Source organism: Streptomyces sp. NPDC111520 (assembly GCF_055635295.1).
Genome location: NZ_JBVKBW010000018.1, coordinates 57,672 through 111,568 on the forward strand (window position 1 = coordinate 57,672; position 53,897 = coordinate 111,568).

Here is a 53,897-nt window from a genome sequence, read left to right on the forward strand (position 1 = left end):
GTGACCTCTCGTGTCAGGCGCGGCGGTAGACGGGCGGGCGCTTCTCCCCGAAGGCCCTGGCGCCCTCCTTGGCGTCGGCGGTGGCGAAGACGGGCCAGCCGCGCTCCAGTTCGGACCTCAGTCCCTCGGCCTCGGTCATCTCCGCGGTCTCGTAGACGGAGGCCTTGACGGCCTCGACGGCCAGCGGGCCGTTGGCGTTGACCAGTGCGGCGATCTCCAGGGCCTTGTCCAGGGCGGTGCCGTCGGGGACCACGTGGCCGACCAGCCCGATCCGCTCGGCCTCGGCCGCGGTGTAGGGGCGGCCGGTGAGCAGCATCTCCAGGGCGTGCGTGCGCGGGATCTGGCGGGCGAGGCGGACGGTGGAGCCACCGATGGGGAAGAGGCCGCGGCGTACCTCGAACAGGCCGAAGACCGCGCTCTCCGCGGCGACGCGGATGTCGGTGCCCTGGAGGATCTCGGTGCCGCCCGCGACGCAGGCCCCCTCGACGGCGGCGATCACCGGCTTGCGGGGGCGGTGGTGGCGCAGCATGGCCTTCCAGTGCAGGTCGGGGTCGGCGGTGAGCCGTTCCCGGTACGGCCGGCCGGCCGTCCCGCCGTCGGCGGCGAGGGCCTTGAGGTCCATGCCCGAGCAGAAGGCCCCGCCGGCGCCGGTCAGCACCACGGAGCGGATCGCGTCGTCCCGGTCGGCCTCCACCCAGCCGTCGTGGAGGCCCACGAGCATGGGCAGGGAGAGCGCGTTGCGCGCCTCCGGCCGGTCCAGGGTCAGTACGAGTGTCGCGCCGACGCGCTCCACCGTGAGGTGTTCGGTGCCGCCCATCGCCGTCCTCCCGCGTCGCGTACCGGACCTAGAACAGGTTGCAGTAGGCGCAGGTCGAGTTCAATACTTTTCTGACTGTCAGTCAGATTCTTGCCGCGGGACCCCTTCACAGCCCCGTCGCGGGGTGCTCTGATGACCGGCTGGGAGCCGGTCGTGCAGCCGGTCCCCCGGCCCCCGGTCAGGAGGAGCGCCGTGGAGTACAACCTTGCCGACCTCTTCGAATCGGTCGCCGACACCGTGCCCGGCCGCGAGGCGCTGGTCCACCTCGACCACCCCGGCACGGGGGCCGAGCGGCGGCTGACGTACGCGCAGCTCGACGCCGCGGCCAACCGCCTCGCGCACCACCTGGCGGCCCAGGGCATCGCCCCCGGCGAGCACGTGGGCCTGCACCTCCTCAACGGTGTCGAGTACCTGCAGACCGCGCTGGCCTGCATGAAGATCCGCGCCGTCCCGGTCAACGTCAACTACCGCTACGTCGCGGACGAGCTGGCCTACCTCTACCGCGACGCCGACCTCACCGCGCTCGTCTTCGACGCCGGGTTCACCGGCCGCGTCGCGGCCGCCCTCCCCCGCACCGAACGGCTGCGCCACCTGATACGGGTGGGCGCCGCGCCCCCGGACGCGCCCGAACCCGCCGTCGCACCCGTCGGCTTCGCCGAGGCCGAGGCCTCCGGCTCCCCCGAACGCGACTTCCCGGCCCGCTCCGCGGGCGACCGCTTCGTCATCTACACCGGCGGCACGACGGGGATGCCCAAGGGCGTCATGTGGCGCCACGAGGACCTGTTCTTCTCCGGCATGGGCGGCGGCGCCCCCACCGGGGTCCCCGTCTCACGCCCCGAAGAGCTCGCCGAACGGGTCGCGGCCGGCGGGGAGGGACTGGTCTTCTTCCCCACCGCGCCGCTGATGCACGGCACCTCCACGCTGACCGCCTTCATCGGCTTCCACTACGGCCAGAAGGTCGTCGTCCACAGCAAGTACGTCCCCGAGGAGGTGCTGCGCACCATCGAGCGCGAGAGGGTCACCAGCGTCTCCCTGGTGGGCGACGCCATGCTGCGGCCGCTCGCGGACGCCTTGGGCGGGCCGCTGGCGGACACCGACGTCTCCTCGCTGTTCAGCCTCTCCAGCTCCGGCGCGATCCTCTCCGAGACCGTGCGCGCGCAGTTCCAGGCACTGGCCCCGAACTGCATGATCCTCAACAACTTCGGCTCGTCCGAGTCCGGTTTCAACGGCACCGCCACGGAGGACTCCGGCCCGCGCAGGGGCTTCCGGCTGCGCGTCAGCACGCACATCGCGGTCGTCGACCCCGGCTCCCTCAAGCCGGCCGCCCCGGGTGAACCGGGCCGCATCGCGCTGCGCGGCCACGTGCCGCTGGGCTACTACAACGACCCCGGCAAGACCGCCCGGACCTTCTTCGAACGCGACGGGGAACGGTGGGTGCTGCTGGGCGACATGGCCACCGTCGACGACGAGGGCATCGTCACCGTGCTCGGACGCGGCTCGCAGTGCATCAACACCGGTGGCGAGAAGGTCTACCCGGAGGAGGTCGAGGAAGCGCTGAAGGCCCACCCCGACGTGTACGACGCCCTGGTCGCCGGCGTGCCCGACGCGAAGTGGGGGCACCACGTCTCGGCCGTCGTCCAGCTCCGCGAGGGCGCCCCCGCGCTCTCCCTGGAGGACCTGCAGACCCACTGCCGGGCCCGCCTCGCGGGCTACAAGGTGCCGCGCAGCCTCGTCCTCACCCCCCTGATCCAGCGCTCGCCCAGCGGCAAGGCCGACTACCGCTGGGCCCGCACGGTGGCCGCGCGGGGCGCGGCCGGGGGCTGAACACCGGGCGGCACACCGGCCCGTGGCACCATGGACGGCCATGCGGCGGAGCATGGCGGACATCGCGACGGCGGCCCTGGAACGGGGCCCGTACGCCCCCAGTGGCACGCCCGGGGGCGTACGGAGCGTGGACCTGGCCGCCGGCCCCGTCGTGGCCGACCTCTGGACCGACGACGACCTCGGGTTCGTCCTCCTCCTGCACCGCAGGAGGGACGGGTTCCCCGCGACCGAGCTGTACTGGTCCACGCCGGGTCCGGACGGGCGGTGGACGCGGGCCGAGCACCTGTCCGGAGGCGCGTACGCCTGGGACCGCGCACGCGGCCCCTGGTGGGAACCGGTCCCGGACGGCGCGGCGTTCACCGTGCTCTCCTCGTCCGAGTCCCTGCTGTTCACAGGACGCGGCGGCTTCGAGGGCGAGGAGGAGGGGGCGGAACTCGTGGGCTTCAGCGAGCTGCTGGTGGGCACGCGCGTCGACCGCGTCCGGGTCGAGAGGTACGGCCTCGGACGGGCGTCGTCGTACACGGCACATTCGGTGCTGGAGAAGCCCCTGCTCTCGCCCCTCGTGCTGGTGGCCGTCCGGCCCGGCGAACGGGTGCGCCTGTCCGCGGTGGACAGGGACGGCACGGCCGGCGAGGGCCTCGAACTGCTCCCGCCGGAGGGCTGAGCGCGGTGCGGACACCTGATCGACGGGCGGCCCTGCGCGCGGGCGGTCCCGGTCCTTAAGGTGTGCCCATGACGCGTCTCGAACCCCAGCGCACCGCACTTGTCGTGATCGACCTGATGGAACGCATCGTGGAACTGCCGTTGGCGCCGCGGTCCGGTGAGGAGGTCGTGCTCGCCTCGCTCGGACTCGCGACGGCGTTCCGGGAGGCGAGGGCGCCGGTCGTGCTGGTGCGGGTGGAGCGCCCCGGCGTCGACGAGCAGCCGCCGGGCAGCGACTTGGTCGACGGGCTGGAGCGGGAGGGCGACCTCGTGGTCGTCAAGCGGACCGTGGGCGCCTTCCACGGCACCGGCCTGGACGGGCAGTTGCGGGAGCGCGGGGTCGACACCCTCGTCGTCGCCGGCATCGCGACGAACATGGGCGTCGAGTCCACGGCCCGCGCCGCGGCCGACCACGGGTACGCGCTGCACTTCGCCGAGGACGCGATGACGGCGCTCAGCGCCGCGGAGCACGAGGCCGCGGTCACGCAATCCCTCCCGCGCTTCGGGACGGTGGCCCCGGCCGCGGAGCTGGCGAAGGCACTGTGGAGCTGATCGGCGCGGGCCGCGACGCCGACGTCTACGCCCTCGACGCCGCACGGGTCCTGCGCCGCTACCGGCACGGCGGTTCCGCCCAGGAGGAGGCCCGGGTGATGGCGCACCTGGCCGGGGTGGGGTTCGCCGTGCCGCGGGTGCACGACGCGGACGGCACCGACCTCGTCATGGACCGCCTCACCGGGCCCACCATGGCGCAGGACCTGGCCCGCCGGCCCTGGCGGGCCCATGCCCACGGCCGCCTGCTCGCCGGGCTGCAGGCGTCCCTGCACGACGTCCCGGCACCCGGCTGGCTCCGCCGCCGCTTCGCCACCGGGGAGCCCGCTGCGGACCGCGTCCTCCACCTCGACCTGCACCCGGAGAACGTGATCCTCACCGCGGACGGCCCGGTGCTGATCGACTGGAGCAACGCCGCCGGCGGCGACCCCGCCGCCGACACCGCGCTGACCCTCGCCATCCTGCGCGGCGTCAGCCTGGGTCCGGCCCGCGACGCCGGGCTGCGCCTGTTCGTCGCCGGCTTCCTGCGCGCCACCGTCACCGACCCCGCCCCGCGCATGGCCGAGGCGATCGCCGCCCGCCTCGATGACCCGAACCTGCTGCCGGCCGAGGCACACCGCCTGCGGCGCCTGGCCCGCCGCGCCATGGACAGGCCGCCGGGGACCCGGCCCTGAGCGACCCCGGTCGCCCCGCGCCACGCCGCGGAGGTAGCGGTCCCCGGTCCCGAAGAACATCGCCGTCGTCGCGGCCGCGCCGATGTACCCGAACGTCCCGAGCAGCGCCTTCTTGCGGCCCGTCCGGTCGGCGACCGCCCCGGCGAGCGGCATCACCAGCACCGACAGCAGCACGGAGGCGGAGACCACGTACGTGAAGTACGCACCGGCGCGGACCGGTATCCCGAGCGGGTGGACGTGACCGTCGGGACCCGCGGCCGCGTCACGCGCACACGATCACGACGCACCCCGAAGCCAGGCCTCCCCGCAGGGCACGCGGCAACACGGCTCCCGCGCCCGGCGGCGCGGCGCTTCGCCCGCCCCGTCGCGGCCGCAATTCGTTCGCGACCGGCCGGGCGGCCGCCTAGCCTGGCGCGGTGGCGTACCAGGTGATCGTGCTCAACGGCGGCTCCAGCTCGGGCAAGTCGGGCATCGCGCGCTGTCTGCAGGCGGTGCTGCTGCCCGAGCCCTGGCTGACGTTCGGCACGGACACCCTGGTCGACGGCCTGCCCGCAGGACTGCGCGGCTCCGGAACCGGGTCCGGCGCGGGCATCGGCTTCGGGGCGGACGGGAGCGTGTCGGTGGGCGACGCCTTCAAGGCGCTGGACGAGGCCTGGACGGCCGGCATCGCCGCCATGGCGCGCGCCGGCGCCAAGGTGGTGGTCGACGAGGTGTTCCTCGGTGGCGCCGCCTCGCAGGACCGCTGGCGGCGAGCCCTGGACGGCCTGGCGGTGCTGTGGGTGGGCGTCCGCTGCCCGCCCGATGTGGCGGCGGGCCGCGAGACCGCCCGGGGCGACCGGGTGGCGGGCATGGCGGCGGCGCAGGCGGAGGCGGTGCACCGGGGCGTGGTCTACGACCTCGAAGTGGACACGTCACACACCGAGTCGATGGAGTGCGCGCGGATCGTCGCCGCTCGTGTGTCACCCATGTGACGGCTGCGACGGTGGCCGCGACGGAACGGCCGGTCCTGTGCTTTCATGGCGGCATGCGCACGAACATCTGGAACCTGGGCCCCCTGTGGCCGGGACGCCGTGCGCACCACTTCGACCAGAGCTGTCGCCGGGGCTGACCTCACCCGTCCCGGCCACCCCATGACCTGCCCCGCCCAGCCGGGGCACGTCGTGTTCCCGCTCTGGAGCCCTTCCCATGGCCCTGCACCACCGGGCGAGCGGTCCCACCCCGCTCGTCCTCCCCCAACTGCGCGCGCTCGTCGTCGGCTACGCCGCCGCCGTCGCGGCCGGTGTCCACCTCCCCGTCCACCTGTCTGACCGCCGCTGGTACACCCGGCTGCACCAGGACCCCTACGTGGACGTCTGGCTGATCACCTGGCCCGGCGACACCTCCACCGAACTCCACGACCACGCGGGCTCGCTCGGCGCCCTGAGCGTCGTCGCCGGCACCCTCACCGAGCACCGCTGGCTCCACGACGACCGGGGCCACGGCCGCATCGCGACCCGCGAACTCGCCGCGGGCGGCGGCGCGGCCTTCCCGCTCGGTCACGTCCACGACGTCGTCAACGCCTCCGCCGCGCCCGCGGTGAGCGTGCACGCGTACTCGCCGCCGCTCACGGCGATGTCGTACTACGCGGTCGACGCCGCGCGCTCCCTGCGGCGCACGCGTACCGTGCTGACGGACGAGCCGGAGCCCTCGGCGGTGCCCCGCGCCGTCCCCCTGTCACGCGGCCTGACCGTGACCGGGTCCGCGTCCACCGCCGCGTCCACGTCCGCCATCGCCCCGGAGGCCGTCCGATGAACCCGCCCACCCCCGCCAGGTCCGGCATCGACCGGATGCTCGACCGCGCCCGGGCCCGGCTGCTGCGGGTCGGGCCCGAGGCCGCGGCGGCCGAGCTCGCCGCGGGTGAGGCGCTGCTGGTCGACATCCGCCCGGCGGCGCAGCGGGCCGCGGAAGGGGGGTTCCCGGACGCGCTGGTGATCGAGCGCAACGTCCTCGAATGGCGCCTGGACCCGCTCAGCGACGCCAGGATCCCCGAGGCCACCGGCCCCGGGGTGCGCTGGATCGTGGCGTGCTCCGAGGGCTACACCTCCAGCCTCGCCGCGGCCTCCCTGCTGGACGTCGGCCTGACCCGCGCCACCGACCTGGAGGGCGGTTTCCAGGCGTGGCTGCGGGCCGGGCTGCCGGTCAGCGACGGGGCGCCGGAAGGAAGGCGCTGACCTCGGCGAGGAAGTCCGCCGGGCGTTCCCGGTGGACGAGGTGCCCCGCCTCGACGGTCACCAGCCGCGCCGCCGGCACCCGGGCCGCGACGGCCGCGATCCCGTCCTGCGGGACGTGGCTGCCCTCCCCGCCGGCGAGGACGAGGGTGGGGCAACCGATCGTCGCCAGCAGGTCCCACCAGCCCGGGTCGGGGGCGTTGCGCCAGCGGTTGACGGCCGCGATGACCCGCCAGTCGCAGGACTCGTCCCCCGCCGGGCCGGACGGCACGGCCCGCGGCGGCACCTCCGGGTCCGGCGGCACGGGCTCCTCCAGGACGAGCGCGGTCAGCCGCGGCGACCGCTGCGCGGCCACCAGGTAGGCGACGACCGCGCCCATCGAGTGCCCGGCCAGCGCCACCGGCCCGGGGCCGAGCGCGTCCAGGAACGCGGCGACGTCGTCGCGCATCGCCTCGAAGGCGTACTCGCCCGGCCAGTCGCTCGCCCCGTGGCCGCGCAGGTCGGGGGCGTACACCCGGTGGGTCGCGGCGAGGGCGGGCGCGACCGGCTGCCAGTCGGCGCCGTCCGAGCCGCGTCCGTGGAGCAGGACGAGCGGCGGCGCGTCCGGCTCGCCCCAGGTGCGGTAGGCCATCCGGATGCCGTTCACGTGCACGGTGCTGAGATCGCTCACCCGGGCGACGCTACCCGCCTGCGCGTACGTCACCCGCCCGGCCGTCGCCCGTTCCGCCGAGGGCCGATTCGTTTCGCCGTCGGCTGAGGCGGTCCGCGCCGGCGTCAGTGCGGGACGACGGCCACCGGGCAGGCCGCGTGGTGCAGCACCGCGTGCGCCACGGGGCCGAGGTGCGGGCCGACGCCGCCGGGCCGGTTGCGGCACCGCCCGACGACCAGCAGCGAGGCCCCGGCCGCCGCGTCCACCAGCGGCTGTGCGGCGTTGCCCGCGGCAACCTCCTCGGTGATCTCCACGCCGGGCGCCTCCTCACGCCACGGAAGCAGGGCGGCCTGCACCGCGTGCCGCTCCGCGGCGCAGATCTCCGCGCCGCACGTGGGGTCCATGGCCGCGGGGACGTACCCGTACGTCGGCGGGTACGACCACGCGTGGACGACCCGCAACTGCGCCCCGCGCCGCCGCGCGTCCTCCACCGCGAAGGCGATCACCTCGTCGGCGCCCTTCCGCAGGCTGAAACCGAGCACCACCGGCCGCCGGTCGTCACCGGGCTCCTCCTCCTGACCGGTGCGGACGACCACGACGGGACCCTCGGCGCGGGCCAGCGTCGTCTGCCCCACCGAGCCGAGGAGGAAGCCGCTGAGCCCGCTCAGCCCCTGCGAGCCGAGCGCCAGCAGTTCGCTGCGTCCCGCCTCCGCGACCAGCAGTTCGGCCGGCGGGGCGTCGGCCACGTCGGTCGTCACGGGCAGTTCCGGGCTGCGCTCGGCTAGCTCCCGTGCGGCGTCGCGCACGAGCGCGTCGCCGTAGGGGTGTCCCCCGGCGTGCACCAGGCGCAGCGGCACGGACCGCCGCAGCGCCTCGCCCGCCGCCCAGTGCATGGCGGCGCGGCTCTCCGGCGAGCCGTCCAGGCCCACGGTGACGGGTCGGGTCATCGGATGTGCCTCCCTCGCCTCGCCTCCACAGTAGGCGCCACCGCCCCGCCCGGCGCCCCGGCGGGGCCGGGCGGCCGCGCCGTCACACGGGCCGTGCGCGGCCCTCCCAGTACGGGTCGCGGAGCCGGCGCTTGTAGAGCTTGCCGTTGGGGTCGCGGGGCATCTCGGCGACGAAGTCCACCGACCGCGGGCGCTTGTACCCCGCCAGGCGCTCCTCGCAGTGGGCCAGGAGGGCGGCGGCCAGTTCCGGCCCGGGTGCGTGGCCGGGCGCGGGCTCCACGACGGCCTTGACCTGCTCGCCCCAGTCGTCGTGCGGGATGCCGAAGGCGGCCGCGTCGGCGACCGCGGGGTGGCTGAGGAGGGCGGCCTCGATCTCGGCGGGGTAGACGTTGACCCCGCCGGAGATGATCATGTCGATCTTGCGGTCGCGGAGGTAGAGGTAGCCGTCCTCGTCCAGGTAGCCCAGGTCCCCGACGGTGAAGAAGTCGCCGATGCGGCTCGCCCGGGTCTTGGCCTCGTCCTTGTGGTAGCGGAAGGCGGGGGTGTTCATCTTGATGTAGACGGTGCCGAGTTCGCCGGGCGGCAGGGGCTCGCCGTCGTCGTCGTGGACGGCGATCTCGCTGATCGGCCACGCCTTGCCGACCGTGCCGGGCCTCTTCAGCCACTCGGCGGCGGAGGCGAAGGTGCCGCCGCCCTCGCTGGCCGCGTAGTACTCCTCGACGCACGGCCCCCACCACTCCAGCATGGCCCGCTTGACGTGCTCGGGGCAGGGCGCGGCGCCGTGGATGGCGTGCCGCATCGAGGAGACGTCGTGACGGCGCCTGACCTCCTCCGGGAGGGCCAGCAGCCGGTGGAACTGCGTGGGAACCATGTGGGTGTGCGTACAGCGGTGGACGTCGATCAGCCGCAGCATCTCCTCGGGCGCCCACTTGTCCATCAGGACGACCGGGTGGCCGATGTGCAGGGCGGCGCCGGCGAACTGCAGCACCGCCGTGTGGTAGAGCGGCGAGCAGACGAGGTGGACGTTGCCGTCGAAGGGGCGGATGCCGAAGATGCCGAGGAAGCCGCCGAGGTACGTCTCCTCCGGCGGCCTGCCGGACAGGGCGCGCCGGATGCCGCGGGGGCGGCCGGTGGTGCCCGAGGTGTAGTTCATGACCCAGCCGGTGGTGCGCTCCTGCGGCGGGGTGCCGGGCAGGCCGGCCGTGAGCTCCGCGTACGGGCGGAAGCCCTCGATGCCCCCGGCGCCGACGGCGTAGCGGTGCGTCCCGGGCAGGCCCGCCTCGTCGGCGGCGGCCCGGGCCTGCGCGGCGAAGCGTTCGTGGGCGACGAGCACCTTGGCGCCGGAGTCGGCGACGATCCAGGCGATCTCGGGTCCCACCAGGTGGTGGTTGACCGGGACGAGGTAGAACCCGGCCTGGAAGGCGGCGAGGTAGGCCGTGAAGAACTCGGCGCCGTTCGGCAGCACGACGGCGAAGGCGTCGCCCGTCCGCAGTCCGGCCGCGCGCAGGCCGTGGACGAGGCGGTTGCTCTCCTCGTGCAGGCGCCGCGCGCTCCACCGGTCGCCGTCGGGAGCGGTGAGCACGACGCGTTCCGGGTCGGCGCCGGCCTGGGCCCAGAATCCGTTGGGGGCGCCCGATGCGGTCGAGGTCATGGGGACGCCTCCTCAACCGCGTCCGGCGATGCGGTTCATGCGGTCCAGGGCCCGCTCGAAGCCCCGGGTCAGGTCGTCGAAGACGGCCTGGACGCTGCGCACCTCGCGCATCTGGCCGACGATCTGGCCGACCGGCGTGCCGAGCAGCGGCTCCACCTCGTACTTCTGGATCCGGGTGATCGCGTCGGCGACCAGCAGGCCCTGCAGGGGCATCGGCAGCGCCGCGGGGCCGGCCGGGTCGTCCCAGGCGTCGGTCCACTCGGTGCGCAGCTGGCGGGCCGGTTTGCCGGTCAGGGCGCGCGAGCGGACGGTGTCGCCGGAGCCGGCCGCGAGGAGCTTGCGGACCAGGGCGGAGGAGGGCAGTTCGGCCTCCGTGGTGGTCAGCCACACCGAGCCGAGCCACACTCCCTGGGCGCCCAGCGCCAGTCCCGCGGCGGCCTGTTCGCCGGTGCCGATGCCGCCGGCGGCGAGCACGGGCAGCGGGTCGACGGCACGGACGACCTCGGGCACGAGCACCATGCCGCCGATCTCGCCGGTGTGCCCGCCGGCCTCGTAGCCCTGTGCGACGACGATGTCGATGCCCGCCTCCTGGTGGTGGCGGGCGTGCCGGGCGCTGCCGGCGAGGGCGGCGACGGGGACGCCCCGCTCGTGGGCGCGCCGTACGACGTCCGGGGGCGGGGAGCCGAGCGCGTTGGCGAGCAGGCCGATCGGGAAGTCGAAGGCGACGTCGAGCTGCGAGCGGGCCACCTGCTCCATCCAGCCCGTGATGCGCCAGCCCGTGGCATCGCCCGGCTCCAGCTCGGGCACCCCGTACTTGGCCAGCACCTCCCGGACGTAGTCCCGGTGCCCCTCGGGGATCATCGCCTCGACGTCCGCCTCGCTGACGCCCTCCACCTTCTTGGCCGGCATGACGACGTCCAGCCCGTAGGGGCGGCCGTCGGCGTGCGCCTCCAGCCACTCCAGGCTCCTGGCCAGCTCGTCGGGCGCGGTGTAGCGCACCGCACCGAGGACCCCCATGCCGCCGGCCCGGCTGATCGCGGCCGCGACGGCGGGGAACGGCGTGAAGCCGAAGATGGCGTGCTCGATGCCCAGCCTCTTGCTCAGCTCCGTCTCCATGGGGGCAGGATGCCCGAGCGGACCGGCCGGGGGAAGAGATTTTCTGATGCTGCGTCAGATTTTGACGAAGTCTCCGGCCCGCCGCCCGCCGTCGCGCAGGTCCCGGACGACCACCCGGCCGGGCCCCGCGGCCTCCGGGCAGTCCGGCGCGCAGGTATCGAGCGGGCCCCGCTGCCCGGTCAGGGCCCGCGCCCGGCCCGAAGTAGCCGGCGTCCAGGGTGAATTCCCACCGCGTCCCGCTGCCGGCGGCGGGCGCCGCCCACTCACGGGGCGGCGTGGCGGGCCGCAATCCCGTCAGTTCCTGCCGGAAGCGGCGGCCACCGCACCACATCTCCACCACCGTGCGCATGGTCAGCGCCGCGGCTGCGGCGGGCAGGTACCAGGCGGGGCCGAGCAGGGAGCCGAAGTACCCCGGCGCGGGCGCGTCCTGCCAGGAGTGCGGCTCGTCGAGGGTCACCGCGAGGGCGAGGTCCCCGGTGATCTCGACGAGCGGTCAGGGAACGACGGCGGCCCCGGACGGAGACGTCCGGGGCCGCCGTCGTGCCGTGTGCAACGTCGGCCGCAGGGCCTCCTCGTCGGAGACCGGTGACGACGACGGCGTGAACGCCCACAAGGGGCGAACGCGACCGGGGCGCCGCCCGATTCGGAAGGCCCCGGCGGGACGATGCCGACCACAGCCCCGCCCGACCGCTCGGGAAGCGGCCCGGACGCCTGGGCGACCCCTGTCGCCCGGCGCGGGCCGTTCCAGCCGTGCGGCAGAGCGGCGGTGCCCGGCGACGGCGGTCGGCACGGCGGTCGGCAGCCGCGGGTCGCCCTGCCCGTACCGGAAGTACGTCCCCGGCCGGGCGCAAACCCCCGCGTCGGACTCCAGGAGGGTGATCCACGACGCGTCGTACGGGTTCGCGGTCATGGCCGCAGGTCAACCGGTCGCCATGACCGCCGGCCGCCGCCCCGGTTCAGCCCTCGGAGGGGCCGAAGTAGCGGCCCTCCGCCAGGTCCTGGAGCAGACCGGGGTGCTCCGGGCGCCATCCCAGGAGTTCCTGGGTGCGCGCGCTCGACGTCGGGTTGTCGAGCGTCACGAAGCCGGACAGGAAGCCGAAGTGCTCCCCCGCGGCCTCGCGCGGCACGCTCTTGACCGGGACGTCCAGGCCGCGGCCGATCGCCTCGGCGATCTCCCGGAAGGGGATGCCCTCGTCGGCGGCCCCGTGCAGGCGCGAACCCGCCGGCGCCGCCTCCAGGGCCAGCCGGAACAGGCGCGCCGCGTCGCGGGTGTGGATCGCGGGCCAGCGGGTGGCGCCGTCCTCCACGTACGCCGCGACGCCGTTGTCGCGGGCGAAGCCGATCAGCCGCGGGACGAAGCCGTGCAGGTCGGTGGGGCCGTGCACGGAGGGGGCGAGCCGGACGACCGACGAGCGGACCCCGCGCGCGGCGAGCGCGACCGCGGCGTTCTCCGCCTCGGCACGCGGCACCGGGGGCGTGGACGGGGCGATGGCGTGGTCCTCCGTCCCGAGGATGCCCGGTGCGACGTGCGCGAGCATCAGGGTGCCGGACGTGATCACGAAGGGGCGTCCGGAGCCCGCGAGCGCCTCGCCCATCGCCTCGACGGCCCGCAGGTCGGCGGCGACCGCGCCCACGTAGTCGGAGAAGGCGTGGTCGAAGGCGAGGTGGATGACCCCGTCGGCCTCCGCCGCGCCGCGGCGCAGGGCCTCCGGGTCCTCCAGGCTGCCGCGGTGCACGCCGGCGCCCGCGGCCGTCAGGGCGGCGGCGGAACGGTCCGAGCGGGCGAGGCCGACGACCTCGTGCCCGGTCCCGAGGAGTTCGGCGACGACGGCGGTCCCGATGTGACCCGTGGCGCCGGTGACGAAAACACGCATGCTGCGATCCTTCGATGAGGTGGTGTGGTGCCGTCCCCTCGCGCGGTGCCGGCGGCGCGCTCCGGGACGGTCCCCATCGTGCGGGCCGGGAAGGCCCGCGGTCCAAGGCCCGTTCTGCACGGCGCAATACGTTCCGGGCATCACCCCAGGTGAACGGCGTGCGACGGGCTAGGCTGAGGCTATGAGCGACTCCTCTTCCGCTCCGCCGGACCTCGACCTGCGGCTGGTGCGCTACTTCACGGCCGTCGCCGAGCACCGGCACTTCGGCCGGGCCGCCGAGGCCCTCCACGTCACCCAGCCGTCCCTGAGCCGGCAGGTCCGCCGCCTCGAACAGCAGCTCGGCGCGCGTCTGCTGGACCGCACCCCGAGAGGCACCGTCCTCACCGGCGCAGGGGAGGTCTTCCTGCCCCGCGCCAAGGCGCTGCTGCGTTCCGCCGCGACCGCCGCGGCCGAGGCCCGTGCCGCCGCCCGCCCGGACGGGATCACCGTCGGCTACACCGCGGGCCTCATTGTGACCCCCGCGGTACGGGAGCTGCGCGCGCGGCACCCGGAGGCCGAGGTGCGCACCCAGCACGTGCCCTGGAACGAGGCGCGCGTGGCGTTGCTGGACCACCGGGTGGACGCCGTGGTGACCCGGATGCCGCTGCCCACCGACGGACTGCACGTGACGGCGCTCTACGACGAGCCCCGGGTGCTGGTGGTGCCGCTGGACCACCGCCTGGCGGGCAGGGAGTCGGTCACCCTCGACGACATCGCCGGCGAACCCCTGCCCCGCGTGCGGGAGTCCGATCCGTCGTGGAGCGCGTTCTGGCGCATCGACCCCCGGCCCGACGGCAGCCCCGCGCCGGACGGTCCCCTCATCGACGCCGTCGAGGACAAGTTCGAGGTGGTCGCCGCCGGGCAGGCCGTGTCCATCTCGGCGGGCGTCCGCGGCGGCCTGCGTCCCGACCTCACTGCGATCCCCCTCGAGGGCGTCGAGCCGAGCCACGTCGTGCTGGCGACCCGCGCCGGCGAGGGCAACCGGCTCGTGGCGGCGTTCGGCAGGGCGGCCCGGGCCAGGCTGACCGGCCGCCCCTGAGCCCGGTCAGTCGCGCAGGCCCAGGCGCTCACGGCAGTGGGCCCGGTCCTCGCGGCTGGCGGCCGTGTCCGGGTGGTCCGCGCCGAGGGCGCGCCCGCGTGCCTCGTACACCGCCTCGTGGAGGACCAGCGCCTCGCGCCAGTCGCCCAGCCAGCCGAGGGCCACGGCGATCTCGCGGCGGCTGACGAGCGTGTCCGGGTGGTCCACGCCCAGCACGCGGGTGCGGACCGCCGCGACGTCGCGGGCCTCGGCGAGGGCGTCCCGCCACCGGCCCAGGCGCCCGAGGCCGACCCCGAGGCCGTGCCGGGCCCGGAGGGTGTCGGGGTGGGCGGGGCCCGAGACGCGGGTGCGGAGGGCGACGAGGTCGGTGTAGAGCTCGTACGCCTCGGCGCCGAGGCCCATCCGCCCCAGGCAGATGCCCAGTTCGTGGCGGGTGGCGAGGGTGTCCGGGTGGTCGGCGCCCAGCAGGGTCGCCCGGATCGCGGCGACGTGGGCGTAGGTGGACCGGGCCTCCGGCCAGCGGCCGAGCAGCCCGAGCAGGTGGCCGACCTCGCAGCGGGTGGTGAGCGTGTCGGGATGGGCGGGGCCCAGGACGCGGGTGCGGGAGTCCGCGACCTGGGCTGCCGAGGCGTACGCCTCCTGCGTACGGCCGAGCCGCCCGAGCGTGACCGCGAGGTTGTGCCGGCAGTGGAGGGTGTCGGGGTGATCGGCGCCCTGCCGCCGTTCCCTCGCGGCGAGCACCGCGGCGTAGCCCTGGCGGGCCTCCTCGTGACGGCCGAGGCGCCCGAGGACGTAGGCGGCCTCCTGGCGGGCGGCGAGCGTGCCGGGGTGGTCCTCGCCCAGTGCCCGCGCCCGGACCGCCGCCACCTCCTCGTACGCGCGCAGCGCCTCGGCGTGGCGGCCGCCGCGGCTGAGGCACAGGGCGAGTTCGTAGCGGCTGGTGAGCGTGTCGGGATGGGTGGCGCCGAGCAGCCGCTCGCGCTCCTCGGCGACGGCGCGGTGCGACCGCTCGGCCTCGGACCAGCGGCCCAGCCGGGCGAGTCCGACGGCTGCCGTGTGCCGGCCCGCCAGCGCCCCGCTGCCGTGCACGCTGGGCGCCCCCGACTGCAGCTCCAGCCGGCGCGCCCAGGACGGCAGCCCGGGCTCGGGGCGGATCCCTGCCGGGCCGCCCGAGCCGCCGTGGGCCCCGTGACCGCCGTGCGCCCCGTGACCGCCGTGCGCCCCGTCCCGGAGCGTCTTGAGCCGGCCGGCCACGTCGGCGGCGCTCTGCGGGCGGTCCTCCGGGCTCTTGGCGAGCAGGTCGAGGACGAGTCGCTCCAGTTCCCCCGGCAGGTCGGGCCGGTGCTCGCGCGGCGGCCGGGGCGGGGTGTCGCGGTGGCCGACCAGGACGGCCCAGGTGTCGTCGAGGTCGAAGGGCGGGGCTCCGGTGGCGATCTCGTAGAGCACGCACCCCAGCGAGTACAGGTCGCTGCGGTGGTCGATCCCCTCCTCGCCGCCGATCTGCTCCGGTGACATGTAGTGCGGGGTGCCCATCGCGACCCCGCTGCCCGTCAGCCGCGAGGTGAAGCCGATGTCGTGGCCGAGCCGGGCGATGCCGAAGTCGCAGATCTTGACGTCCCCGTCCGCGAGCCGCATGACGTTCGCCGGCTTCAGGTCGCGGTGCACGATGCCCCGCGCGTGGGTGTACGCGAGGGCCGCCGCGATCTGCGCGGCGATGTCGGTGACGTCCGGCAGGGGCAGCGGGCGGCCCTCGTTGTCGCCGAGCAACTGCCGCAGGTTGCGGCCGTCCAGCAGCTCCATGACGAGGAAGAGCACGCCCTCGCTCTCGCCGAAGTCGTGGACGACCGTGATGCCGCGGTGCTGGAGCGCCGCCGCGACCCGGGCCTCCCTGCGGAACCGTTCACGCAGCACCCGGTGCACGGACGGGTCGAGGGAAGGGCTCGTCGGCTTCAGGCACTTGACCGCGACCTCCCGGCCCAGCGACTCGTCCAGCGCCTTCCAGACCTCGCCCATGCCGCCGCGCCCGATGCGCTCCCGCATCCGGTAGCGCTCGCGCAGCAGTGTTCCCCCGTCGTACCGACCCGCCGTCATGGTGTACGCCGCCCCGCCCCCGGTCGTCCGCCTCTCCCCGCACCCAGTATGACCGCGGGGGGCACGGTTGGGGACCCGCCGTTACCCCCGGGAACGTGCCTGCTCGCGCAGCCGGTGGGCGGACGGGTGGGTGCCGGGGCCGAGCCGTCCGACCGCCTTGAGGATGTGCCCGGGCGGCAGCTGCCAGCGCACGTAGGAGGGGATCGTGCGCAGCAGCAGGCCCGTGCCGCGCAGCCGTCGCCCGGTGACGGGGACGGCGGGGGCGGGGCGCCCGTACAGCTCGTGGGCGAAGGGCGGCAGCGCCGCGTAGGCCAGTGCGGTGGCCCGGCCCCAGACGGCGAACCGCAGGGGCAGCAGCACCCGGGGCACGGGCGGCCCCTGCAGGAAGGCGTAGACCTCGTGGGCCTCGGGGCCGGCGGCCAGTTCGGGCCGCACCTTCTCGAAGTACCCGGCGAGCGACCCGGTGTCGTCGGGGACCTCCGCCGGGTCCAGGCCCACCAGTCGTGCGGCTTCCCGCTGTTCGGCGACGTAGGCGTCGGCCTGCGCGTCGGAGAGCGGGAAGCCGGAGCGCCGCGCGACCTCCAGGTACGAGTCGATCTCCGCGCAGTGCACCCACAGCAGCAGGTCGGGGTCGTCGACGGGCAGGCGCTCGCCGCTGTCCGGGTCCGTGACGGACAGCCGGCGGTGGATGCCGCGCACCTTGGCCCCGGCCCGCTCGGCCTCCAGGGTGGTGCCGTAGGTGATCGTGCCGACGAAGTCGGCGGTGCGCAGCAGGCGGCCCCACGCGTCCCGACGGAAGTCCGAGTTCTGCGTGACGCCGCGCACCGCGCGCGGGTGCAGCGCCTGCAGGTACAGCGCCCGTACGCCGGCGATCCACATCATGGGGTCGCCGTGCATCTGCCAGGTGACCGAGGCGGGTCCGAAGAGCCCGGGGTCGGCGTCGCGCATCGCAGCCTCCTGTCGCCGTGCCACCACGGCCGCCCCGCCCGTGACCGGGACGGCGCCCTGCGGCCTGGTGCCCGCAGCGCCGAGCATAGGGCCGCGCGGCACGCCGGGTCTGCCCCGCGCGGTCCGCCGGCGGTGGAGCCTCAGCGGGCGGGCGCGGCACCGGCCGGCTTGTGGGAGCGCCTGCGCTCGATGAGGGCCAGGCTGACCGCGCCGAGCACCATCAGGGCCACTCCCGTCACGATCTGGTTGAGGGGCGCGAGACCGGCGCCCGGGTCGCCGAAGTAGCCGAAGACGAAGGGCGAGACGATCAGGCAGGCGCCGCACACGATGGTGATGACGTCGCTGCCGGGCCCCCGGGTCCTGGCCACCCGCGCGATCGCGTTGAGCAGGACGATCGTCGAGAAGACGAGGTCGACGATCCGCACGTCGTTGCCGATGGGCGTGTCGGGGTACGCCAGCGCCCAGCCGGCGGCGAACACCCATCCGCCGATCAGCAGCAGGGGCGCCGTGAACAGCGAGTCGCGGATGTCGGCCGGTGGGGTCTGGGCGTGGCCCGCCGTCTGGATCCTGGTGCTGGGACGCTGAGTCAGGGACATCGTGCCCTCCCGCGGTGGGAGCCGCGTCGCCCGGCGCCCGGCGCGTTCCGCACGGCACCTGTCGGCGGGGGACACACCGCGTCCGCTCCGGGCGACAGGCCGGAGTGTGGACCTCTCCCATTTTAGGTACGTGGGGCCGGGCGTCCTGTTCGGCGGTCGCCCGCCCCCGAGGAGCGCGGGCGGGTGCCGGGCCGGTTCAGGCCCACAGCGCCTGGGCCACGGCGGCCCCGGTGAAGGCGGCGCCGATGCCGGCGACCACACTGGCGACGACGTTCGCCACGGCGAAGAACCGCGCCCCCGTCCCGGCCAGCCGCAGGGTCTCGTAGGAGAAGGTCGAGTAGGTGGTGAGCGCCCCGCAGAACCCCGTGCCGACCAGGAGCTGCACCGAGTGGGAGGCCGCGTCGTAGGTGACGGCGCCGGCCAGCAGGCCGAGGACGAGGCAGCCGACCACGTTGACCGTGAACGTGCCCCACGGGAAGACCGTGTCGTGCCGGGCCTGGACGGCACGGTCCGTGAGGTAGCGCAGCGGCGCCCCGACCGCGGCCCCGGCGATGACGAGCAGCCAGTTCACCCGTGGTTCCCCCGTCCCACGTAGCGGATGACCTCGACCTCGTCGAGGGTGACCAGCCCTTCGGTGACCAGTTCGTCGAGCTGCGGCCGGAACGCCCGGATGCGCTCCTCGTGGTCGACGATGACGACGGCCACCGGAAGGTTGTCGGTCAGCGACAGCAGCCGGCTGGTGTGGATCAGTGAGGAGGCGCCGAAGCCCTCGACCCCGTGGAAGACGCTGGCCCCGGCCAGGCCCGCGTCGTGGGCGCGGCGGGTGATCTCGGAGCACAACGGCTTGTGGTGCCAGGTGTCGTTGTCGCCGATCAGGATCGTCAGCCGCAGAGCGGTGCCGTGCAGCCGTGTCATGTCTGCCTCCATCCGAGAAGGCGTCGGGCCGTGTGCGCCGCACCCCACACCGCGGCCAGCGCGATCAGCGGCGTGGCGGCGAGGTACGCCAGTCCGGCCCCGGCGTGACCGCCCTGGACCAGGCCGTGGATGTCGACGGCGTACGTGGAGAAGGTGGTGAAGCCCCCGAGGACGCCCGTGCCGAAGAACGGGCGGACGAGCCGGTGCGCGGCCCACACCTCGGTGATGGCCACCATGAACGCGCCGATCACGGCGCAGCCGAGCGCGTTGACGCCGAGGGTGGTCCACGGGAAGCCGCCGGCAGCGGTGGGCCAGACCAGGGCCGCGCCGTAGCGCGCGCAGGCCCCGAGCACGCCTCCGGCCGCGACCACGGCGACGACGGGCGCCTGCTCCCGCATCCGCGCGGGTCGCGGCGGCAGGGGCGGCGGGGACTCGGCGTCGGGGGAGGCTGGGTCGCTCATCGCGGGGTGGGGGCCGGTGAGGTCATGCGTCTCCTACTCGTGAGGCGTCCTGATCGGGCGCGTTCCGTCACAAGTAGGGACCGTTGGCGGCGTCCTCACCGCGGTTCGGGTACGGCGGGCCCCACCGCCGCGCGGCGGTCACGAGGGACCACCGCTGGCTCCAGCATACTCCGGGGTTCCCTGCGCCGTGATCCGCTCCGGGTGGCACCCTGGGGGCGTCGAACCGGACGAGGGGGGTGCGGCGATGATGGCCGGCCGGGACGTGGTGGAGATCCTGGACCTGCTGCGGGGGGCCGGCACGGAGGTCTGGGTCGGCGGGGGCTGGGGGATCGACGCCCTGCTCGGGAGACGGACCCGCGACCACCGGGACCTGGACCTGATGCACCGCCACGAGCAGGAGGACGCCGTCGTCGCGGCGCTGGCCGCGGCCGGCTTCGCCGAGTCGCTCGACTGGCGGCCGGTGCGCTTCGTCGTCACCGATCCCCGGGGCCGCGAGATCGACCTGCACCCCCTGGTGTTCGCCGCGGACGGGAGCGCGGAGCAGGCCTCGCCGGGGCCGGGGCGCCCGTTCGTCTACCCGGCCGCCTGCTTCGTCACCGGCGAGGTCGAACGGACCCCCGTCCCCTGCCTGTCGGCCGAGCAGCAGGTGTACTTCCACCAGGGGTACGAGCCGGCCGACCGGGACCGCCACGACATGCGCCGGCTGCGCGAGGCGTTCGGGATCGCCACGCACTTCTGATCAGGCGGTGAGCGGCGTCAGGAAGATCCACACGTGGCCGAAGGGATCGCGGATCATCGACTGCCGCGCCCCGTAGGGCATGTCGGCCGGGGCCGTGAGCAGTTCGGCGCCGGCGGCCACCGCGCGGCCGGTCAGGGCGTCCACGTCCGGCACGTAGACGTGCAGGACGACGGAGGGTGCGGCCCCGGCGGGCGGCGGGGCCTCGGTGTCGCCGAGCATGAGGGTGGAGCCGTGGATCGTGATCTCGGCGTGCACGATCCGCCCGTCGTCGCCTTCGAGCCGGAAGGACTCCTGCGCTCCGAACGCGGCGGCGTAGAACGTGATCGCCTCGGCGGCCCCGTCGACCAACGCGTGCGGGATGACGGCGTACTTGTACTGCTCGGGGATCTCCATGCGCCGCACGCTAGGCCCGCCCGGGGCGGGCGGGCATCGAGCGCAGGTCCCGTCGTGCCCCTGCCGGTGGTCGTAGGACCGCGTGGCGGTGCGACCGTGTCCTGCTCCGGGAACGCGCCCGGCCCCGCGACGGGTCGCCTGCTCACCTGCGCACGCGCGGCATGCCCAGCCCGATCCAGGAGATGATCTCGCGCTGGATCTCGTTGTTGCCGCCGCCGAAGGTGAAGATGACGGCGCTGCGGTAGCCGCGTTCCAGCTCGCCGTGGAGGACGGCGCCCGCGGAGCCCTCCTTCATGGGGCCGAGGGCGCCGGTGATCTCCATCAGCCAGGCGTACGCGTCGCGACGCGCCTCGGAGCCGTAGACCTTGACGGCCGAGGCGTCGTGGGGGGTCAGGGTGCCGCGCTGGAGGGCGTCGACCATCTGCCAGTTGAGCAGCTTCATGGCGTCCAGGCGGACGTGCACGCGGGCGAGGCGGCCACGGACCCAGGAGAGGTCGATGACCCGGCGGCCGTCGGCCAGTTTGGTGTCGGCCGCCCAGCGGCGCACGTCGTGGAAGGCGCGGATCGCCATGGTGCCGTGGGCGGCGAGGGTGACGCGTTCGTGGTTGAGCTGGGTGGTGATCAGCCGCCAGCCCTGGTTCTCCTCGCCGACGCGGCGGTCGACCGGGACGCGGACGTCCTCGTAGTGGCTCGCGGTGGTGTCGTGCGAGGCCAGGGTGTTGATGATCGTCCAGGAGTAGCCGGGGTCGCCGGTCGGCACCAGGAGGATGGAGATGCCCTTGTGGGGCGGGGCGCCGGGGTCGGTGCGGACGGCGAGCCAGACCCAGTCGGCGGTGTCGCCGTTGGTGGTCCAGATCTTCTGGCCGTTGACGACATAGGCGTCGCCCTCCCGCACGGCGCGGGTGCGCAGCGCCGCCAGGTCCGTTCCGGCGTCGGGCTCCGAGTAGCCGATGGCGAAGTCGATCTCCCCGGAGAGGATGCGCGGCAGGAAGTACGCCTTCTGCTCCTCGGTGCCGAACTGCATGATCGTGGGGCCGACGGTGTTGAGCGCCATGAGCGGCAGCGGGACGCCCGCCTGCGCGGCCTCGTCGAAGAAGACGAACTGCTCCATCGGGGTCATGCCGCGGCCGCCGTACTCCTTCGGCCAGCCGACGCCGAGCCAGCCGTCGCAGCCGAGCCGCCGTACGGTGTCGCGGTAGAAGCGCTTGGCGGCGGCCCGGTCGAAGTGGCGTGCGTAGGCGTTGTCGGGCACCAGTCCGGCGAAGTACGACCTGAGTTCGGCGCGCAGCCGCTGCTGCTCCGGTGTGTGGTCCAGGTGCACGGCCCCTCCCGAGGTCCGGTCGCGTCCCTGAGCGACGACGGCGCAAGAGTAGAACGCGTTACAGAAATTCGGAAGGGCCGTGACCGGCTTCAGCGTTGGGGCACGAAGCGCACCGGCAGCCCCGGGACGGCCTGCGCGGCCGCGGCCAGGCCGCGCTCGGGGACGACGCCGACCACCGGGTAGCCGCCGGTGGTGGGCGCATCGGCGAGGAAGACCACCGGCCTGCCGTCCGGCGGCACTTGGACGGCGCCCACCACCATGCCCTCGCTCGGCAGTTCCCCGGGGACGGCCCGCTCCAGCGCGGGGCCCGTGGTGCGCAGCGCGATGCGGTTGCTGCGGTCCGACACCTGGAAGCGGCCGGCCGCGAGGGTACGGACGGCGGCGGCCGTGAACCAGTCGTCCCGCGGCCCGAGCCGCAGCGGCAGCACGAGTTCCCGCGGCGGACCGGCGTGCGGGGCCGGTTCCGCGTGGACGGGGAGCCCGGGCGCCGGGCCCAGCGGCAGCACGTCACCGTCCCTGAGCGGTGCGGGCCCCAGCCCCGACAGCAGGTCGGTGGAGCGGCTGCCGAGCACCGCGGGCACGGCCACGCCGCCGCCGACCGCGAGGTAGCTGCGCACCCCCCGTGTGGCGGGCCCCACGTCGAGCACGGCCCCGGCCGGCAGCCGCACGGCGGTGCCCCAGGGCGCGGGGCGGCCGTCGAGCAGGACCGGTGCCGGGGCGCCGGTGACGGCGACGACGGCCGGACGGGCGGCCCGCACGGCCACCCCGGTGAGCGTGGTCTCCAGCGTCGCGGCGTCGTCGCCGTTGCCCACCAGGCGGTTGGCCAGCCGGTGCGCCGGGCGGTCCAGGGCCCCGGAACGGGCGACGCCGAGGGCGGCGTGACCGTACCGCCCGAGGTCCTGGACGGTGGTCAGCGCACCGGCCCGGACGATCCGCAGCTCGCCCCCGCTCATGCGCCCGCCCCCTCGGACGCGGGGACGAAGCGCACGCGGGTGCCGGGGGCGAGCAGCGCGGCCGGCTCCCTTTCCAGGTCCCACAGGCGGACGGACGTGGTGCCGATCAGCTGCCAGCCGCCCGGTGAACTCCTCGGGTAGATGCCGGTGTAGGGGCCCGCGACGGCCACCGAGCCGGCCGGCACCGAGGTGCGCGGCTCGGCCCGGCGCGGCACGCCGTACCGCTCGCCCAGTCCGGTCATGTAGGCGAAGCCCGGGGCGAACCCGCAGAAGGCAACCCGGTGTTCGGTGCCGCTGTGCACCCGGGCCACGTCCTCCGCCGCGACGCCCCAGCGTTCGGCCACCACCGCCAGGTCGGGGCCGTCGTAACGGACGGGGACCTCCACGAGCGGCCCGGTGGCCGCCGGACGGGCGGTGACGGACCAGCCGCGCAACTCGGCGCGCAGCGCCGCCGCGTCCGGCACCCCGTACAGCAGCACGGTCCGCTCGCCGGGGACGATCTCGCGCACCGGGACGAGGGTGCCCTCGCCGCGGCGGCGCAGCAGCTCGGCGTGCCAGGACCGCGCCTCCTCGGGGGTGGCCAGGTCGATCAGGAGCGCGTCCTCCCCGACGTCAAGGACCCTCATGCGAACGCCGCCAGCCGCACGCCCGCGTCCTCGAGCGCGGCCCGTACCCGCAGGGCCGTGGCCACCGCGTCCGGGGAGTCGCCGTGCAGGCACAGCGACCGCGCCCGCACGGTCACCCGCTCACCGGTCAGGGCCGTGGCGACGCCGTCGCGGGCGAGGGCGACCGCCTGCCGGGTGACCTCGTGGGGGTCGGCGATGAGCGCGCCCGTGGTGCCGCGGGGGACGAGCGTGCCGGCGGCGGTGTAGGCGCGGTCGGCGAAGGCCTCCCCCACCACGTCGAGCCCGGCCTCCCGGGCTGCGCGTTCCATGGCGGAGCCGGGCAGGCACAGCACCGGCAGGGCCGGGTCCGCCCGCCGGGTGCCCGCGGCGACGGCGGCGGCCTGCTCGTCGTCGACGACGACCTTGTTGTAGAGGGCCCCGTGCGGTTTCACGTACGCCACCTGGGCCCCGGCGGCGCGGGCGAAGACCTCCAGCGCGCCGATCTGGTACGTGATCTCGTCGGCGAGTTCGTCCGCGGGCACCTCCATCGCCCGCCGGCCGAACCCCGCGAGGTCGCGGTAGGAGACCTGGGCGCCGATGCGCACCCCGCGCGCGGCAGCGGTGTCGCAGACCCGGCGCATGATGCCGGGGTCGCCCGCGTGGAAGCCGCAGGCGACGTTGGCGCTGGTGACAACGGACAGCAGGGCGTCGTCGTCGGTGAGGACCCAGCGTCCGTAGCCCTCCCCGAGGTCCGCGTTGAGGTCGATCACGAGGTCGGTCATCGGTACGGCGAACTCCTCGGGAAGGGCCGCGTCCGGTCGGGCGACGCGAGCTGCGGTGTCCGGCGGGCCGGGGCGAACGCTTCCCGGCGTCCGATCACCGTAGATTCTTGTTGAACAATCCGACAAGAGCCCCGTTGTCTTCTCCTCCGCTCTCGGATTGACTGGGCCCGCGCCGCGGGTCCGCGGCGCGCCCACGGCGCGAGAGGGGCGGGGACGATGGCGGCCGAGGTGGATCCGGCGGTCCTCGCGGGCGACCGCGCGCTGCTGGCCCGCTCCAGCACCGCCGACCGGGTCGCCGCGGTGCTGCGCACCCGGATCTCCGAGGGCCGTCTGCCGCCGGGCGGCAAGCTCGCCGAGGACGTCGTCGCCGGGGCGCTCGGCGTGTCCCGCAACACCCTCCGTGAGGCGTTCCGGCTGCTGACGCACGAGAAGCTGCTGGTGCACGAACTCAACCGCGGGGTCTTCGTCCGGGTGCTGACGGCCGCGGACGTCGCCGACATCTACCGGGTGCGCCGGGTGGTCGAGTGCTCCGTGATCCGCGGCCTCGGGGCCGGGCCGTACGACCTGTCCGCGGCCGCGGACGCCGTGACGGAGGGCGAACGGGCCGCCGGCGGCGCGCGGTGGGTGGAGCTCGGCACCGCCGACATCCACTTCCACCAGGCGCTGGTCGACCTGGCGCGCAGCACCCGGCTGACCGGGCTGATGACCGGCGTGCTCGCCGAACTCCGGCTCGCCTTCCACACGATGGACGACCCCCGGGAGTTCCACGAGCCCTATCTGGACGGCAACCGGGAGATCCTGGCCGCCCTGGAGGCGGCCGACCCGGCGGGGGCGGAGCTGCTGCTGACCTCCTACCTCGACCGCGCCGAGGCGCAGCTGCTCGGGCGCCGCGCGCCGCTCGTCCCGGACGGGGGCCGGCCTTAGGCCTTGTGCGGGCGGGCCCTGCGGCGTCCCCGGGGGAAGGCTGGTGACGACACGGACCAGGGCCTGTGCACGGTGCACAGGAGACTCGTCGGTCATCGGGACTGCCCACGGCCCGGCAGATTTGTAGTCTGATGTGACAGCGCAGCACCGCCAGACCCTGCCTTTGGACGGAGCCGTTCCATGAAGATGCTGATCAATGTCCCGGAAACCGTGGTGGCCGACGCGCTGCGGGGGTTCGCGGCCGCGCATCCGGAGCTGACCGTGGACGTGGAGAACCGGGTGGTCGTGCGCCGGGACGCGCCGGTCGCGGGCAAGGTCGCACTGCTCTCCGGGGGCGGTTCGGGGCACGAGCCGCTGCACGGCGGGTTCGTGGGACGCGGGATGCTCGACGCGGCGTGCCCCGGCGAGGTGTTCACCTCGCCCGTCCCCGACCAGATGGTGCGGGCGGCCGCGGCGGTGGACAGCGGGGCCGGGGTGCTGTTCATCGTCAAGAACTACACCGGTGACGTGCTGAACTTCGACATGGCCGCCGAGCTGGCCGAGGACGAGGGGATCATGGTCGGCAGGGTCCTGGTCAACGACGACGTGGCCGTGACCGACAGCCTCTACACCGCGGGGCGGCGCGGCACCGGCGCCACGCTCTTCGTGGAGAAGATCGCGGGCGCGCTGGCCGAGGAGGGGGCGCCGCTGGAGCGCGTCCAGGCCGTCGCGCGGCGCGTGAACGAGCTCTCGCGGAGCTTCGGGGTGGCGCTGACCGCGGTCAGCACACCGGCCAAGGGCGCGCCCACCTTCGACCTCCCGGCGGGGGAACTGGAGCTGGGCATCGGCATCCACGGCGAGCCGGGCCGGGAGCGGCGGGCGATGATGACCTCGGCGGAGGTCGCGGAGTTCGCCGTCGACGCCGTCCTGGACGACCTCCGCCCGGACGGTCCGGTGCTGCTCCTGGTGAACGGCATGGGCGGGACGCCGCTGCTGGAGCTGTACGGGTTCAACGCCGAGGTGCACCGGGTGCTCGGGGAGCGCGGCGTGACGGTGGCCCGCACACTGGTCGGCAACTACGTGACGTCGCTGGACATGGCGGGCGCGTCGGTGTCCGTGTGCCAGGTGGACGAGGAAATGCTGCGGTTGTGGGACGCGCCGGTGAGCACGCCGGCCCTGCGCTGGGGCGCCTGAGCGAGATCAAGGAGCGGGAGAGATGAGCGAGGCATCGTCCACCGGAGCGGGCCAGGTGATCGACACGGCCTTCCTCCGCCGCTGGTTCACCGCCGCGGCCTCGGTGATCGAGCGGGAGGCGGACCGGCTGACGGAGCTGGACTCCCCCATCGGGGACGCCGACCACGGCGCGAACATGCGGCGCGGCTTCATCGCGGCGCGCACCGCGGTGGAGAAGGAGCCGCCGGACTCCCCGGGCGGCGTGCTGGTGCTGGTGGGCCGGCAGCTGATCAGTACGGTGGGCGGCGCCTCGGGCCCCTTGTACGGGACGCTGCTGCGCAAGACGGGCAAGGCCCTGGGCGACGCGCACCAGGTGGCGCCCGAGCAGTTCGCGCAGGCGCTGCGGGAGGGGGTCGACGGCGTGGCCCAGCTGGGCGGCGCGGCCCAGGGCGACAAGACGATGCTGGACGCGCTGGCGCCGGCCGTGGAGGCGCTGTCGTTCGCCCTCGACAAGGGTGCCGGGCTCGCGGAGGCGCTGGCGGCCGCCGCCATCGCCGCCGACGAGGGCGCGCTGGCGACGGTGCCGATGCAGGCCCGCAAGGGACGGGCGAGCTACCTCGGGGAGCGGAGCATCGGGCACCAGGATCCGGGAGCGGCCTCATCGGCGCTCCTGCTGGGGGCCCTGGCCGGCGCCGCCCGGGAGGGCGCCGCATGACGGTCGCCTTGGTGCTGGTGTCGCACAGCGCCCAGGTGGCGGAGACGGTGGCCCGTATGGCGAAGGGTCTGAGCGGTGGCGGCGCCAAGGTTCCGGTGGCCGCCGCCGGCGGTGCGCCGGACGGCGGGCTCGGCACCGACGCCTCCAAGATCGTCGCCGCCGCGCGCTCGGTGGACGAGGGCGACGGTGTCGCCGTCCTCGCCGACCTGGGCAGCGCCGTCCTCACGGTGAAGACGCTGCTGGCCGACGAGGACGAGCTCCCGCCCGGCACCCGGCTGGTGGACGCGCCGTTCGTCGAGGGCGCGGTGGCCGCGGTGGTCACCGCGTCCGCGGGCGGCGACCTGGACGCGGTGGCCGCGGCGGCCCAGGACGCGTACACGTACCGCAAGGCCTGAGCGGCGCCGCGGCCGCCGGCGGGGTCAGCCCCGGCGGGCGCCGGTGCCGTACCGGCGCTCGAAGCGCTCGACGCGGCCGGCGGTGTCCAGCACGCGGGCATTGCCGGTGTAGAACGGGTGGCTCGCGGAGGAGATCTCCACGTCGACCACCGGGTAGGTGTTCCCGTCCTCCCAGACGACGGTCTTCTCGCTGGTCATCGTGGAGCGGGTGAGGAAGGCGTGGTCCGCGGCGCGGTCGCGGAAGACGACCGGGCGGTAGGCGGGGTGGATCGTGTGCTGCACGGTGGGCTCCAGTCTGCGGGAGGGACGGGGGGCGTCGGCCTTCGCCGGTGTCAGCGCTCCTCGCGGAACGGCACGTGACGGCCGACGGCCGGGTCGTACTTGCTCAGGACCATGCGGTCCGGGTCGTTGCGCCGGTTCTTGCGGGTCACGTAGGCCGTGCCGGTGCCGGCGGTCGACCGGAGCGTGATCACCGGGCGCTGTTCACTGCGTGCCATGCGGGGACCTCCAGCGTCCACAATGGTTTTCATTTTCTTCCGACGTGGGCTTCAACGCGGGGGCCGTCGCGTCCATTCCCGCCGTCGTCCGCCCGGTGCGGGGAAGATGGAGGAGGGGTGTCCCGCACCGGCGACAGGAGGGCTGGCACCCATGGCCCGCGGCCCGAACAAGCACCCGGCGGTGCCCCCGCTCGCGCTGTCCCGCGGGGCGCTGTGCTTCCTGGCGTCGGCCTACCTGCTGATCGCCGTGTGCATGGTCCTCGACCTGACCTCGGGCCCGCGCACGACCCTCGCCCCCGTCCTGGCGGCGCTGCCGGTGCTCGCCGGTGCGCACTCCCGCCGCGCCCGCGGCCCGCTGGTGGCGGGCGCGCTCGCGATCGGCCTGGTCTTCGTGCTCGCGGCGGCGAACCACGGTGTGCCGGCCCTGGTCCACGTGGCCTCCGCGATCACCGTGCTCGCGGTGACCTTCACCAGCACCGGCGCCGTCGTCCTGATCACCGGGCGGGAGCGGGAGCTGGCCCGGGTGCGCGGCGTCGCCGAGGCGGCGCAGAGCGCCCTGCTGCGTCCGCCGCCGCCCCGGATCGGCCCGCTGCGCGTCGCGGTGCGCTACGTGGCGGCGGAGGCGGAGGCCCGCATCGGGGGCGACCTGTACGAGGTGGTGCGGACCGACCACGGGGTGCGGGTGCTGCTCGGCGACGTACGCGGCAAGGGGCTGGCCGCCGTGGAGACCGCCGCCGACGTGCTCGGCGTCTTCCGGGACGCGGCCCGCTCCGAACCGGCACTGGCCTCGGTGGCCGCCCGGCTGGACGGCGCGCTCACCCGCAGCGGCGGCAGCGAGGACTTCGTCACCGCCGTACTGCTGGCCGTCCCGGAGGACGGGGACTCCGCCGTGCTGGTCAACTGCGGCCACCCGCCGCCCCTGCTGCGGCGGCACGGCACCGTGACCGAGCTGGCGGCCGAGACCCCGGCGGCGCCGCTCGGGCTGCTCGCCCTGACCGGCGACCGCTACCGCGCACAGACGGTCCCCTTCCACCGCGGCGACCTGCTGCTGTTCTGCACCGACGGCGTGGTCGAGGCCCGGGACCGGCGGGGCCGTTTCTACCCGCTGGCCGAGCGGGTGCGGGAGATGCCCGAGCAGGACCCGGACGACCTGCTGGACCGGGTGCTGGCCGACCTGCGCTCCTGGAGCGGCGGCGGCCTCGGCGACGACGCGGCACTGCTGGCGCTGCGCCGTACGCGGTGACGGACGGACGCCCCGCCGCTCCCGGGCCCGGGGCTGCCGCCGCACCTATGTGACGCACTTCCGGACCCGGGCCCGGCCTCCGACGCCGGCGGCACTCAGGAGCGCCCCAACCACAGCACCAGGTGCCGGCGCAACTCCGCCGGAAGCCACGGACGCCCCGCCGTTCCCCGGCCCGGGGCTGCCGCCGCACCTATGTGACGCCCTTACAGATGCGGGCCCGGCCAAGGACGCCGGCGGGGGCCGCTCAGGACCGTCCCATCCCCTCGACCTCGGCGACCGCCTCGACGAGCCACCGCGACCAGAAGGTCTCCAGCTCGATGCCGGCCCGCAGCACCAGATGCCGCAGCCGGTCCTCGTCACCGCCGCGCCCCGGCGGGAAGTCGCGCCCCTCGATCTCGGCGTACTCCGCCAACTGCCGCTCGTGCAACGCCAGGTGCCGGCGCAGCTCCGCCGCGAGCCCGTCGGTCCCGACGACCGCGGCGGCACGCAGCCGCAGCAGCAGCGGGTCGCGGATGGGCTTGGGGTCCTCGGTGGCGGCGACCCAGGCGGTCAGTTCGGCGCGGCCGTCGGGCAGCACCTCGTACTCCTTGCGCTGCCCGCGGGCGGGCTGTACGGCGGGCAGCTCCCGGATCAGACCCGCCCCCTCCAGGCGGCCCAGCTCGCGGTAGATCTGCTGGTGCGTCGCGGACCAGAAGTAGCGGATGGAGCGGTCGAAACGGCGCGCCAGTTCCAGTCCCGACGACGGCTTCTCCAGCAGGGCGGTGAGGATGGCGTGCGGCAGCGACATGCCCGCATCCTACGGACGGTCCGAGGTCACCGGGCCGAGGTCACAGGCCCGCGGCCAGTTCGGTGCCCTGGCGGATGGCCCGCTTGGCGTCCAGCTCGGCCGCGACGTCGGCGCCGCCGATGAGGTGCACGGAGTGGCCGACCGCGCGCAGCGCCTCGTACAGCTCACGGCGCGGCTCCTGACCGGTGCACAGGACGACGGTGTCGACGGGCACGGTGCGCCGCTCGCCGTCCACGGTGATGTGCAGGCCCTCGTCGTCGATGCGCTCGTAGACGGCGCCCGCCACCATGGCGACGCCGCGGTGCTTGAGCTCGGTGCGGTGGATCCAGCCGGTGGTCCTGCCCAGCCCCGCGCCGACCTTGGTGGCCTTGCGCTGCAGCAGGTGCACGGTGCGCGGCGGCCGCGGCCGTTCGGGCGTCCGCAGCCCGCCGGGCCCGCGGTACTCGGTGTCGACGCCCCAGTGGCGGAAGAACGTCTCGGGGTCCCGGCTCGCGCCCTCGCCACCGTTGGTGAGGAACTCGGCGACGTCGAAGCCGATGCCGCCCGCGCCGACGACGGCGACCCGCTCGCCGACGGGGGCGCCGTCGCGCAGTACGTCGAGGTAGCTGAGCACGCTGGGGTGGTCGGCGCCGGGGATCTCCGGGGTGCGCGGGGTGACGCCGGTGGCCAGGACGATCTCGTCGAAGCCCCGGTCCGCCGCCAGGAACCCGGCCGTGACGTGGGTGTCCAGGCGCAGCTCCACGTCCTCCTCGGCGAGCCGGGTGCGGAAGTAGCGCAGCGTCTCGTCGAACTCCTCCTTGCCCGGCACCTTGCGCGCGACGTTGAGCTGGCCGCCGATCCGGTCGGCGGCGTCGAAGAGGGTGACGGCGTGGCCGCGTTCGGCCGCCGAGACGGCGCAGGCGAGCCCCGCGGGCCCGGCGCCGACGACGGCGACGCGCTTGCGCAGCCGGGTGGGGAGCAGGACGAGCTCGGTCTCGTGGCAGGCCCGCGGGTTGACCAGGCAGGAGGTGAGCTTCCCGCTGAAGGTGTGGTCCAGGCACGCCTGGTTGCAGCCGATGCAGGTGTTGATGGCGTCGGCGCGGTCCTCGCGGGCCTTCGCGACGAAGTCCGGGTCGGCGAGCATCGGACGGGCCATCGACACCATGTCGGCGGCGCCTTCGGCGAGCAACCGCTCGGCCACCTCGGGGGTGTTGATCCGGTTGCCGGTGACCAGCGGCACCGAGACCGCCCCCATCAGCCGCTTCGTCACCCAGGTGTACGCGGCGCGCGGGACGGAGGTGGCGATGGTGGGGATGCGCGCCTCGTGCCAGCCGATGCCGGTGTTGATGATCGTGGCGCCGGCCGCCTCGACCTCCTTGGCGAGGGAGACGACCTCCTCCAGGGTGGAGCCGCCGGGCACCAGGTCCAGCATGGACAGCCGGTAGACGATGACGAAGTCCGGGCCGACCCGTTCGCGGGTGCGGCGGACGATCTCCAGCGGGAAGCGGGTGCGGTTCTCGTAGGAGCCGCCCCAGCGGTCGTCGCGGTGGTTGGTGGCGGAGGCGATGAACTCGTTGATCAGGTAGCCCTCGGAGCCCATGATCTCGACGCCGTCGTAGCCCGCCCGCCGGGCGAGCCCGGCCGCCCGCACGAAGTCCTCGACGGTCTCCTCGACCTCCTCGGCGGTGAGGGCGTGCGGGACGTAGGGGCTGATCGGCGCCTGGAGCGCGCTGGGGGCGACCAGGCCGGGGTGGTAGGCGTACCGGCCGAAGTGCAGGATCTGCATCGCGATGCGGCCGCCGGCGCGGTGCACGGCGTCCGTGACGACGGTGTGCTGCGCCGCCTCGTCCTCGGTGGTCATCCGGGCCCCGCCCGGGTAGGGGCGGCCGCGGTCGTTCGGGGCGATGCCGCCCGTCACGATGAGGCCGACCCCGCCACGGGCCCGGGCGGCGTAGAACGCGGCCATCCGCTCGAAGCCGCCCTCGGCCTCCTCCAGCCCGATGTGCATCGAGCCCATGAGCACCCGGTTCGGGAGGGTGGTGAAGCCGAGGTCGAGCGGGCTCAGCAGGTGCGGGTACGGGCTCATCGCGGGGTCTCCTCGGGCGGCGGCGCGCGGTGTCGTCGCGACTTTTGTAGACCACCCCGGCCCGATTGTGCAACCAGTTGCAAAAGTGTTGCGCGCCACGCCGCCGTGTCCGCGCGCCGCTACACCGCCGGGCGGCTCCAGCGCGGATCGCGGCCCGTGGCCGCCAGCAGCGCCTCGAAGGCGGAGGCCCCGGCGGGGACCGGCGCGGGCTCGCCGAAGACCCCCATCCTGCGGGCGGTCGGCCCCATGGCGGCCACGAGCTCCTCCAGCGCCCGTAGCCCCTCGGCGTCCGGCACGTAAGGGAGCCCGGTGGCCCGGGCCAGGTCCCAGGGGTGCACCGTCAGGTCGAGCAGCGCCATGGCACCGACGGTGCGCGCCGGCAGGTTCATCGATCCGGCCACACCCTCGTCGGCGCCCGGTGCCGCCCAGGCCTCGACCAGCAGGTCCGTCTCCTTGGCGAAGCGCTCCCGCCACCCGTCGCCGTAGGCGGACAGCCGGTCCGGGGTGACGGAGAAGTCGGCCTCCTGCCGGGCCGCGAGGGCCTGGAAGCCGACGACCACGTGGAAGAGGTGGTTGAGCAGGTTCCGCACGTCGTACTCGGCGCACGGCGTCGGCGCGTCCAAGGCGTCGTCCGGCAGCGCCCGCACCAGGGGCAGCGCCCGGTCGCGAGCCGTGGCGAGCAGTTCACTGGTCCTCGTCGTCATGGCGCCGACGCTAGGGCGCGGAAGGCCGCTGCGGCTTGAAGAAATGCGACAGGGGCGCCCCGTAGGATCGCGGGTATGGCAGGTCCGGACAGCCCGCGCCGCGACACCCGGGGCATCGTCGACGCCCCGGAGCTGCTGGCCCGCGTCCGTTTCCGGCGCCGGGCGCCCGCGCCCGCGCTGCGGCCGTACCTGGAGCACTACTGGCTGATCGACTGGGACCTCGCCGAGCCGTACGCCTCGCACGTCGTGCCGCACCCCTCGGTGAACATCGTCTTCCAGCGGCACGGCACCGCCCCGGACGCCGGCGAGATCGCGGGCATCGGGCTGGAACTGTTCACGCAGAAGCTGGAGGCTGCCGGACGCGTCTGCGGCATCCAGTTCCGGCCGGGCGGATTCCGGCCGTTCGCGCCCACGGTGCCGGTGTCCCACTGGACGGGCCGGCGGGTCCCGCTCGACGACGCGCTGCCGGGCCACGAGGCCGTACCGGGCGCGGTGCTCGGTCCCCGGGACGAGGACGCCCGCGTGGCCGCCCTCGACGCGTTCCTGCTGTCGCTCTCCCCCGCGCCCGACCCGCAGGCGGCCCTCGCGACGGCCCTGGCCGACCGTGTCCGGCACGACCGGACCATCCTGCGGGTCGAGGACTTCGCCCGCTCCGAGGGCATGTCGGCCCGCTCCCTGCAACGGCTGTTCGCGGCGTACGTCGGCGTCAGCCCCAAGTGGGTCATCCTCCGCTACCGCATCCACGAGGCCCTGGAGCGCGCCGAGTACGGGACCTCGGTCGACTGGTCCGCCCTCGCCGCGGAACTCGGCTACAGCGACCAGGCCCATCTCGTCCGGGACTTCACCGCGACCGTCGGCGTGCCGCCCACCGCCTACGCGGGCTGAGCGCCGGGTACCGACGGCCCGCGCAGGTGCCGTCGGGCCCGGGCCGTCACCATGGCGGCGTCCGCGATCCCCGCCGCGTCACTCGCCGCGCTCGGAGCCCGCCTCCATGACGGCCCGCAGTTCGGCGAAGCGCCGGGCCTGCGGCGTGCCCGCGGCCAGCTCGCTGAGGGCGTACGCCGTGGTCTTGAAGCCGTCCCGGTGGTGGAACTCCGCCCCCCAGGCACCCAGTCGCACCGCGACCACCTCGTCCCGCGCGAGACGCTGGGTGCCCCACGGGTTGACGGCCACGATCCCGGCCGGGCCGACCTCGAGCCGCACCCTGAAGACGTTCCACCACAAGAAGAGCGTGACGCCGACGGCGAATGCCGACCGCAGCCCGGCCGACCGGGCCGCCGCCACGTCCGGAGCGGCGACCCAGCCGGCCCAGCGGACGAGCGCGTTCACGTCGAGGACCGCCATGAACAGGACGCCCGCCGCGCGAGCCGCCCCACCCACCCGCCACACCGTTGCCGATTCCCCGCCCTGGTCGTCCATGCCTGCATTGTGGCCGTGTCCCAGGTCCCCGGGGCGGCAGGGTTACCAACTCCTGACCTCCGCACATGCGTCGGAGACGGCCACCGCGGGGCATAACGACATCGAGTGCGCGCAAACGGCCCCATCCCCCCACACGCACACAGGTCACGTCGCCTCACGCGGCACAGGAGGCCTGCCCCATGACCGATCCCATCACGCCCCGGCTCACCCCGATCCCCGTCGACGGCATGACGCCGTGCGGCCGCGTCGCCACCGGCGCGGCGGACCCGTGCGGGGAGGCCGCCCGGTGGCACATCCAATGGCTGCCCGGGCACGGCTCGTTCGCGTGCGCGGCGCACATGGCCGAGGCGCGGCGGCTGTTCGCGTACGTCGACCGTCACCAGGTGGGCCCGGACTGCAACATGCCGGGGGCGCTGTGGGCGGCGGGGCGCTGCGCCGTGCCCCGGGGCCAGGCGCGGGCGGCCTGACCCCGACGGCGGACCCCGGGCTCAGCCCGAGAAGGCGTCGAGGATGCGCGCGGCGGCCAGCGTGGGCGTCAACGTGCCCTCGCGGACCTGACGTTCGATCTCCGGGGTCAGCCTGCGCACCTCGGGGTGGCCCCGGAGACGGCCCAGCAGTTCCTCACGGACCATGCTCCAGGCCCACTCCATCTGCTGGTCGCGGCGCTTGGCCGCCAGCCGTCCCGTGGACTCCAGCAGCGTGCGGTGCTGCTCCAGCCGCTCCCACAGCGTCTCCAGGCCCGTACCCTCGCGGGCGCTGCAGGTCAGCACGGGCGGGGTCCAGGCGGCGTCCACCGGGGTCATCATCCGCAGGGCGCCGGACAGTTCACGCGCGGCGGCGCGGGCGTCGCGCTCGTGCGGGCCGTCGGCCTTGTTGACGGTGATGACGTCGGCGAGCTCCAGCACGCCCTTCTTGATGCCCTGGAGCTGGTCGCCGGTGCGGGCCAGGGTCATCAGCAGGAAGGTGTCGACCATGCCAGCGACCGCCGTCTCGGACTGGCCGACGCCCACGGTCTCCACGAGCACCACGTCGTAGCCCGCCGCCTCCACGACGACCATGGACTCCCGGGTCGCCTTGGCCACGCCGCCCAGCGTCCCGGCCGACGGCGAGGGCCGCACGAAGGCCGAAGGGTCCACCGCCAGCCGCTCCATCCGGGTCTTGTCGCCCAGGATGGAGCCGCCGGTCAGCGTGGACGACGGGTCGACGGCGAGCACCGCGACCCGGTGGCCGAGGCCCGTGAGCAGGGTGCCGAAGGCGTCCACGAAGGTGGACTTGCCCACCCCCGGCACCCCGCTGACGCCGATCCTGCGGGCCTTGCCGGCGTACGGCAGCAGCTCCGTCAGGAGCCGCTGGGCGAGCTCCCGGTGATCGGGCCGCGACGACTCCACCAGGGTGATGGCGCGGGCGATCCAGGCCCGTGAGCCGTCGAGCACGCCCTTGACGTACGCGTCCAGGTCGATGGTGGGAGGCATGGGCTCACAGTTCGTGGCCGAGCGCGGCGGCGAGCCGCGTGACCAGGTCGTACGCCGAGTCGGGGATGACGGTGCCGGGCGGGAAGACCGCGGCCGCGCCCATGCCGAGCAGCTCGGGGACGTCCTGCGGCGGGATGACGCCGCCGACCACGATCATGATGTCCTCCCGGCCCTCGGCCGCCAGTTCCTCGCGCAGCGCGGGCACCAGCGTGAGGTGGCCGGCGGCGAGCGAGGAGACGCCGACGATGTGCACGTCGGCCTCCACCGCCTGCCGGGCGACCTCGGCGGGGGTCTGGAAGAGCGGCCCGACGTCCACCGTGAAGCCCAGGTCGGCGAAGGCGGTGGCGATCACCTTCTGGCCGCGGTCGTGGCCGTCCTGGCCCATCTTGGCGACGAGGATGCGCGGGCGCCGGCCCTCCGCCTCCTCGAAGCGTCCGACCAGCGCGCGGGTGCGGTCCACGGAGGGCGACTCCCCTGCCTCGTTCCGGTACACACCGGAGATCGTACGGATCTGCCCGGAGTGCCGGCCGTACACCTTCTCCAGGGCGTCGGAGATCTCGCCCACGGTGGCCTTGGCGCGGGCCGCGTCCACCGCCAGCGCCAGCAGGTTGCCCTCCAGGCCCTGGCCCGCGCCGCGTTCCGCGGCGGCGGTCAGCGCGGCGAGAGCGTCCTGGCAGGCGCCCTCGTCGCGCTCCTCGCGCAGCCGGCGCAGCTTGGCGATCTGCTGCGCGCGCACGGAGGAGTTGTCGACCTTGAGGACCTCGATCTGCTCGTCGCTGTCCACCCGGTACTTGTTGACGCCGATGACCGGCTGACGCCCGGAGTCGATGCGCGCCTGGGTGCGGGCCGCGGCCTCCTCGACGCGCATCTTGGGGATGCCCGCGTCGATCGCCTGCGCCATGCCGCCGGCCTTCTCGACCTCCTGGATGTGCTGCCAGGCGCGCCGCGCCAGGTCGTACGTCAGCTTCTCGACGTAGGCGGAGCCGCCCCACGGGTCGATGGCCCGGTTGGTGCCGGACTCCTGCTGCAGCAGCAGCTGGGTGTTGCGGGCGATCCGCGCGGAGAAGTCCGTCGGCAGCGCCAGCGCCTCGTCGAGGGCGTTGGTGTGCAGCGACTGGGTGTGGCCCTGGGTGGCGGCCATCGCCTCCACGCAGGTGCGTGTGACGTTGTTGAAGACGTCCTGCGCGGTCAGCGACCAGCCGGAGGTCTGCGAATGGGTGCGCAGGGAGAGCGACTTGTCGTTCTCCGGCTCGAACTGCCGGACGAGCTTGGCCCACAGCAGCCGGGCCGCCCGCAGCTTGGCGACCTCCATGAAGAAGTTCATGCCGATCGCCCAGAAGAAGGACAGCCGCGGCGCGAAGGCGTCGACGTCCAGGCCCGCGCCGAGCCCGGCGCGCAGGTACTCCACGCCGTCCGCGAGGGTGTAGGCCAGCTCCAGGTCGGCCGTGGCCCCGGCCTCCTGGATGTGGTAGCCGGAGATGGAGATCGAGTTGTAGCGCGGCATCTTCTGCGAGGTGTACGCGAAGATGTCGGAGATGATCCGCATCGAGGGCTTGGGCGGGTAGATGTAGGTGTTGCGGACCATGAACTCCTTGAGGATGTCGTTCTGGATGGTCCCCGCCAGCTTCTCGGGCGGTACGCCCTGCTCCTCCGCGGCCACGATGTAGAGCGCCAGCACCGGCAGCACGGCGCCGTTCATCGTCATCGACACGGTCATCCGGTCCAGCGGGATGCCGTCGAAGAGCTGCCGCATGTCGTAGATCGAGTCGATGGCGACGCCCGCCATGCCGACGTCACCGGTGACGCGCGGGTGGTCGCTGTCGTAGCCGCGGTGGGTCGGCAGGTCGAAGGCTACGGACAGGCCCTTCTGGCCGGCGGCCAGGTTGCGCCGGTAGAAGGCGTTGGACTCCTCGGCGGTGGAGAAGCCCGCGTACTGCCGGATCGTCCAGGGCTGGTTGACGTACATCGTCGGGTAGGGGCCGCGCAGGTACGGCGCGATGCCCGGGTACGTGCCCAGGAAGTCCAGGCCCTCCAGGTCGCGGCCGGTGTAGAGCGGCTTGACGCCGATGCCCTCGGGCGTCTCCCACACCAGGTCCTCGGCGCCGCGGCCGGTGGTCTCCTTGACCGCCGCGCGCCACTGCTCCTCGGTGGCGCCGTTCCCGGCGCCCGGTCCCAGCTCGATCTCCGAGAAGTCCGGGATCCGCATCACGCCACTCCCATCCGGTCGAGGACCGAGGTCAGGACGGCGACCGCGTCGCCGCCCGCGAAGACGAAGCCGTCGACGCCCGCCGCCGTCCAGGCGGCCTCGCGCTCGCCGGGCGGGCCGGCCAGGAACACCCGGCCCGCGCCCGCCTCCTTCAGTGCCGCGGCGACGTCCGCGGCGTGCTCCTCGTAGAGCGCGTCGCTGGAGCACAGGCACGCGACCTGCGCGCCGCTGCGGGCGAAGGCCCCGGCCGCGGTCGTGGCGTCGACCGTCACCGGGTCGTGGACGGGCTCGACGCCGCCGGCCTGGAAGAGGTTGGCGGCGAAGGTGACCCGTCCGGTGTGCGCGGCGGCCGGGCCGAGGGCGGCCAGGAAGACCTTCGGCCGGGACCCGGTCGCGGCCAGGTGGGCGTCCGAGCGTGCGCGCAGGGCCTCGAAGGCCTCGTCCCGGCGGACCTTCGGGAGGCCGCCGGAGGGCGCGGCCGGCGCCGGGTCGCGTTCGACGGGCGGCTCCGACAGCAGCGGGAACTCGCTGACGCCGGTGATGGGCTCACGCCGCCTGGCCAGGGCCCGTGTGCGCGCCGCCCAGGTCGTGGCGAGGCGGTCGGCGACCAGGCCGGAGGCGAGGGCGGCGGCCTGCCCGCCGGAGCGCTCAAGCTCCTGGAACCAGGCCCAGGCGGCCCCGGCGAGTTCGTCCGTGAGCCGCTCCACGTACCAGGAGCCGCCCGCCGGGTCGACGACCCGGGCCAGGTGGGACTCCTCCATGAGGATGGTGGAGGTGTTGCGGGCGATGCGGCGCGCGAAGGCGTCGGGCAGACCCAGCGCGTGGTCGAACGGCAGCACCGTGACGGAGTCCGCGCCACCGACGCCGGCGCCGAGCGTGGCGACGGTGGTGCGCAGCATGTTCACCCACGGGTCGCGGCGGGTCATCATCACCGGCGAGGTGACGGCGTGCTGGCACTGCCCCGCCGCGGTCGCGGAGGCGCCGCAGACCTCGGCGACGCGGGCCCACAGCCGGCGCGCGGCGCGGAGCTTGGCGATCGTCAGGAACTGGTCGGCGGTGGCGGCGTAGCGGAACTCCAGTTGCGCGCAGGCCGCGTCGACCGGCAGCCCGGCCTCGGTCAGCGCCCGCAGGTAGGCCACCCCGGTGGCGAGGGACGCGCCGAGTTCCTCGGCGGCCGAGCCGCCCGCCTCGTGGTACGGCAGGGCGTCCACGGTCAGCGCGCGCAGCCCCGGGTACTCCTGGTGCGTCCGGCGGGCGAGCGCCACGGCGGCGGCGGTGTGCGCGGCGAGCGCGTCCGCGTCACCGGTACGGGCGACGTGGCCGAGGGGGTCGGCGCCGAGACTGCCGCGCGCGGCCTCGCGGGCCACGCCCCGTTCGTCGTGGAGCGCGAGCAGCGCCTGACCGGCCGCCTCGAAGTCCGCGCCCGCGTCGAGCACGACGGGGGCGAGGTCGAGGTAGACGTCGTCCAGGACCGCGCCGAGCGCGGGCACCGGGATGCCGGCGTCACCCAGGACGAGCCAGAGGGAGGTGACGCCGTTCTCCAGGTCGGCGAGCACGGCCTCGTTCGTGCGGGCCGCGTCGGGCCGCGCATGGCGCTGGCGTACGTCCCAGCCGCCCAGGACGCCGCCCGCCGGGGCACCGCCCCGGGTGAAGGGCGCGAAGCCGGGGAGGCCGACGCCGTCGCCGAAGGCGTCGGGCGCGTCGGGCGCGGTGTACAGCGGGCGCGTGATGAGCCCGTCTTCGAGGGAGGTGGACAGCGCGTCCTCCGCCGCCTGACCCGAGACGTCCTTGCCCGCTTTGCGCAGGACGCCCTCTACGAGGCGCCGCCACTGCTCGTGGGTCGCATCCGGGAATTCGGCGGCCAGGGAGAGCCCGTCGTCAGGCAGGACCGTCATGCTCACAGAGGCTAGTGCCCGTCAGCAGGTGAGCAGCAGGGGGCACACCTGTGACCTTGCCCATTCCGGTGGACCCTTGATCCGTTCGGACGCGATGCTCTATCCGGCGGCGGCCCCACGACCCGCCCGGGAGCTCTCCGGCGGCGCTGCTGCGGCGCTCCTCGACGGCGCGGTCAGCGCCGCTCGGCGGCCTGTCCGGACGTCCCGGGGCGGGTGCCGGTCGTCGCCTCCGTCAGGTCGGCGACCTGCCGGCGCAGCTCACGGACCTCGCGCAACAGTTCCTCGGTGACCTCCTGGACGCGCCGGTTCTCCTCCTCGTCCTCCTGGAAGCGGGCCAGGAACCAGGCGGCGATGTTGGCGGTGACCACACCGAGCAGGGCGATGCCCGAGAGCATCAGCCCCACCGCGATGAGCCGGCCGACGCCCGTGGTCGGGGCGTGGTCCCCGTAGCCCACCGTCGTCATCGTGGTGAAGGACCACCACAGGGCGTCGCCGATGGTGCGGATGTTGCCGTGCGGCGAGTTGCGCTCGGCCTCGAGGACGGCGACCGACCCGAACGCCAGCAGCCCGAGCACGGCGCCCACGACGTAGGTCGTCAGGCGCACCTGGGCCGCCAGCCGCACCCGCTGGCCGACCAGGAAGAGCGCGGACACCAGGCGCAGCAGGCGCAGCGGCTGGAGCAGCGGGAGGACGACCACGGCGAGGCTCAGCGGCTGCCGCTTGACGAACTCCCAGCGCCGCTCGCTCAGGGCCAGCCGGACCGCGTAGTCGGCGGCGAACAGGGCCCAGACCGTCCGCTCCGTCCAGTGCGCGGTGGTGATGAGCGCGGGGTCGGCCGCCGGCACCAGGATCGGCAGGGCGTAGGCGGCGCCGAACACCACGGCCAGGGCGAGCAGCGCCGCCCTGGTCTGCTGCTCCCAGCGTTCGAGACGGTTCATGGGGGCAGTATCCCCCGCGCCCCGGCACCCCGGTGGGGCCGGCAGGACCGTCGTCGCCGCAGGTCAGCGGCGGCCCGCGGTCGCTCGGGGGCTCCCCGGCGCGGTGATCTGCTCGGGCGCGCCGAACCGGGAGAGCGTCACGACGGTGCGGACCGTCGTCCGGTCGTCCCTGACCAGCCGCCGCTCGAACCGCACGACGCGGCCCTGCGCCGTCACCCGGATCCCGCGGTCGAAGGAGCGGGCGACATCCGACGCGACGCCCGCTGGACCCCCGTCCGCTTCCTCCCGCTGCCGCCGAGCACAGCCGAACGAGCGGATCGCACCGCCCAACGCCGTGCCGGCCGACCACAGAGCCCCCCTCGCCGGAAAACCCTCCGGGCCAGGTCCCAACCACCCCGGCCCGGCACCGCGTTCCCGCGGGGACCCACGGCGCGACACCCCAACGCCCGCCCGACCGCTCCGCTTTGCCCCGTCCGGGCGGATCCGGGCGGGCCGTGGCGGATTGGCGCAGCCTTCGCGGGGGCTTCCCCTGCCCGCCGCCCGGTGTTCGCACAGGCGGGGTGACACTGGCCGCCGCCCCCGTACTGCCGCGGACCACCCGGGAGACAGGCCTGCCATGAACCACATCGACCGCAGACGCTTCATGCAACTGGCGGGCGGTACCGCCGCGTTGTCGGCGCTGCCCACCAGCATCGCCCGCGCGGCGGAGATCCCCGCGGACCGCAGGACCGGCTCGCTGCGCGACATCGACCACATCGTCGTGCTGATGCAGGAGAACCGTTCCTTCGACCACTACTTCGGCACGCTGCGCGGAGTGCGCGGCTTCGGGGACCCGCACCCGGTGGACCAGCCGAACGGCAAGCCGGTCTGGTACCAGTCCGACGGCACCAAGGACGTGCTCCCGTTCCGCCCCGACGCCGACGACCTGGGGCTGGCGTTCCTGCAGGACCTGCCGCACGGCTGGAACGACGGCCAGGCCGCCTTCAACCGGGGCCGGTACGACCGCTGGGTGCCGCAGAAGTCCGCCACCACCATGGCGCACCTGACCCGCGAGGACATCCCCTTCCACTTCGCGCTCGCCGACGCCTTCACCATCTGCGACGCCTACCACTGCTCGTTCATCGGCTCCACCGACCCGAACCGCTACTACATGTGGACGGGCCACACGGGCAACGACGGCAAGGGCGGCGGCCCGGTCCTCGGCAACGAGGAGCTGGGCTACTCCTGGACGACCTACCCGGAGCGGCTGGAGGCGGCCGGGGTCTCCTGGAAGATCTACCAGGACGTCGGCGACGGCCTGGACGCCGCGGGCGGCTGGGGCTGGATCGGCGACGCGTACCGCGGCAACTACGGCGACAACTCCCTGCTGTACTTCGACCAGTACCGCGACGCGAAGCCGGGCGACCCGCTGTTCGACAAGGCCCGCACCGGCACCGACGCGCGCAAGGGCGAGGGCTTCTTCGACCTCCTGCGCGCCGACGTCAAGGCCGGGAAGCTCCCCCAGGTCTCGTGGATCGTGGCCCCCGAGGCCTTCACCGAGCACCCGAACTGGCCCGCCAACTACGGCGCCTGGTACATCGCGCAGGTCCTCGACGCCCTCACCTCGAACCCCCGGGTGTGGAGCAGGACCGCGCTGTTCGTCACCTACGACGAGAACGACGGCTTCTTCGACCACGTCGTCCCGCCGTTCCCGGCCGGCTCCGCGGCACAGGGCGGCTCCACGGTGGACGTCGCCGGCGACCTGTACGCCGGTTCCGGCTCCCGCCCGGCGGGCCCCTACGGGCTCGGCCAGCGTGTGCCGATGTTCGTGGTGTCGCCGTGGAGCAAGGGCGGCTACGTCTGCTCGCAGACCTTCGACCACACCTCGATCATCCGCTTCATGGAGCGCCGCTTCGGCGTGCACGAGCCGAACATCTCCCCCTGGCGGCGCGCCGTCTGCGGCGACCTCACCACGGCCTTCGACTTCGGGCACAAGGACACCAAGCCCCCGAAGCTGCCCGACACCCGCGGCTACCTGCCGCCGGACGGCGACCGGCACCCGGACTACGTGCCCGCGCCGCCCGCCCACCCGTCGCTCCCCCGCCAGGAGCGCGGACTGCGTCCGGCCCGCCCAGTCCCCTACGACCTGTCGGCGGACGGCCGGATCAGCACCAGCACCGGGACGCTGCGCCTGGACTTCGCCTCGCACGCCTCCGCCGGCGCGCACTTCCTGGTGACCTCCCCGACGCACACCGAGGGCCCGTGGTCGTACACGGTCGCGGCCACGCGCTCCCTGGCGGACACCTGGCCCGTGGACGCGGACGCCCACGGGGCGTACGACTTCACCGCGCACGGGCCGAACGGCTTCCTGCGCCGGTTCGCGGGCCGGGCGAGCCAGGCCGGTCCCGAGGTCAGCGCCCGGCACGACGGCGAGCGGGGCTCGGTACGTCTCGTCCTGACCAACGACGGGCCCCGCACGGTCGAGCTCACCGTCAAGGACAACTACGGCAAGGAGCACCCGGTGGCCTACCGGCTGCGTCCGGGCGCCCGCGCCGTGCACGTGGCCGGGACGCACCACAGCCACGGCTGGTACGACCTGTCGGTGACCTCCGACCTCGACGGCACCTTCCGGCGCCGGCTGGCCGGCCACGTCGAGACGGGCCGGGACAGCACGAGCGACCCGGCGATCGGCGGCTGACCCGCACGGGAGCCGGCGCGCGCCCGCTACATCGGCTCGACGTAGCGGGCGCGCCACTCCGGGCGGGGGTCGGCGCCCGGGCTCGTCCAGTACTCGCGGCCGGCGACGACCCGTCCGTCGCGGACGGTCCAGAACGACGCCGCGTGGAAGAGCCCGAGGTCCGTGTGCGGCACCTCCACCTCCGAGACGGCCTGGTCGCCGTCGGCCACCACCCTGAGCACCCGGATCGACCAGCCCTCCGGGTACTCGCTGTTGACCGCCAAGAAGTTGGCCCTGCCGACGATGCGCTCGCCGCTCACCGGCCACTCCACCACGGCGTCCTCGGCGATCAGTTCACCGGCGCCGGTCCAGTCGCGCGCCTGGATCCGTTGCCACAGCTCTTCGACGACCTTCGCGGACTCCATGCTCACAGCATGCCGGACGGCGCCCGCCCGGGACCCCGGTACGGCAGGGTCTGCCGGTAGACCACGCTGGTCGTCACGCTCCCGAACCGCGCCAACTCGTCCATGACCTGCTCCAGGTGCCCCATGGAGGCGGCGGCGACCTTCAGGACGTAGCACTCCTCCCCGGTGGTGCGCAGGCACTCCAGGATCTCCGGTCGCTCGCCGAGCAGCCGGTGCAGGGGCTCGTGCCGGCTGCCGGGGTACTTCAGGCGGACGACCGCGAGCACCGGGTAGCCGGCCCTGTCGAGGTCGACCTCGGCGCGGTAGCCGGTGATGACGCCCAGGCCCTCCAGCCGGCGGACCCGCTCGGCGGTCGCGGAGGCGCCGAGGCTGACCCGGCGGGCCAGTTCGGTGAAGGGGACCCGGCCGTCGCGCTGCAGCTCCGTGAGGATCGCCCAGTCGGTCGCGTCGAGATTCTCGGCCATACGGCGAAGATACCGGGGTATCCACGGCCGGGCGCCGCCCGGACCGTGGGGAAAGCCTTCCTGGCGGGACGGCCCGCTGGATAGCCTGACGGGGTGCGAATCGGTGTGAACGTCCCGAACTTCGGGCCCGGTACCGACCCCGGCGTGCTGCGCGACTGGGCGCGGACGGTGGAGGGGCTGGGCTTCGACCTGCTGATGGTCTCCGACCACGTCGTCATCACCCCGGACGTGGCGGAGCAGTACCCGGCGCCCTTCTACGAGCCGTTCACCACCCTGTCGTGGCTCGCGGGCGTCACCGACCGCATCCGGCTGGGGACGACGGTGCTGATCCTGCCGTACCGGCATCCGCTGCTGACGGCGCGGATGGCGGCGAACCTCAACATGCTCAGCGGCGGACGGCTGGTCCTCGGGGTCGGGGTCGGCTGGGCGCGGAAGGAGTTCGCCGCGCTGGGCGTCCCGTTCGAGCGGCGCGGAGCGCTGACGGACGAGCACCTGACGGTCCTGCGCGAGGCCTGGAAGGACGGGGCGGACTACGCCGGCGCCCCGGTGCCGCTGTGGATCGGCGGCAACAGCGCGGCGGCCCGCCGGCGCGCGGTCCGCGTCGGCGACGCCTGGCATCCTCTGCGGTTCACCGTGCCGTGGCTGCGCGAGGCCGTCGGCGCGCTCGGCGCGCAGGCACGTGAACAGGGGCGGCCGGTGCCCGCCCTGGCGCCGCGCATCGCGCTGCGGCTCACGGCGGAGCCGCTGACCGGTCCTGACCGGCTCGCCGGTGAGGGCAGCCTCGAACAGATCACCGCCGACCTCGGCGAACTGCGGGCGCTCGGCGCGGACACCGTCGTCCTGGACCCCTTCAACGGCGATCCCCGCGAGATCCTGCGCCCGCGGACGGCGTGGCAGGCGCTCGCGGCGGTCGCCGCCCACCGCCCACGATCGGAGTGACGATGACCGACGAGATGACGACCCGCCTGCTGCGCCGGGCGGTCGAGCTGGCCGCCGAGGCCCGCGCGTCCGGGAACCCGCCCTTCGGCTCGCTGCTGGCCGGCCCGGACGGGACCGTGCTCGCCGAGGACCGCAACAGCAGCCTGAGCGACGACGACATCACCGCCCACCCCGAGTTGAAGCTGGCGCGGTGGGCGGCCCGGGAGCTCGATCCGGCCACCGCGGCCGCCACCACCATGTACACCAGCTGCCAGCCCTGCGGGATGTGCGTGGGCGCCCTCGAGCGCTCCGGGCTGGGCCGGGTCGTCTACGCGCTCTCCACCGACCAGCTCACCGGGCTCAAGTCGCCCGCGGCCAAGGCCGGTTTCCCGCAGGTGCCGCAGGAGGGGCCGGCCCTGTACGACGAGGCCCGCGTCCCGGTCGAGGGCTACTACTGATCCGGCCGGCCCGTCCCGGCCCGATCACTCCTGCTTCTCGCCCGAGGCGAAGCGGGAGATGATCAGGGCGACGATGATGATGGCCCCGTTGAGGAACTGGTTCCACAGCGGGGGCACGCCCGCCAGGGTCATCACGTTGACGACGAGCTGCAGGGTCAGGACGCCGGTCAGCGCCCCGAAGAGCGTGCCGCGGCCGCCGTTGAGGCTGACGCCGCCGATGACGGTCGCGGCGAAGACCTGGAAGATCCAGCCGCTGCCCTGGTCCGCGGAGATCGAGCCGTAGTGCCCGCTGTAGAGCACGCCCGCGAAGGCCGCGAGCACACCGCCCACGATGAGCACCACCCAGGTGATCCGGTCCACCCGGATGCCGGCGGTGCGCGCGGCCTCGGGGTTGCCGCCGATCGCGTACAGCGCCCGGCCGTGGCGCAGCCAGGCGAGTGCGCAGCCGCCGGCCGCGAAGAGCAGGGCGCAGATCCAGATCGCGGCGGGCACCCCGGCCCAGGAGGCGTGGCCGAGGTAGCTGAAGGAGCCGGGCAGTTCGACGATGGAACGGCCCTCGGAGATGGCGATCTGCAGTCCGCGCAGCATGGTGAGCGCGCCGAGGGTGACGATGAAGCCGTTCAGCCGCAGCTTGAGGATGAAGAAGCCGTTGACGGCGCCGATGACCGCCCCGACCAGCAGGCACACCGGTATCGCCGTCCAGACCGGGAGCAGTTCCAGTCCGGTGAAGCGGCCGCCCGATGCGGGCAGCACGAGCCAGATGGCGATGACCGGCGCGACGCCGATGGTGGACTCCAGCGACAGGTCCATCCGGCCCGCGATGAGGATCAGTGCCTGGGCCAGCACGAGCAGGCTGAGCTCGGTGGACTGCTGGGCGACGCCGATGAGGTTGTCGGAGGTGAGGAAGGCCGGCGAGACGATGAAGCCGATGACGCCCAGCACCAGGATGGCGGGGACGAGGGACAGTTCGCGGAAACGGGCGAGGCCGCCCGGTACGCGGCGCGGCGTCCCGGCCGCGGCCGCCTCGGCGGCGGGCACCGGCGGCTCGGTGACGTCAGTGGTGGTGGACATGGCTACCTTTCCTGTTCCTCTCCCTGCTCGGTGTCCCGCTCCCGCGCGGCGGGACGGGCGGCCACGCCCTCCATGGCGGCGACCAGTTCCTCGTCCCGCCAGCCCCGGCCGAACTCCGCGACCACCCGGCCGTGGAACATGGCCACGACCCGGTCGCACGCCCTGAGGTCGTCCAGTTCGTCGGAGACGACCAGCGCCGCCCGCCCGTCGTCGGCGACCTTGCGGATCCTGCCCAGCAGGAACTCCTTGGAGCGCACGTCGACCCCGTTGGTGGGACGCACGGCGACCAGCACGTGGGGGTCGGTGGCCAGGGCGCGGGCGACCACGACCTTCTGCTGGTTGCCGCCGGACAGCGCGGAGACGGGGGTCCCCGCGCCCGGTGTCCTGATGTCGAGGTCCTTGATCATGCGCTCGGCGAACTCGCGGGTCCGCGAGGGCAGTACGGTGCCGTACGGCCCGAGCTGGTCGGTGACGGTGAGGGTGGCGTTCTCGGCCACGCTGCGCGTGCCGACCAGGCCCTGGTGGTGGCGGTCCTCGGGGACCAGGCCCACCCCGGCGGCCAGCGCGGCGGGGACCCCGGACGCGCGGACCTCGCGTCCGGCCACCGTGATCCGTCCCGCGTCGGCGCGGTGCAGCCCTGCGAGGGTCTCCGCCAGCCGGACGTTGCCGCTGGCGGTGGCCCCGGCGAGGCCGACGACCTCGCCCGCGCGGACCTCCAGGGAGACCTCCGCGTAGGCGTCGCGCAGGGTCAGGCCGGTCACGTCCAGGACCGGTTCGCCCGTGGCGGGCGCGGAGGGGCCGGGAGCCGGGGCGCCCGCCGCGGGCGCGGCGGCGCTCTCCCCGGTCATCGCCTCGACCAGGGCGTCGTGCCCCAGTTCGGCGACGGGGGCGGTGAGGATGTGACGGGCGTCCCGGTAGACGGTGACGGTGCTGCAGAGGTCGTAGACCTCCTGCAGGTGGTGCGAGATGAAGAGGAAGGCCACGCCCTGCCGTTGCAGGTCGCGGAGCTTGTCGAAGAGCCGGGCGATGCCGCGGGCGTCGAGCCGGGCGGTGGGCTCGTCGAGGATGATGAAGCGCGCGCCGAAGGAGAGGGCGCGCGCGATCTCGACGAACTGCCGCTGTTCGACGGTGAGGTCGCGGGCACGGACGGACGGGTCGATGTCCACCCCGTACTCGCCCAGCAGTTCCGCCGCGCGGCGGCGCAGCGCCGTCCACCGGATGGGGCGCAGCGGGCCGGGGCTCTGCCGGTTGAGGAAGAGGTTCTCGGCGACGGAGAGTTCGCCGATGACGGTCGAGCGCTGGTAGACGCAGGCGACCCGGGAGCGCCAGGCGTCGGTGTCGCCGACGGAGGGCGCCGGTTCGCCCGAGAAGCGCAGGGTGCCGCTGTCGGGCTGCTGGAGGCCGGTGAGGATGCCGACGAGGGTGGACTTGCCGGCGCCGTTGCGGCCCACGAGGGCGTGCGACTCGCCCGGGGCGACCGAGATGCCCGCGTCGCGCAGCGCCACGGTGGCGCCGAAGCGCTTGCCGATCCCGGTCGCCTCGGCCACGGCCGGCGGCGCGGTGGCGGGGTCCGCCATGGTGGTTTCCGTTCTTCTGGTGCGGACGGGCGGTCAGCCGATGTTGTTGCCCCACAGGGCCTTGTCGTCGACGTTGTCCTTGGTCACCAGTGGCGCGGGGAGCTGGTCCTCCAGGCCGTTGGGGATGCTGATGATCGTCGAGTCGTGGTCGGTGGGTCCCGCCTTGAAGGTCTTCCCCTCGGCGGCGGCCTTGGCGTAGTACAGCGCGTACTTGGCGTAGAGGTCGGCGGGCTGGGAGACGGTCGCGTCGATCTCGCCCTTGCGGATGGCGTCCAGCTCCTGCGGGATGCCGTCGTTGGAGACGATGGTGATGTGGCCCTTCTGCCCGGCCGGCTTGAGCAGGCCCTTCTGCTTGAGCAGGGCGAGCGTCGGCTGCAGGAAGACACCGCCGGCCTGCATGTAGATGCCGTTGAGGTCGGGGTGCTGGGCCAGCAGGCTCTGCAGCTTGGCGGAGGCGACGTCGCCCTTCCAGTCGGTGGGCAGCTCGAAGACCGTGATGCCGGGGAACTTCTCCTTCATGCACGCCGCGAACGCCTCGGAGCGGTCGCGTCCGTTGATGGAGTCCAGGGCGCCCTGGAACTCGGCGACCTTGCCCTTGCCGCCCAGTTGCTCGCCGAGGAACTCGCAGGCCTTGGTGCCGTACGCCTTGTTGTCGGCGCGCACGACCATGTAGACGTCGCCCTTGTCGGGGCGGGTGTCCACGCTGACCACCGGGATCTTCTTGCCGGCGAGGGTGTCGAGGGTGGAGGCGATGGCGCCGGTGTCCTGCGGGGCCATGACGACGGCCTTGGCGCCGGTGTTCTGGAAGACCTGGACGTTGGCGACGAGCTTGGTGATGTCGTTCTGCGAGTTGCTCCGCGGGAGCGCGTTCAGCCCGTCGTCCTCGATGCCCTTCTCGATGTACTGCGCGTAGGAGTTCCAGAAGTCGGAGTCGGAGCGCGGCAGGTCGACGCCGATGGCGGGCTTGTCGTCGCCGGAGCCGGCGGCGGTGCCGGTGCTGCCGCGGTTGCAGGCGGTGGCGAGGGCGGCCGTGACGAGCACGGTCGCGGCGATCGCGGCGGTGGAGCGCGTGCGGGCGGGCTTCATGCCGTGTTCTCCCTGTCCGGGTGAGCCGGGGCTATTCATCCGAGGTATCCCGGACGAGAGGAAGGTAAGTCCGTCCCGCGACCCTGACAACCCCCTATACGGACACGATCGAATGGAGTTCGACCGACGAGACATCCGAGGAATGGATTGCCAGTCCCGTCCCGGGGGCCTAGAGTCACCGTGGCGCGAGACCTCCGATGTCTTGGCCAGGCCGAGCGTGAAAGGCAGCCACTTGTCCGCAACCTCCGCCCGCATCACCGCGATCGACACCCATGACATCCGCTTCCCGACCTCCCGGGAACTGGACGGCTCGGACGCGATGAATCCGGATCCCGACTACTCCGCCGCGTACGTGGTGCTCCGCACCGACGCCGACGACGGCCACGAGGGGCACGGCTTCGTCTTCACCATCGGCCGGGGCAACGACGTCCAGGTCGCGGCGATCGAGGCACTCCGCCCCCATCTCCTCGGCCGGCCGGTCGAGGAGCTGTGCGCCGACCCCGGCTCCGTGGCGCGCGACCTGACCGGCGACAGCCAGCTGCGCTGGCTGGGGCCCGAGAAGGGCGTGATGCACATGGCGATCGGAGCCGTCGTCAACGCCGTGTGGGACCTGGCCGCCAAGCGCCGTGGCCTGCCGCTGTGGCGGCTGCTGGCCGAGGCCGACCCGGAATGGCTCGTCTCCCAGGTCGACTTCCGCTACATCGACGACGCCCTCACCCCCGGGCGCGCGCTGGAACTGCTGCGCGCGGGCCGTGCCGGCGCCGCCGGACGCACCGCCGAACTGCTGGACCGCGGCTACCCCGGCTACACCACCTCGCCCGGCTGGCTCGGCTACTCCGACGAGAAGCTGACCCGGCTCGCCGAGCAGGCCGTGGCCGACGGCTTCACCCAGATCAAGCTGAAGGTCGGCGCCGACCTCGCCGACGACGTACGGCGCATGCGCGCGGCCCGTGCTGCCGTGGGCCCTGACGTCCGCATCGCGATCGACGCCAACCAGCGGTGGGGCATCGCCGAGGCCGTCACCTGGGTCACCGCCCTGGGCGAGTTCGACCCGTACTGGATCGAGGAGCCCACCTCCCCCGACGACGTCCTCGGCCACGCCGCGATCCGCAAGGCGGTCGCCCCGGTCCGGGTCGCCACCGGCGAGCACGTGCAGAACCGCATCGTCTTCAAGCAGTTGCTGCAGGCCGGCGCGATCGACGTGCTGCAGATCGACGCGGCACGGGTCGGCGGGGTCAACGAGAACCTGGCGATCCTGCTGCTGGCCGCGGCCTTCGACGTCCCGGTGTGCCCGCACGCCGGCGGCGTCGGGCTGTGCGAACTGGTGCAGCACCTGTCGATGTTCGACTTCGTGGCGCTGGCCGGGACGACCGAGGACCGCGCCATCGAGTACGTGGACCACCTCCACGAGCACTTCGCGACACCGGTCGTCATGCGCGGCGGCCACTACACCGCCCCCACGGCACCCGGCTTCTCCGCGCAGATGAGACCGGAATCGATCGACGCGTACCGCTACCCCGACGGTACGTTCTGGGTGGCGGACCGGGCACGGCAGGAAGGTGGGACGGCATGAGCGAGGAGTTGCGCGACCTGGAGGGCCTCGGCGCCCTGGTGACGGGCGGCGCCTCCGGGATCGGCCTGGCGACCGCGCGGCTGCTGGCCGCGCGCGGCGCCCGGGTCGCCGTCCTGGACCTGGCGCCGGACGGGCTGCCCGCGCAGCTGACCGGCTTCAAGGCCGACGTCTCCGACGACGCCTCCACCCGGGCCGCCGTGGACGCCGCGGCGGAAGCCCTCGGCGGACTCGACGTGCTCGTCAACAACGCGGGCGTCGGCGCCGCCGGCACCGTCGAGGACAACCCCGACGAGCAGTGGCACCGCGTGCTCGACGTCAACGTGCTCGGCATGGTGCGCACCACCCGTGCCGCCCTTCCGCACCTGCGGCGCTCGGCCCGGCCCGCCATCGTCAACACCTGCTCCATCGCCGCCACCGCCGGGCTCCCCCAGCGCGCCCTGTACAGCGCCAGCAAGGGAGCCGTGCTCTCGCTGACCCTGGCGATGGCCGCCGACCACGTCCGCGAGGGCATCCGGGTCAACTGCGTCAACCCCGGCACCGCCGACACCCCGTGGGTGGCCCGGCTGCTGGACGCCGCCGACGACCCCGAGGCGGAACGCGCCGCCCTCAACGCCCGGCAGCCGATGGGCCGGCTGGTGACCGCCGACGAGGTCGCCGCCGCGATCGTCTACCTGGCGAGCCCGGCCGCGGCCTCCGTCACGGGCACCGCGCTCGCCGTGGACGGCGGCATGGCCGGACTGCGGCTGCGCCCGGCCGGGCAGTGAGGGACCGGACCACGATGCGCACCACCACCCTGGGCCGCAGCGGCGTCGCCGTCACCGATCTGGGCTTCGGCGCCGCCCCGATCGGCAACCTCTTCACCCCGGTCGACGACGACGCCGCCCGCGCGGCGGTGGACGCCGCCTGGGACGCCGGCGTCCGCTACTTCGACACCGCGCCCCACTACGGGCTCGGCCTGTCCGAACGCCGGATCGGCGCCGCCCTGCGCGACCGGCCCCGGTCGGCGTACACCGTCTCGACCAAGGTGGGACGGCTGCTGGAACCCGGCGGGCCCGGCGGGGACGACCTGGCGAACGGCTTCGCCGTACCCGCCACGACGCACCGGGTCTGGGACTTCAGCGCCGACGGCGTGCGCCGGAGCATCGAGGCCAGCCTGGAGCGCCTGGGCCTGGACCACGTCGACCTGGTCTACCTCCACGACCCCGACGACCACGCCGAGCAGGCCTTCGGCCAGGGGTACCCGGCGCTGGAGCGGCTGCGCTCGGAGGGCGTCGTCCGCGCGATCGGCGCGGGCATGAACCAGACCGCCATGCTCGCCCGCTTCCTGCGGGACACCGACGTCGACGTGGTGCTGATGGCCGGCCGCTACACGCTGCTGGAGCAGGAGGGCCTGGCCGAGGTGCTGCCGCTGGCGGCGTCCCGCGGCGCGAGCGTGGTCGTGGGCGGCGCCTTCAACTCGGGCCTGCTGATCGACCCGGGCGAGGGCGCCACGTACGACTACGCGCCCGCCCCGGAACCCGTGCTCGCCCGCGCCCGGCGGCTGCGCTCGGTGACCGGCCGGCACGGCGTGCCGCTGCGGGCGGCCGCGCTGCGCTTCCCCGCGGCCCATCCCGCGGTCGCGAGCACGCTGGTGGGGCTGCGCTCCGCCGACGAGGCGCGGGACAACGCCGCCGTGCTGCGGCTGCCTCTCCCGGCCGCGATGTGGGCCGACCTGCGCGCCGAGGGCCTGCTGGGCGCGGACGTACCCGTACCGGACGAGGAGCCGACATGAGGGTCGCCCTGCACACCAGGGTGCGTACGGACCGGATCGCCGCGTACGAGGAGGCGCACCGCGAGGTGCCCCCCGAGCTGACCGCCGCCATCCGCGGCGCGGGCGTACGGGAGTGGACGATCTGGCGCAGCGGCAGCGACCTCTTCCACCTGCTGGACGTCGACGACTACCCGGCGATGCTCGCCGCGCTGGAGCGGCTGCCCGTCAACATCGCCTGGCAGGCACGGATGGCGGAGCTGCTGGAGGTCGCCCACGACTACTCCGCCGACGGCGCCGGGGCGCCGCTGCCGGTGGTGTGGCAGCTGTGACCGCGCCGGAGGGCGTCGTCGACGCGCACCACCACCTGTGGGACCTGTCCGTCCGCGACCAGGACTGGATCACCGGGGAGCGGCTGGCCCCGCTGCGCCGCGACTTCACCCTCGCCGACCTGGAACCGGAGGCGAAGGCCGCGGGCGTCACCGCGACCGTCCTCGTCCAGACCGTCACGGTGGCCGCGGAGACCCCGGAGTTCCTGGCCCTGGCCGCGGGCAGCGACCTGGTGGCCGGGGTGGTCGGCTGGACCGACCTCACGGACCCCGCGGTCGCCGACCGGCTGGCGGCCCTGCGCGAACTGCCCGGCGGGCAGCGCCTGGTGGGAATCCGTCACCAGGTGCAGGGCGAACCCGACCCGGAGTGGCTGCTCCGCCCCGACGTGCTGCGCGGGCTGCGCGCGGTGGCCGACGCCGGACTCGTCTACGACCTGGTGGTGCTCCCCCACCAGCTCCCGGCGGCGACCCGCGCGGCGGCCCTCGTGCCCGAGCTGGTGTTCGTCCTCGACCACCTGGGCAAGCCGCCCATCGCCGAGGGCGCCACGCAGCCGTGGAGCGCGGACGTGCGGGCGCTGGCCGCCCGGCCCAACACCGCCTGCAAGCTGTCCGGCATGGTCACCGAGGCCGACTGGGACACCTGGACGACGGCCGCCCTCGCGCCCTACGCCGGCACCGTGCTCGACGCGTTCGGGCCCGGCCGCCTGATGTTCGGCTCCGACTGGCCGGTGTGCCGGCTCGCCGCCTCCTACGCCGAGGTGGTCGACGCCGCCCGCGTCCTGACCGGCCGGCTGGACGACGCGGAGCGGCGGGAGGTCTTCTCCGGCACGGCGCGCCGCGTCTACGGTCTCTGAGCATCCGCGCGGACGGCGCCGCGCGGGGTGCGGGTGATTAGACTCCCACCCCTGGCGGCACGAGGAACGGGCGTGGGCGCGTGAGCGACGGCAGACCGGACACACCCCCGGCGAGCACGGCGGGGCGGCTCACCGTGCGCGACGTGCTCGACCTGGACCTCGTCACCCCCTGGGTGCCGGAGGTCGTGGCCGGTTCCGCCCATCTGCACCGCGCGGTGCGCTGGCTGCACGTGGCCGAGGCGCTGGACGTCGGCGTCATGCTCAGCGGCGGGGAGATGGTGCTGACCACCGGTCTGCTGCTGGCGGGCGACGAGCGGGCGCAGCGCGAGTACGTCGAGTCGATGCAGCGGGCCGACGTCGCGGCGGTCGTCCTGGGTCTCGGCCGGGCGTTCCGCACCACGCCCGAGCCGATGCGGCGGGCCGCCGAACGCTGCG

The 53,897-nt window shown here is 74.5% G+C and carries 58 protein-coding genes and 1 pseudogene (1 of these 59 only partly in view); 25 read left to right on the plus strand and 34 right to left on the minus strand.

From position 1 onward, the window contains the following. Positions 1-13: 13 nt before the first annotated feature. Positions 14-817, minus strand: a complete 804-nt coding sequence (locus ACZ7MY_RS33340; RefSeq protein WP_499607342.1) for a crotonase/enoyl-CoA hydratase family protein — start codon at positions 815-817, stop codon at positions 14-16. Between the two features lie 192 nt (positions 818-1,009). Here ACZ7MY_RS33340 and ACZ7MY_RS33345 point away from each other — a divergent pair, with 192 nt between their 5' ends. From ACZ7MY_RS33345 to ACZ7MY_RS33360, 4 genes are all read left to right on the plus strand, one after another. Continuing rightward, positions 1,010-2,641, plus strand: coding sequence for an acyl-CoA synthetase (locus ACZ7MY_RS33345; RefSeq protein ID WP_499607345.1), 1,632 nt, complete (start codon positions 1,010-1,012; stop codon positions 2,639-2,641). A gap of 40 nt (positions 2,642-2,681) precedes the next feature. After that, positions 2,682-3,305 (plus strand): hypothetical protein, encoded by a 624-nt coding sequence (locus ACZ7MY_RS33350; RefSeq protein ID WP_499607348.1) that lies wholly within the window; start codon positions 2,682-2,684, stop codon positions 3,303-3,305. A gap of 68 nt (positions 3,306-3,373) precedes the next feature. Next, the gene (locus tag ACZ7MY_RS33355; RefSeq protein ID WP_499607350.1) at positions 3,374-3,895 is read left to right on the plus strand and encodes an isochorismatase family protein; all 522 of its coding nucleotides are present in this window, start codon (positions 3,374-3,376) and stop codon (positions 3,893-3,895) included. Continuing rightward, positions 3,886-4,566, plus strand: coding sequence for a phosphotransferase (locus ACZ7MY_RS33360; RefSeq protein ID WP_499607352.1), 681 nt, complete (start codon positions 3,886-3,888; stop codon positions 4,564-4,566). The genes ACZ7MY_RS33355 and ACZ7MY_RS33360 overlap by 10 nt, the downstream gene beginning before the upstream one ends. A 24-nt stretch (positions 4,567-4,590) precedes the next feature. On the opposite strand, the pseudogene ACZ7MY_RS33365 reads toward ACZ7MY_RS33360, so the two are convergent. After that, positions 4,591-4,827: pseudogene (locus tag ACZ7MY_RS33365) on the minus strand (MFS transporter); the annotation flags it as partial. Positions 4,828-4,982: 155 nt separating this feature from the next. Here ACZ7MY_RS33365 and cpt point away from each other — a divergent pair. From cpt to ACZ7MY_RS33380, 3 genes are all read left to right on the plus strand, one after another. Then, positions 4,983-5,537 (plus strand): chloramphenicol phosphotransferase CPT, encoded by a 555-nt coding sequence (gene cpt, locus ACZ7MY_RS33370; RefSeq protein WP_499607355.1) that lies wholly within the window; start codon positions 4,983-4,985, stop codon positions 5,535-5,537. A gap of 214 nt (positions 5,538-5,751) precedes the next feature. Beyond that, on the plus strand, positions 5,752-6,357 hold the full coding sequence (locus ACZ7MY_RS33375; protein ID WP_499607357.1) for a cysteine dioxygenase: 606 nt from the start codon (positions 5,752-5,754) through the stop codon (positions 6,355-6,357). Further along, on the plus strand, positions 6,354-6,776 hold the full coding sequence (locus ACZ7MY_RS33380; RefSeq protein WP_499607360.1) for a rhodanese-like domain-containing protein: 423 nt from the start codon (positions 6,354-6,356) through the stop codon (positions 6,774-6,776). Before ACZ7MY_RS33375 ends, ACZ7MY_RS33380 begins: the two co-directional genes overlap by 4 nt. Here ACZ7MY_RS33380 and ACZ7MY_RS33385 read toward each other — a convergent pair. The 5 genes from ACZ7MY_RS33385 to ACZ7MY_RS33405 all read right to left on the minus strand — a co-directional run bounded on the left by ACZ7MY_RS33385 (position 6,745) and on the right by ACZ7MY_RS33405 (position 13,010). Beyond that, positions 6,745-7,443, minus strand: a complete 699-nt coding sequence (locus tag ACZ7MY_RS33385) for an alpha/beta fold hydrolase (RefSeq protein ID WP_499607362.1) — start codon at positions 7,441-7,443, stop codon at positions 6,745-6,747. The two genes, ACZ7MY_RS33380 and ACZ7MY_RS33385, sit on opposite strands and share 32 nt — an antisense overlap. 104 nt (positions 7,444-7,547) lie before the next feature. Continuing rightward, positions 7,548-8,369, minus strand: coding sequence for a universal stress protein (locus ACZ7MY_RS33390; protein WP_499607365.1), 822 nt, complete (start codon positions 8,367-8,369; stop codon positions 7,548-7,550). Between the two features lie 82 nt (positions 8,370-8,451). Beyond that, entirely contained in the window at positions 8,452-10,020 is a 1,569-nt protein-coding gene (locus ACZ7MY_RS33395) for an acyl-CoA synthetase (protein WP_499607368.1), read from the minus strand. 12 nt (positions 10,021-10,032) lie between these two features. Further along, a complete protein-coding gene (locus ACZ7MY_RS33400; RefSeq protein ID WP_499607370.1) occupies positions 10,033-11,136 on the minus strand; it encodes an NAD(P)H-dependent flavin oxidoreductase in 1,104 nt (367 codons plus the stop codon). A 956-nt stretch (positions 11,137-12,092) separates the two neighbouring features. Continuing rightward, positions 12,093-13,010 carry an SDR family oxidoreductase gene (locus tag ACZ7MY_RS33405; protein ID WP_499607373.1) on the minus strand — a complete coding sequence of 306 codons (918 nt, stop codon included), beginning with the start codon at positions 13,008-13,010 and terminating at the stop codon, positions 12,093-12,095. Between the two features lie 181 nt (positions 13,011-13,191). Between ACZ7MY_RS33405 and ACZ7MY_RS33410 the strand changes: the two genes are divergently transcribed. Then, positions 13,192-14,088 (plus strand): LysR family transcriptional regulator, encoded by an 897-nt coding sequence (locus tag ACZ7MY_RS33410; protein ID WP_499607376.1) that lies wholly within the window; start codon positions 13,192-13,194, stop codon positions 14,086-14,088. A gap of 6 nt (positions 14,089-14,094) precedes the next feature. Here the strand turns inward: ACZ7MY_RS33410 and ACZ7MY_RS33415 are convergent, their stop codons facing one another. The 6 genes from ACZ7MY_RS33415 to ACZ7MY_RS33440 form a co-directional block, all read right to left on the minus strand. Further along, the gene (locus ACZ7MY_RS33415) at positions 14,095-16,179 is read right to left on the minus strand and encodes a serine/threonine-protein kinase (protein WP_499607379.1); all 2,085 of its coding nucleotides are present in this window, start codon (positions 16,177-16,179) and stop codon (positions 14,095-14,097) included. A gap of 81 nt (positions 16,180-16,260) precedes the next feature. Continuing rightward, entirely contained in the window at positions 16,261-17,127 is an 867-nt protein-coding gene (locus tag ACZ7MY_RS33420; protein ID WP_499607382.1) for an oxygenase MpaB family protein, read from the minus strand. A 140-nt stretch (positions 17,128-17,267) separates the two neighbouring features. Continuing rightward, a complete protein-coding gene (locus ACZ7MY_RS33425) occupies positions 17,268-17,723 on the minus strand; it encodes an SPW repeat domain-containing protein (RefSeq protein WP_499607383.1) in 456 nt (151 codons plus the stop codon). A gap of 196 nt (positions 17,724-17,919) precedes the next feature. After that, positions 17,920-18,294, minus strand: coding sequence for a fluoride efflux transporter CrcB (crcB, locus tag ACZ7MY_RS33430; protein ID WP_499607385.1), 375 nt, complete (start codon positions 18,292-18,294; stop codon positions 17,920-17,922). Next, positions 18,291-18,638: a DUF190 domain-containing protein gene (locus ACZ7MY_RS33435; RefSeq protein ID WP_499607387.1), complete on the minus strand. Its 348-nt coding sequence runs from the start codon at positions 18,636-18,638 to the stop codon at positions 18,291-18,293. The genes crcB and ACZ7MY_RS33435 overlap by 4 nt, the downstream gene beginning before the upstream one ends. Continuing rightward, positions 18,635-19,099 (minus strand): fluoride efflux transporter FluC, encoded by a 465-nt coding sequence (locus ACZ7MY_RS33440; protein ID WP_499607390.1) that lies wholly within the window; start codon positions 19,097-19,099, stop codon positions 18,635-18,637. The genes ACZ7MY_RS33435 and ACZ7MY_RS33440 overlap by 4 nt, the downstream gene beginning before the upstream one ends. 247 nt (positions 19,100-19,346) lie before the next feature. Between ACZ7MY_RS33440 and ACZ7MY_RS33445 the strand changes: the two genes are divergently transcribed. Further along, positions 19,347-19,838, plus strand: a complete 492-nt coding sequence (locus ACZ7MY_RS33445) for a nucleotidyltransferase domain-containing protein (protein ID WP_499607637.1) — start codon at positions 19,347-19,349, stop codon at positions 19,836-19,838. On the opposite strand, the gene ACZ7MY_RS33450 is transcribed toward ACZ7MY_RS33445, so the two are convergent. The 5 genes from ACZ7MY_RS33450 to ACZ7MY_RS33470 form a co-directional block, all read right to left on the minus strand. Further along, on the minus strand, positions 19,839-20,231 hold the full coding sequence (locus ACZ7MY_RS33450) for a VOC family protein (RefSeq protein WP_499607393.1): 393 nt from the start codon (positions 20,229-20,231) through the stop codon (positions 19,839-19,841). A gap of 142 nt (positions 20,232-20,373) precedes the next feature. Further along, positions 20,374-21,552 (minus strand): acyl-CoA dehydrogenase family protein, encoded by a 1,179-nt coding sequence (locus ACZ7MY_RS33455; RefSeq protein WP_499607395.1) that lies wholly within the window; start codon positions 21,550-21,552, stop codon positions 20,374-20,376. Positions 21,553-21,641: 89 nt separating this feature from the next. Then, the gene (locus ACZ7MY_RS33460; protein WP_499607397.1) at positions 21,642-22,505 is read right to left on the minus strand and encodes a 5-oxoprolinase subunit C family protein; all 864 of its coding nucleotides are present in this window, start codon (positions 22,503-22,505) and stop codon (positions 21,642-21,644) included. Further along, entirely contained in the window at positions 22,502-23,131 is a 630-nt protein-coding gene (locus ACZ7MY_RS33465; protein ID WP_499607399.1) for a 5-oxoprolinase subunit B family protein, read from the minus strand. The genes ACZ7MY_RS33460 and ACZ7MY_RS33465 overlap by 4 nt, the downstream gene beginning before the upstream one ends. Further along, on the minus strand, positions 23,128-23,892 hold the full coding sequence (locus ACZ7MY_RS33470) for a LamB/YcsF family protein (RefSeq protein WP_499607402.1): 765 nt from the start codon (positions 23,890-23,892) through the stop codon (positions 23,128-23,130). The genes ACZ7MY_RS33465 and ACZ7MY_RS33470 overlap by 4 nt, the downstream gene beginning before the upstream one ends. A 216-nt stretch (positions 23,893-24,108) precedes the next feature. Between ACZ7MY_RS33470 and ACZ7MY_RS33475 the strand changes: the two genes are divergently transcribed. The 4 genes from ACZ7MY_RS33475 (at position 24,109) to dhaM (ending at position 27,078) form a co-directional block, all read left to right on the plus strand. Beyond that, entirely contained in the window at positions 24,109-24,816 is a 708-nt protein-coding gene (locus ACZ7MY_RS33475; RefSeq protein WP_499607405.1) for a GntR family transcriptional regulator, read from the plus strand. A 180-nt stretch (positions 24,817-24,996) separates the two neighbouring features. Further along, positions 24,997-25,989: a dihydroxyacetone kinase subunit DhaK gene (gene dhaK / locus ACZ7MY_RS33480; protein ID WP_499607407.1), complete on the plus strand. Its 993-nt coding sequence runs from the start codon at positions 24,997-24,999 to the stop codon at positions 25,987-25,989. A 22-nt stretch (positions 25,990-26,011) separates the two neighbouring features. Further along, positions 26,012-26,683 (plus strand): dihydroxyacetone kinase subunit DhaL, encoded by a 672-nt coding sequence (dhaL, locus tag ACZ7MY_RS33485; RefSeq protein ID WP_499607409.1) that lies wholly within the window; start codon positions 26,012-26,014, stop codon positions 26,681-26,683. After that, a complete protein-coding gene (gene dhaM / locus ACZ7MY_RS33490; protein ID WP_499607413.1) occupies positions 26,680-27,078 on the plus strand; it encodes a dihydroxyacetone kinase phosphoryl donor subunit DhaM in 399 nt (132 codons plus the stop codon). Before dhaL ends, dhaM begins: the two co-directional genes overlap by 4 nt. A gap of 24 nt (positions 27,079-27,102) precedes the next feature. Here dhaM and ACZ7MY_RS33495 read toward each other — a convergent pair whose 3' ends face one another. Next, positions 27,103-27,360 carry a type B 50S ribosomal protein L31 gene (locus tag ACZ7MY_RS33495; RefSeq protein WP_499607416.1) on the minus strand — a complete coding sequence of 86 codons (258 nt, stop codon included), beginning with the start codon at positions 27,358-27,360 and terminating at the stop codon, positions 27,103-27,105. Positions 27,361-27,410: 50 nt separating this feature from the next. Then, positions 27,411-27,575 carry a 50S ribosomal protein L33 gene (gene rpmG / locus ACZ7MY_RS33500; protein WP_018561168.1) on the minus strand — a complete coding sequence of 55 codons (165 nt, stop codon included), beginning with the start codon at positions 27,573-27,575 and terminating at the stop codon, positions 27,411-27,413. A 151-nt stretch (positions 27,576-27,726) separates the two neighbouring features. Between rpmG and ACZ7MY_RS33505 the strand changes: the two genes are divergently transcribed. Continuing rightward, positions 27,727-28,818: a PP2C family protein-serine/threonine phosphatase gene (locus ACZ7MY_RS33505; protein WP_499607418.1), complete on the plus strand. Its 1,092-nt coding sequence runs from the start codon at positions 27,727-27,729 to the stop codon at positions 28,816-28,818. 244 nt (positions 28,819-29,062) lie between these two features. On the opposite strand, the gene ACZ7MY_RS33510 is transcribed toward ACZ7MY_RS33505, so the two are convergent. The 3 genes from ACZ7MY_RS33510 to ACZ7MY_RS33520 form a co-directional block, all read right to left on the minus strand. Then, positions 29,063-29,605 (minus strand): PadR family transcriptional regulator, encoded by a 543-nt coding sequence (locus ACZ7MY_RS33510; protein WP_499607422.1) that lies wholly within the window; start codon positions 29,603-29,605, stop codon positions 29,063-29,065. Between the two features lie 40 nt (positions 29,606-29,645). Next, a complete protein-coding gene (locus ACZ7MY_RS33515) occupies positions 29,646-31,670 on the minus strand; it encodes an FAD-dependent oxidoreductase (RefSeq protein WP_499607425.1) in 2,025 nt (674 codons plus the stop codon). A gap of 119 nt (positions 31,671-31,789) precedes the next feature. Beyond that, positions 31,790-32,374: a TIGR03086 family metal-binding protein gene (locus tag ACZ7MY_RS33520; RefSeq protein ID WP_499607428.1), complete on the minus strand. Its 585-nt coding sequence runs from the start codon at positions 32,372-32,374 to the stop codon at positions 31,790-31,792. A 75-nt stretch (positions 32,375-32,449) separates the two neighbouring features. Here ACZ7MY_RS33520 and ACZ7MY_RS33525 point away from each other — a divergent pair, with 75 nt between their 5' ends. Then, the gene (locus tag ACZ7MY_RS33525; protein WP_499607431.1) at positions 32,450-33,259 is read left to right on the plus strand and encodes a DUF6597 domain-containing transcriptional factor; all 810 of its coding nucleotides are present in this window, start codon (positions 32,450-32,452) and stop codon (positions 33,257-33,259) included. Positions 33,260-33,337: 78 nt separating this feature from the next. Here ACZ7MY_RS33525 and ACZ7MY_RS33530 read toward each other — a convergent pair whose 3' ends face one another. Then, positions 33,338-33,793 carry a PH domain-containing protein gene (locus ACZ7MY_RS33530; protein ID WP_499607435.1) on the minus strand — a complete coding sequence of 152 codons (456 nt, stop codon included), beginning with the start codon at positions 33,791-33,793 and terminating at the stop codon, positions 33,338-33,340. Between the two features lie 179 nt (positions 33,794-33,972). On the opposite strand from ACZ7MY_RS33530, the gene ACZ7MY_RS33535 reads away from it, so the two are divergent. Then, positions 33,973-34,260: a hypothetical protein gene (locus ACZ7MY_RS33535; protein ID WP_499607437.1), complete on the plus strand. Its 288-nt coding sequence runs from the start codon at positions 33,973-33,975 to the stop codon at positions 34,258-34,260. 21 nt (positions 34,261-34,281) lie between these two features. Here the strand turns inward: ACZ7MY_RS33535 and meaB are convergent, their stop codons facing one another. The 5 genes from meaB to ACZ7MY_RS33560 all read right to left on the minus strand — a co-directional run bounded on the left by meaB (position 34,282) and on the right by ACZ7MY_RS33560 (position 40,520). Beyond that, positions 34,282-35,265 (minus strand): methylmalonyl Co-A mutase-associated GTPase MeaB, encoded by a 984-nt coding sequence (meaB, locus tag ACZ7MY_RS33540; RefSeq protein ID WP_499607440.1) that lies wholly within the window; start codon positions 35,263-35,265, stop codon positions 34,282-34,284. A 4-nt stretch (positions 35,266-35,269) separates the two neighbouring features. After that, positions 35,270-37,471 carry a methylmalonyl-CoA mutase gene (scpA, locus tag ACZ7MY_RS33545; protein ID WP_499607442.1) on the minus strand — a complete coding sequence of 734 codons (2,202 nt, stop codon included), beginning with the start codon at positions 37,469-37,471 and terminating at the stop codon, positions 35,270-35,272. Next, positions 37,471-39,366, minus strand: coding sequence for a methylmalonyl-CoA mutase small subunit (gene mutA / locus ACZ7MY_RS33550; RefSeq protein ID WP_499607445.1), 1,896 nt, complete (start codon positions 39,364-39,366; stop codon positions 37,471-37,473). The genes scpA and mutA overlap by 1 nt, the downstream gene beginning before the upstream one ends. A 173-nt stretch (positions 39,367-39,539) precedes the next feature. Beyond that, the gene (locus tag ACZ7MY_RS33555; RefSeq protein ID WP_499607448.1) at positions 39,540-40,304 is read right to left on the minus strand and encodes a potassium channel family protein; all 765 of its coding nucleotides are present in this window, start codon (positions 40,302-40,304) and stop codon (positions 39,540-39,542) included. Between the two features lie 63 nt (positions 40,305-40,367). Next, a complete protein-coding gene (locus ACZ7MY_RS33560; RefSeq protein WP_499607450.1) occupies positions 40,368-40,520 on the minus strand; it encodes a hypothetical protein in 153 nt (50 codons plus the stop codon). Positions 40,521-40,920: 400 nt separating this feature from the next. Between ACZ7MY_RS33560 and ACZ7MY_RS33565 the strand changes: the two genes are divergently transcribed. Then, positions 40,921-42,981: a phosphocholine-specific phospholipase C gene (locus ACZ7MY_RS33565; RefSeq protein WP_499607453.1), complete on the plus strand. Its 2,061-nt coding sequence runs from the start codon at positions 40,921-40,923 to the stop codon at positions 42,979-42,981. 26 nt (positions 42,982-43,007) lie between these two features. On the opposite strand, the gene ACZ7MY_RS33570 is transcribed toward ACZ7MY_RS33565, so the two are convergent. Together ACZ7MY_RS33570 and ACZ7MY_RS33575 are read right to left on the minus strand one after the other, a co-directional pair. Continuing rightward, positions 43,008-43,385 carry a nuclear transport factor 2 family protein gene (locus ACZ7MY_RS33570; RefSeq protein ID WP_499607455.1) on the minus strand — a complete coding sequence of 126 codons (378 nt, stop codon included), beginning with the start codon at positions 43,383-43,385 and terminating at the stop codon, positions 43,008-43,010. Between the two features lie 2 nt (positions 43,386-43,387). Continuing rightward, positions 43,388-43,849, minus strand: coding sequence for an Lrp/AsnC family transcriptional regulator (locus tag ACZ7MY_RS33575; RefSeq protein WP_499607458.1), 462 nt, complete (start codon positions 43,847-43,849; stop codon positions 43,388-43,390). A gap of 93 nt (positions 43,850-43,942) precedes the next feature. Between ACZ7MY_RS33575 and ACZ7MY_RS33580 the strand changes: the two genes are divergently transcribed. Both ACZ7MY_RS33580 and ACZ7MY_RS33585 read left to right on the plus strand, forming a co-directional pair. Beyond that, a complete protein-coding gene (locus tag ACZ7MY_RS33580) occupies positions 43,943-44,788 on the plus strand; it encodes an LLM class flavin-dependent oxidoreductase (RefSeq protein ID WP_499607460.1) in 846 nt (281 codons plus the stop codon). 2 nt (positions 44,789-44,790) lie between these two features. Further along, positions 44,791-45,225 (plus strand): nucleoside deaminase, encoded by a 435-nt coding sequence (locus ACZ7MY_RS33585; RefSeq protein ID WP_499607463.1) that lies wholly within the window; start codon positions 44,791-44,793, stop codon positions 45,223-45,225. 24 nt (positions 45,226-45,249) lie between these two features. On the opposite strand, the gene ACZ7MY_RS33590 is transcribed toward ACZ7MY_RS33585, so the two are convergent. Genes ACZ7MY_RS33590 through ACZ7MY_RS33600 form a run of 3 tightly spaced genes read right to left on the minus strand, consistent with a single transcriptional unit; the run spans position 45,250 to position 48,959 of the window. After that, positions 45,250-46,296 (minus strand): ABC transporter permease, encoded by a 1,047-nt coding sequence (locus tag ACZ7MY_RS33590; RefSeq protein WP_499607466.1) that lies wholly within the window; start codon positions 46,294-46,296, stop codon positions 45,250-45,252. Between the two features lie 2 nt (positions 46,297-46,298). Further along, positions 46,299-47,873, minus strand: coding sequence for a sugar ABC transporter ATP-binding protein (locus ACZ7MY_RS33595; RefSeq protein ID WP_499607469.1), 1,575 nt, complete (start codon positions 47,871-47,873; stop codon positions 46,299-46,301). 33 nt (positions 47,874-47,906) lie between these two features. Continuing rightward, a complete protein-coding gene (locus ACZ7MY_RS33600; protein WP_499607472.1) occupies positions 47,907-48,959 on the minus strand; it encodes a sugar ABC transporter substrate-binding protein in 1,053 nt (350 codons plus the stop codon). Between the two features lie 232 nt (positions 48,960-49,191). Here ACZ7MY_RS33600 and ACZ7MY_RS33605 point away from each other — a divergent pair, with 232 nt between their 5' ends. The 6 genes from ACZ7MY_RS33605 to ACZ7MY_RS33630 form a co-directional block, all read left to right on the plus strand. Continuing rightward, entirely contained in the window at positions 49,192-50,532 is a 1,341-nt protein-coding gene (locus ACZ7MY_RS33605) for an enolase C-terminal domain-like protein (protein ID WP_499607474.1), read from the plus strand. Next, on the plus strand, positions 50,529-51,296 hold the full coding sequence (locus ACZ7MY_RS33610) for an SDR family NAD(P)-dependent oxidoreductase (RefSeq protein ID WP_499607477.1): 768 nt from the start codon (positions 50,529-50,531) through the stop codon (positions 51,294-51,296). Before ACZ7MY_RS33605 ends, ACZ7MY_RS33610 begins: the two co-directional genes overlap by 4 nt. Before the next feature lie 14 nt (positions 51,297-51,310). After that, entirely contained in the window at positions 51,311-52,303 is a 993-nt protein-coding gene (locus ACZ7MY_RS33615; protein WP_499607480.1) for an aldo/keto reductase, read from the plus strand. Then, positions 52,300-52,611: an L-rhamnose mutarotase gene (locus ACZ7MY_RS33620; protein WP_499607483.1), complete on the plus strand. Its 312-nt coding sequence runs from the start codon at positions 52,300-52,302 to the stop codon at positions 52,609-52,611. Before ACZ7MY_RS33615 ends, ACZ7MY_RS33620 begins: the two co-directional genes overlap by 4 nt. Further along, positions 52,608-53,462 (plus strand): amidohydrolase family protein, encoded by an 855-nt coding sequence (locus ACZ7MY_RS33625; RefSeq protein ID WP_499607485.1) that lies wholly within the window; start codon positions 52,608-52,610, stop codon positions 53,460-53,462. The genes ACZ7MY_RS33620 and ACZ7MY_RS33625 overlap by 4 nt, the downstream gene beginning before the upstream one ends. Positions 53,463-53,542: 80 nt before the next feature. Then, positions 53,543-53,897, plus strand: the 5' end (the start) of a protein-coding gene (locus ACZ7MY_RS33630; protein ID WP_499607487.1) for a PucR family transcriptional regulator. Its footprint extends 1,289 nt past the window's final position; the window shows 355 of its 1,644 coding nt (coding positions 1-355); its start codon is at positions 53,543-53,545; its stop codon lies beyond the right edge, outside the window.

Coding starts and splice junctions, on each gene's coding strand:
- ACZ7MY_RS33340 (WP_499607342.1), bottom strand. CDS start 817: ATGGGCGGCACCGAACACCTCACGGTGGAGCGCGTCGGCGCGACACTC.
- ACZ7MY_RS33350 (WP_499607348.1), top strand. CDS start 2,682: ATGCGGCGGAGCATGGCGGACATCGCGACGGCGGCCCTGGAACGGGGC.
- ACZ7MY_RS33355 (WP_499607350.1), top strand. CDS start 3,374: ATGACGCGTCTCGAACCCCAGCGCACCGCACTTGTCGTGATCGACCTG.
- ACZ7MY_RS33375 (WP_499607357.1), top strand. CDS start 5,752: ATGGCCCTGCACCACCGGGCGAGCGGTCCCACCCCGCTCGTCCTCCCC.
- ACZ7MY_RS33380 (WP_499607360.1), top strand. CDS start 6,354: ATGAACCCGCCCACCCCCGCCAGGTCCGGCATCGACCGGATGCTCGAC.
- ACZ7MY_RS33390 (WP_499607365.1), bottom strand. CDS start 8,369: ATGACCCGACCCGTCACCGTGGGCCTGGACGGCTCGCCGGAGAGCCGC.
- ACZ7MY_RS33395 (WP_499607368.1), bottom strand. CDS start 10,020: ATGACCTCGACCGCATCGGGCGCCCCCAACGGATTCTGGGCCCAGGCC.
- ACZ7MY_RS33400 (WP_499607370.1), bottom strand. CDS start 11,136: ATGGAGACGGAGCTGAGCAAGAGGCTGGGCATCGAGCACGCCATCTTC.
- ACZ7MY_RS33405 (WP_499607373.1), bottom strand. CDS start 13,010: ATGCGTGTTTTCGTCACCGGCGCCACGGGTCACATCGGGACCGCCGTC.
- ACZ7MY_RS33410 (WP_499607376.1), top strand. CDS start 13,192: ATGAGCGACTCCTCTTCCGCTCCGCCGGACCTCGACCTGCGGCTGGTG.
- ACZ7MY_RS33415 (WP_499607379.1), bottom strand. CDS start 16,179: ATGACGGCGGGTCGGTACGACGGGGGAACACTGCTGCGCGAGCGCTAC.
- ACZ7MY_RS33420 (WP_499607382.1), bottom strand. CDS start 17,127: ATGCGCGACGCCGACCCCGGGCTCTTCGGACCCGCCTCGGTCACCTGG.
- ACZ7MY_RS33425 (WP_499607383.1), bottom strand. CDS start 17,723: ATGTCCCTGACTCAGCGTCCCAGCACCAGGATCCAGACGGCGGGCCAC.
- ACZ7MY_RS33435 (WP_499607387.1), bottom strand. CDS start 18,638: ATGACACGGCTGCACGGCACCGCTCTGCGGCTGACGATCCTGATCGGC.
- ACZ7MY_RS33440 (WP_499607390.1), bottom strand. CDS start 19,099: ATGAGCGACCCAGCCTCCCCCGACGCCGAGTCCCCGCCGCCCCTGCCG.
- ACZ7MY_RS33445 (WP_499607637.1), top strand. CDS start 19,347: ATGGCCGGCCGGGACGTGGTGGAGATCCTGGACCTGCTGCGGGGGGCC.
- ACZ7MY_RS33450 (WP_499607393.1), bottom strand. CDS start 20,231: ATGGAGATCCCCGAGCAGTACAAGTACGCCGTCATCCCGCACGCGTTG.
- ACZ7MY_RS33460 (WP_499607397.1), bottom strand. CDS start 22,505: ATGAGCGGGGGCGAGCTGCGGATCGTCCGGGCCGGTGCGCTGACCACC.
- ACZ7MY_RS33465 (WP_499607399.1), bottom strand. CDS start 23,131: ATGAGGGTCCTTGACGTCGGGGAGGACGCGCTCCTGATCGACCTGGCC.
- ACZ7MY_RS33470 (WP_499607402.1), bottom strand. CDS start 23,892: ATGACCGACCTCGTGATCGACCTCAACGCGGACCTCGGGGAGGGCTAC.
- ACZ7MY_RS33475 (WP_499607405.1), top strand. CDS start 24,109: ATGGCGGCCGAGGTGGATCCGGCGGTCCTCGCGGGCGACCGCGCGCTG.
- dhaK (WP_499607407.1), top strand. CDS start 24,997: ATGAAGATGCTGATCAATGTCCCGGAAACCGTGGTGGCCGACGCGCTG.
- dhaL (WP_499607409.1), top strand. CDS start 26,012: ATGAGCGAGGCATCGTCCACCGGAGCGGGCCAGGTGATCGACACGGCC.
- dhaM (WP_499607413.1), top strand. CDS start 26,680: ATGACGGTCGCCTTGGTGCTGGTGTCGCACAGCGCCCAGGTGGCGGAG.
- rpmG (WP_018561168.1), bottom strand. CDS start 27,575: ATGGCACGCAGTGAACAGCGCCCGGTGATCACGCTCCGGTCGACCGCC.
- ACZ7MY_RS33505 (WP_499607418.1), top strand. CDS start 27,727: ATGGCCCGCGGCCCGAACAAGCACCCGGCGGTGCCCCCGCTCGCGCTG.
- ACZ7MY_RS33510 (WP_499607422.1), bottom strand. CDS start 29,605: ATGTCGCTGCCGCACGCCATCCTCACCGCCCTGCTGGAGAAGCCGTCG.
- ACZ7MY_RS33515 (WP_499607425.1), bottom strand. CDS start 31,670: ATGAGCCCGTACCCGCACCTGCTGAGCCCGCTCGACCTCGGCTTCACC.
- ACZ7MY_RS33520 (WP_499607428.1), bottom strand. CDS start 32,374: ATGACGACGAGGACCAGTGAACTGCTCGCCACGGCTCGCGACCGGGCG.
- ACZ7MY_RS33525 (WP_499607431.1), top strand. CDS start 32,450: ATGGCAGGTCCGGACAGCCCGCGCCGCGACACCCGGGGCATCGTCGAC.
- ACZ7MY_RS33530 (WP_499607435.1), bottom strand. CDS start 33,793: ATGGACGACCAGGGCGGGGAATCGGCAACGGTGTGGCGGGTGGGTGGG.
- ACZ7MY_RS33535 (WP_499607437.1), top strand. CDS start 33,973: ATGACCGATCCCATCACGCCCCGGCTCACCCCGATCCCCGTCGACGGC.
- meaB (WP_499607440.1), bottom strand. CDS start 35,265: ATGCCTCCCACCATCGACCTGGACGCGTACGTCAAGGGCGTGCTCGAC.
- scpA (WP_499607442.1), bottom strand. CDS start 37,471: ATGCGGATCCCGGACTTCTCGGAGATCGAGCTGGGACCGGGCGCCGGG.
- mutA (WP_499607445.1), bottom strand. CDS start 39,366: ATGACGGTCCTGCCTGACGACGGGCTCTCCCTGGCCGCCGAATTCCCG.
- ACZ7MY_RS33555 (WP_499607448.1), bottom strand. CDS start 40,304: ATGAACCGTCTCGAACGCTGGGAGCAGCAGACCAGGGCGGCGCTGCTC.
- ACZ7MY_RS33565 (WP_499607453.1), top strand. CDS start 40,921: ATGAACCACATCGACCGCAGACGCTTCATGCAACTGGCGGGCGGTACC.
- ACZ7MY_RS33570 (WP_499607455.1), bottom strand. CDS start 43,385: ATGGAGTCCGCGAAGGTCGTCGAAGAGCTGTGGCAACGGATCCAGGCG.
- ACZ7MY_RS33575 (WP_499607458.1), bottom strand. CDS start 43,849: ATGGCCGAGAATCTCGACGCGACCGACTGGGCGATCCTCACGGAGCTG.
- ACZ7MY_RS33585 (WP_499607463.1), top strand. CDS start 44,791: ATGACCGACGAGATGACGACCCGCCTGCTGCGCCGGGCGGTCGAGCTG.
- ACZ7MY_RS33590 (WP_499607466.1), bottom strand. CDS start 46,296: ATGTCCACCACCACTGACGTCACCGAGCCGCCGGTGCCCGCCGCCGAG.
- ACZ7MY_RS33595 (WP_499607469.1), bottom strand. CDS start 47,873: ATGGCGGACCCCGCCACCGCGCCGCCGGCCGTGGCCGAGGCGACCGGG.
- ACZ7MY_RS33600 (WP_499607472.1), bottom strand. CDS start 48,959: ATGAAGCCCGCCCGCACGCGCTCCACCGCCGCGATCGCCGCGACCGTG.
- ACZ7MY_RS33610 (WP_499607477.1), top strand. CDS start 50,529: ATGAGCGAGGAGTTGCGCGACCTGGAGGGCCTCGGCGCCCTGGTGACG.
- ACZ7MY_RS33615 (WP_499607480.1), top strand. CDS start 51,311: ATGCGCACCACCACCCTGGGCCGCAGCGGCGTCGCCGTCACCGATCTG.
- ACZ7MY_RS33620 (WP_499607483.1), top strand. CDS start 52,300: ATGAGGGTCGCCCTGCACACCAGGGTGCGTACGGACCGGATCGCCGCG.